General features: G+C 72.1%; 29 protein-coding genes. 25 read left to right on the forward strand and 4 right to left on the reverse strand.

Annotated features, from left to right (window positions below):
• Positions 1-59 precede the first annotated feature (59 nt).
• The 10 genes from ITI46_RS11945 to ITI46_RS35805 all read left to right on the forward strand — a co-directional run bounded on the left by ITI46_RS11945 (position 60) and on the right by ITI46_RS35805 (position 15,546).
• Positions 60-2,141, forward strand: a complete 2,082-nt coding sequence (locus tag ITI46_RS11945) for a type IV secretory system conjugative DNA transfer family protein (RefSeq protein ID WP_209239495.1) — start codon at positions 60-62, stop codon at positions 2,139-2,141.
• Between the two features lie 83 nt (positions 2,142-2,224).
• Complete coding sequence (locus tag ITI46_RS11950) at positions 2,225-4,354, forward strand: PucR family transcriptional regulator (protein ID WP_209239469.1); 2,130 nt, start codon at positions 2,225-2,227, stop codon at positions 4,352-4,354.
• A gap of 132 nt (positions 4,355-4,486) precedes the next feature.
• Positions 4,487-5,941 (forward strand): aldehyde dehydrogenase family protein, encoded by a 1,455-nt coding sequence (locus tag ITI46_RS11955; protein WP_209239470.1) that lies wholly within the window; start codon positions 4,487-4,489, stop codon positions 5,939-5,941.
• A 223-nt stretch (positions 5,942-6,164) separates the two neighbouring features.
• Positions 6,165-6,755, forward strand: a complete 591-nt coding sequence (locus ITI46_RS11960; protein ID WP_247745844.1) for a TetR/AcrR family transcriptional regulator — start codon at positions 6,165-6,167, stop codon at positions 6,753-6,755.
• Positions 6,752-7,678, forward strand: a complete 927-nt coding sequence (locus ITI46_RS11965; protein ID WP_209239472.1) for a phosphotriesterase family protein — start codon at positions 6,752-6,754, stop codon at positions 7,676-7,678. Before ITI46_RS11960 ends, ITI46_RS11965 begins: the two co-directional genes overlap by 4 nt.
• A gap of 144 nt (positions 7,679-7,822) precedes the next feature.
• Positions 7,823-8,590, forward strand: coding sequence for a metallophosphoesterase (locus ITI46_RS11970; RefSeq protein ID WP_209239473.1), 768 nt, complete (start codon positions 7,823-7,825; stop codon positions 8,588-8,590).
• A gap of 572 nt (positions 8,591-9,162) precedes the next feature.
• The gene (locus ITI46_RS11975) at positions 9,163-10,425 is read left to right on the forward strand and encodes a sensor histidine kinase (protein WP_209239474.1); all 1,263 of its coding nucleotides are present in this window, start codon (positions 9,163-9,165) and stop codon (positions 10,423-10,425) included.
• Between the two features lie 22 nt (positions 10,426-10,447).
• Positions 10,448-11,116 (forward strand): response regulator, encoded by a 669-nt coding sequence (locus ITI46_RS11980; protein ID WP_209239475.1) that lies wholly within the window; start codon positions 10,448-10,450, stop codon positions 11,114-11,116.
• 295 nt (positions 11,117-11,411) lie between these two features.
• Positions 11,412-13,337 carry an acyl-CoA dehydrogenase family protein gene (locus ITI46_RS11985; RefSeq protein WP_209239496.1) on the forward strand — a complete coding sequence of 642 codons (1,926 nt, stop codon included), beginning with the start codon at positions 11,412-11,414 and terminating at the stop codon, positions 13,335-13,337.
• 76 nt (positions 13,338-13,413) lie between these two features.
• Positions 13,414-15,546: a tetratricopeptide repeat protein gene (locus tag ITI46_RS35805; protein WP_209239476.1), complete on the forward strand. Its 2,133-nt coding sequence runs from the start codon at positions 13,414-13,416 to the stop codon at positions 15,544-15,546.
• 174 nt (positions 15,547-15,720) lie between these two features.
• On the opposite strand, the gene ITI46_RS11995 is transcribed toward ITI46_RS35805, so the two are convergent.
• Entirely contained in the window at positions 15,721-17,424 is a 1,704-nt protein-coding gene (locus ITI46_RS11995) for a translation initiation factor 2 (RefSeq protein ID WP_307808143.1), read from the reverse strand.
• A 381-nt stretch (positions 17,425-17,805) separates the two neighbouring features.
• Here ITI46_RS11995 and dxr point away from each other — a divergent pair, with 381 nt between their 5' ends.
• From dxr to ITI46_RS12025, 6 genes are all read left to right on the forward strand, one after another.
• Entirely contained in the window at positions 17,806-19,107 is a 1,302-nt protein-coding gene (dxr, locus tag ITI46_RS12000; protein ID WP_209239477.1) for a 1-deoxy-D-xylulose-5-phosphate reductoisomerase, read from the forward strand.
• Complete coding sequence (locus ITI46_RS12005; RefSeq protein ID WP_209239478.1) at positions 19,104-20,408, forward strand: M50 family metallopeptidase; 1,305 nt, start codon at positions 19,104-19,106, stop codon at positions 20,406-20,408. The genes dxr and ITI46_RS12005 overlap by 4 nt, the downstream gene beginning before the upstream one ends.
• Before the next feature lie 168 nt (positions 20,409-20,576).
• Entirely contained in the window at positions 20,577-21,734 is a 1,158-nt protein-coding gene (ispG, locus tag ITI46_RS12010; protein WP_209239479.1) for a flavodoxin-dependent (E)-4-hydroxy-3-methylbut-2-enyl-diphosphate synthase, read from the forward strand.
• A gap of 198 nt (positions 21,735-21,932) precedes the next feature.
• Complete coding sequence (locus ITI46_RS12015; RefSeq protein ID WP_209239480.1) at positions 21,933-22,778, forward strand: GNAT family N-acetyltransferase; 846 nt, start codon at positions 21,933-21,935, stop codon at positions 22,776-22,778.
• A gap of 73 nt (positions 22,779-22,851) precedes the next feature.
• Positions 22,852-23,421 (forward strand): GNAT family N-acetyltransferase, encoded by a 570-nt coding sequence (locus tag ITI46_RS12020; RefSeq protein ID WP_209239481.1) that lies wholly within the window; start codon positions 22,852-22,854, stop codon positions 23,419-23,421.
• 113 nt (positions 23,422-23,534) lie between these two features.
• Positions 23,535-25,244: a proline--tRNA ligase gene (locus tag ITI46_RS12025; protein WP_209239482.1), complete on the forward strand. Its 1,710-nt coding sequence runs from the start codon at positions 23,535-23,537 to the stop codon at positions 25,242-25,244.
• Between the two features lie 88 nt (positions 25,245-25,332).
• Here ITI46_RS12025 and ITI46_RS12030 read toward each other — a convergent pair whose 3' ends face one another.
• The 3 genes from ITI46_RS12030 to ITI46_RS12040 all read right to left on the reverse strand — a co-directional run bounded on the left by ITI46_RS12030 (position 25,333) and on the right by ITI46_RS12040 (position 27,591).
• Positions 25,333-26,286, reverse strand: coding sequence for an aminoglycoside phosphotransferase family protein (locus ITI46_RS12030; RefSeq protein ID WP_209239483.1), 954 nt, complete (start codon positions 26,284-26,286; stop codon positions 25,333-25,335).
• 124 nt (positions 26,287-26,410) lie between these two features.
• Positions 26,411-26,890, reverse strand: a complete 480-nt coding sequence (locus ITI46_RS12035) for a ferritin-like domain-containing protein (protein ID WP_209239484.1) — start codon at positions 26,888-26,890, stop codon at positions 26,411-26,413.
• A complete protein-coding gene (locus ITI46_RS12040) occupies positions 26,887-27,591 on the reverse strand; it encodes a hypothetical protein (RefSeq protein ID WP_209239485.1) in 705 nt (234 codons plus the stop codon). Before ITI46_RS12040 ends, ITI46_RS12035 begins: the two co-directional genes overlap by 4 nt.
• A 284-nt stretch (positions 27,592-27,875) precedes the next feature.
• On the opposite strand from ITI46_RS12040, the gene rimP reads away from it, so the two are divergent.
• The 9 genes from rimP (at position 27,876) to ITI46_RS12085 (ending at position 40,298) form a co-directional block, all read left to right on the forward strand.
• Positions 27,876-28,433, forward strand: a complete 558-nt coding sequence (gene rimP, locus ITI46_RS12045) for a ribosome maturation factor RimP (RefSeq protein WP_209239486.1) — start codon at positions 27,876-27,878, stop codon at positions 28,431-28,433.
• A gap of 2 nt (positions 28,434-28,435) precedes the next feature.
• Positions 28,436-29,449, forward strand: coding sequence for a transcription termination factor NusA (nusA, locus tag ITI46_RS12050; RefSeq protein WP_209239487.1), 1,014 nt, complete (start codon positions 28,436-28,438; stop codon positions 29,447-29,449).
• Positions 29,450-29,564: 115 nt separating this feature from the next.
• Positions 29,565-29,861: a YlxR family protein gene (locus ITI46_RS12055; RefSeq protein WP_209239488.1), complete on the forward strand. Its 297-nt coding sequence runs from the start codon at positions 29,565-29,567 to the stop codon at positions 29,859-29,861.
• Positions 29,862-30,016: 155 nt separating this feature from the next.
• Entirely contained in the window at positions 30,017-33,058 is a 3,042-nt protein-coding gene (infB, locus tag ITI46_RS12060; protein WP_209239489.1) for a translation initiation factor IF-2, read from the forward strand.
• 146 nt (positions 33,059-33,204) lie between these two features.
• Positions 33,205-33,501: a DUF503 domain-containing protein gene (locus ITI46_RS12065; protein WP_209239490.1), complete on the forward strand. Its 297-nt coding sequence runs from the start codon at positions 33,205-33,207 to the stop codon at positions 33,499-33,501.
• 167 nt (positions 33,502-33,668) lie between these two features.
• Positions 33,669-34,160, forward strand: a complete 492-nt coding sequence (gene rbfA, locus ITI46_RS12070; protein ID WP_209239491.1) for a 30S ribosome-binding factor RbfA — start codon at positions 33,669-33,671, stop codon at positions 34,158-34,160.
• Positions 34,161-34,163: 3 nt separating this feature from the next.
• A complete protein-coding gene (truB, locus tag ITI46_RS12075; RefSeq protein ID WP_209239492.1) occupies positions 34,164-35,096 on the forward strand; it encodes a tRNA pseudouridine(55) synthase TruB in 933 nt (310 codons plus the stop codon).
• A 326-nt stretch (positions 35,097-35,422) separates the two neighbouring features.
• Positions 35,423-39,172, forward strand: a complete 3,750-nt coding sequence (locus ITI46_RS12080) for a serine protease (protein ID WP_209239493.1) — start codon at positions 35,423-35,425, stop codon at positions 39,170-39,172.
• A gap of 190 nt (positions 39,173-39,362) precedes the next feature.
• Positions 39,363-40,298 (forward strand): bifunctional riboflavin kinase/FAD synthetase, encoded by a 936-nt coding sequence (locus ITI46_RS12085; RefSeq protein WP_209239494.1) that lies wholly within the window; start codon positions 39,363-39,365, stop codon positions 40,296-40,298.
• The last annotated feature ends 81 nt before the right edge of the window (positions 40,299-40,379 follow it).

Here is a 40,379-nt window from a genome sequence, read left to right on the forward strand (position 1 = left end):
GCGTCCCCGCCGCGCGCGGTGTGGAGGCAGGGCGCGGTGTGGAGGCAGGACCGCCTCCCATGCCGCCGAGTGCCCCCCAGGCCGGCCCCCCGCTGGCCGACTGGCTGCGACTGCCCCGCCCGGAGGCTGCACCGGGGATCTGGCGCTGCGGCTATGCACAGCCCTCGCCGGAGGACCCTGACCGCACGCCGGCCCGGCAGCTGGTGAGTGGGGCGGTCATCTCGTTCTTGATGGGGTGGCTGTTGTGGTCGCTGTTGTGGAATGGGTATTTGGGCAGCTATTGGCAATGGCCACTTGTCGCCCTCACGCCTGACTCCTGGAGGAAGGCGGATGGCAATCAGACGCTGTACATCTGGTCATCCTGGATCTACAACGGCGGCGTCTTCATTGGCCTCGCCGTCTTCTTCGGCCGCATCGGCCGCTGGGACGAACTGGCCCGCCGCACTTGGGCCCGATTGACCCGCGCCAAGTCGGGAACCGGCGGCTTTGTGCCGGACCAGATGGCGTCGGCCTCCGCACAGGCGCCGACGCCCGCGCCCCCTCCCCACCTCGACCCCGTCCAATGGCCCGAGTTGCGTGCCGGGGGCGCGGTGGAGGCGGCTGAGAGGCTGGCGGAGGAGTTGCGGGCCGGGAGGATGACGGACGTCGACCAGGCGCGGCTCGACAGGGCGTGGCAGGCGGTGCGGGCGAGGCCGCAGCGGCTGGAGGCGTTCGTGGCGAGCGTGCTCGCGGAAGGCGCGGCGGCGTGCGGGCATCCGTCGGGTGCCCGGGATCTGCCGGTGCGGGCTGCCCGGCACGATCTGTCGCTGCGCCAGGTCCGGATCGGAAGGGCGGCCGACTCCGAGCGCAATCCGCATGAGTACCGGGGCGCGGGTGTCGCGCTGGAGCCCTCGCTGCTCGGCACGTCGGCGCTGGCCGTGGGTCCGCCGGGGACGGGCAAGACGAGCAAGCTGGCGCGCCCGGTGGTGGAGTCGCTCTGTCTGCAGGCGCTGGCCGGGCAGGCGGCGGTGATCGCGGTGAGCCCGGCGGGCTCGCACTTCGTGCCCGACGACTCGTTCGACCTCGTCATCCGGCTCGGGCACCCCGGCTCCACGCACGACCTGGACCTCTACGGCGGTACGACCGACCCGGACGAGGCCGCGGGGATGCTCGCCGAGGCGCTGGTCGGCGATCTGACGGGGGCACTGCCGGGGGGCGATAGCCGCCGGGCAGCGACGTGTCTGGCCCAGCTGATCGGTCCGTTCGCCGCGGTGCACGGCCGGTTCCCGTCCGTCCCCGAGCTGCGCGAGCTGCTGGACGGCGCTCCCGGCGCCCTCGACGCGCTGCGGGACGACCTGCACGCCGACGGGCAGCAGGGGCAGCTTCGCGAGCTCGACGCCTTCGAGCGGCAGTCCGGGCGGGCTGGGGACATCGCGGCGCTGCTGGCGGACCGGATCGCACTGCTGGACCGCCCCGCGTTCGCGGACTTCTTCCATCCGGAGGGCAGCCCCAAGGCGGAGGGGCGGCGTCCGTTCTCGCTGCGTGCTCTCGAACATCCGTTGCGGGTCCGGATCGATCTTCCGGAGCGGGGGCACGCGGAGGCGTCCCGCATCCTGGCCCGGCTGATTCTCGCGCAGTTCACCGAGTGCGCGGTCGCGCGTGCGGATCAGTCGCTGTTCGCCTGTCTGGTGCTGGACGACGCCGCCCAGACCGTCACCCCGCAGGCGCTGCGCGGCCTTCAGCGGCTGCGCTCGGTGCACGCCGGCGTACTGCTGACTCTGCGGGCGCTCGACGACGTGCCCGAGCCGCTCCGCGGTCCGCTGCTGGGCGCCGTGGGCTGCCGGATGGTGTGCGCCGGGGTCACACCGTGGGACGCCGAGAGGTTCGCCGAGGTGTGGGGCACCGAGTGGGTGCAGACCCGTACCGTCACCAACCGGCAGCTGGTCTCGGACGAGCCCGTCACCCGCGTCCTGCACGCGGTGCGGCGGCTGGCGACCGGCAAGCATGTGACGGCCGAGTCGGTCACCGTGCGCACCGAGCAGCGGGAGCGCTGGTCGGCCTCCGACCTGGCCAACGAGCTGCAGCCGGAGCACGCGGTGCTGTCCGTCACAACGGTGCGCGGGGAACGTACGCCGCCGATCCTGACAAAGCTGGGGGAGTGACCCCCGGGCCCGGAACGGTGCCGGACGGTGCCGGATTTGTGAGGGACCGAATACCGGCCGACGGCTGTACGGTGAAGTGCGTTATGCCACCGACTCTTGCCACGCTCGTCCAGAACTCCGCGCTCCGCCTCTCCGTGCTCGCGGGGCACGACCGGCTGGACGCCGCCGTGCGCTGGGCGCACGCGAGCGAGCTCGCCGACCCGACGCCGTACATGGACGGCGGGGAGCTCATCCTCTTCACGGGCCTCAAGCTGGACGCGGACGACCCCGAGGCGATGCGTGCCTATGTGGACAAGCTGGTCGGCAAGGGCGTGATAGGGCTCGGGTTCGCGGCCGGCGTCAACTACGAGGGGGTGCCGCAGGCCCTCATCGACGCCTGCTGGGAAGGGAACCTCCCGCTGCTCGAGGTCCCCAGGCGCACCCCGTTCATCGCGATCAGCAAAGCCGTCTCCGCGGACATCGCCGCCGAGCAGTACCGCGCGGTGACCGCCGGGTTCGACGCGCAGCGCGAGATGACCCGCGCCGCGCTCTCCAGGGAGGGGCCCTCCGCGCTGCTCGCCCGGCTCGCCTCGCAGGTCGACGGGTGGGCCGCGCTCTACGATGCCTCCGGATCGGTCGTCGCCACAGCTCCGGCGTGGGCGGTGCGCCGTGCCGCCCGCTTCGTCGGTGACGCCGAGCGGCTGCGCGACCGGCCCGCGCCCGCCAGCGCCGTGGTCAGCGAGGCGGACGCCGGGGACGACCGCGTGGAGCTCCAGTCGATCGGCAGCGGCAGGCGTGCCAAGGCCGTGCTGGCGGTCGGTACGGCAGCACCGCTCGGTACGGCCGAGCGGTACGCCGTGAACTCGGCCATCGCCCTGCTGACCCTCACCATGGAGCGCTCCAGGGCCCTCCAGGAGGCCGAGCAGCGGCTGGGTGCGGCAGTGCTCAAGATGCTGCTCGTCGGCGAGGGCGACCACGCGCGTGCCGTGGCCGGACAGCTGTACGGCGGGCTCCTGGACGCCCCGATGCGGGTGATCGTCGCCGAACCGGCCTCGGCAGCTGCGGCTCGCTTCGCCCAGGAAGGCATCGCGGCGGTCCATACGGCGCAGGCGGCGCATTCGGCAGGCGCGCCCTCGGTGCCAGCCGCCGCCGGCGCGCGCCCCTCACCGCAGCCGCCCAGCGGCTATCTGGCCCGCGCGGGCGAGCCGTGCGGGCTGGCCGACCTCGCCGCGGGCAACGGTGCGCCCGCGACCGTCGCAACCGGGTCCGAGGCCATGGCGTCCGCCGGTCCGAAGCCGTCCGGCAAGCCCTCGGCCGGGTCGTCCGGCAAACCGGCTGCTTCCGGGAGGCAGCCCGCCAATCCGTCCGCTAATCCATCCGCGAATCCGTCCGCCAGGCCGTCCGCGGCGCAGCAGCCCGCCGCCAAGCTCCCGGCCCCGCAGTCGCCGTCCGCGTCCGCGAGGCCGGCTGCCGCGCAGACCTCCGCACCGCAGCCGTCGGGGGCCACGTCGGTCTCTCCCGCCAAGCCAGGGGTCTCCGCGACCTCCGGCGTGGTGGTCGGCGCGGGTGGCGGTGCGCCCACCGACGGCTCCGAGACGGGGCGGCTGAGCCGGATCGTCTGGCCGCTGGAAGAGCTCGCCGACGCCATCGAGACCGCTGCCGCGCGCAACGGTGAGGCGGTGCTCGTGGTGCCCGACGGCGCGCGGCTGGTCGTGCTCGCGTCGGACGGCGGCGCAGCCGTGGCCGCCTGCGGGGAGTTCGCCGCGACGGCGTCGGCCGCGCAGCCCGGCCGCCGTCCCGGCGGGGGCGGCGAGGAGGGCCTGGCGATCGGTGTCTCAGCGCCCGTGGGGCTGTCCGCCGCCGCCGTCGCCTTCAAGCAGGCCGACCAGGCGCTGTCCGTCGCCAGACGGCGCGGGGTGGCTCTGGTGGAACACGAGGACGTCGCGGCCGGTTCGGTCCTGCCGCTGCTGGCCGACGACGCGGTCCGCGCCTTCGCCGACGGACTGCTGCGCGCCCTGCGCGAGCACGACGCGAACGGCAGGGGCGATCTGGTGGCCTCCCTGCGGGCATGGCTCTCCCGGCACGGCCAGTGGGACGCGGCTGCCGCCGAGCTCGGTGTGCACCGCCACACGCTGCGGTACCGCATGCGCCGGGTGGAGGAGATCCTGGGCCGCTCCCTCGACGACCCGGACGTGCGCATGGAGCTCTGGCTGGCGCTGAAGGCCACCAGCTGAGGCCGTACAGCGACAATTCGTAGTACGCCGCCGCGCAAGTGCTACATCTCGTAAAAGAAACGGGCGGGCGTCCACGCCCTACCGTGGACGCTGGAACTGAGCCCCTCTCCCGCATCCGGAAGGCGATCCGCAGTGACGACAGCGACTTCTCCTCACGCATTCTGGCTCGCCGGCCGCAAGGCCACCGGCGACAGCACGCTCGATGTCACCTCGCCCTGGGACGGCAGGCACGTCGGCACCGTCAGCATCCCCACGTCGGACCAGGTGGAGGAAGCCGTGGCCGCCGCCACCGCGGTCGCCGACGAGTTCTCCGCCACTCCAGCGCACGTCCGCGCGGCGGCGCTCGACCACGTCATGCGCCGCCTCGTGGAGCGTACGGACGAGATCGCCGAGCTGATCTCGGCGGAGAACGGCAAGCCCATGAAGTGGGCGCGCGGTGAGGTCGGCCGCTGCATCTCCGTCTTCCGCTGGGCGACCGAGGAGGCCCGCCGCTTCAACGGGGGCGAGGCGCAGCGCCTCGACTCGGACGCGGGCGGCACCGGCAGGCTCGCCTTCACCCGCCGCTTCCCCTACGGCCCCGTGCTGGGTATCGCACCGTTCAACTTCCCGCTCAACCTGTGCGCCCACAAGGTCGCCCCGGCGCTCGCCGTCGGCACCCCGATCATCCTCAAGCCCGCGCCCGCCACCCCGCTGTCCGGGCTCATCCTGGGTGAGCTGCTGGCCGAGACGGACCTGCCGGCCGGCTCGTGGTCGGTGCTCCCGGTGCCGAACGACCAGATGCCGGGCCTGGTGCAGGACGAGCGGCTGCCGATCATCTCCTTCACGGGTTCCGCGCCCGTCGGCTGGTCCATCCTGGACTCCGCGCCGCGCAAGCGCGTCACTCTCGAACTGGGCGGCAACGGCGCGGCTGTCGTGCTGGCCGACTACTCGTCCGAGGCGGACCTGGACTGGGCCGCCCAGCGGATCGCCACCTTCTCCAACTACCAGGCGGGCCAGTCCTGCATCTCCGTGCAGCGGGTCGTCGCGGACGCCTCGGTCTACGACCGTCTGGTGCCCAAGGTCGTGGCAGCCGTGGAAGCACTCAACACCGGTGACCCCTCCGACGAGTCCACCGATGTGGGCCCCCTGGTGAGCGAGGACGCGGCACGCCGCGTCGAGTCCTGGATCGGCGAGGCCGTGGCCGCCGGCGCCAAGGTGCTCACGGGCGGCAAGCGGGACGGTGCGACGGTGGAGCCGACGGTGCTGGAGAACGTCCCCGGCCACACGCAGATCGGCTGCGAGGAGGTCTTCGGGCCCGTCATGTCGTTCGTGAAGGTGAACGGCGAGCAGGAGGCGTTCGCGGCCGTCAACGACTCCAAGTACGGCCTCCAGGCCGGTCTGTTCACCCACGACGTGCAGGCTGCCTTCCGTGCGCACCGCGCGCTGGAGGTCGGCGGTGTGGTCGTCGGCGACGTACCGTCCTACCGCGCCGACCAGATGCCCTACGGCGGCGTCAAGGACTCCGGCGTGGGCCGCGAGGGTGTGCGGTTCGCGATGGAGGACTACACCTACGAGCGCGTCATGGTGCTCACCGGCCTCGACCTCTGACCCCTTTCCCTGGCCACTTCCGCGCCCGCTCCTTCCCCCTTCGGAGCGCGCACTGCTGCCGGGCGCCCCGCACAGCGCACTGCTGTCGGGTGCCCGGCAGTGGTGTTTTGCAGCGGGGTTTTCCGACTGCGCTGCCACTGGCCCGACTGCGCTGCTACTGGAGGGCCACCACTGGACGGGCTCACTCTGGATCTGTGTACCTACCGGTATGTACAGTACGGGCATGAGCGGTACGGACACGGCCCACAAGTTGATCGAGGCCACCCAGGAGCTCCTCTGGGAGCGTGGTTACGTGGGGACGAGCCCCCGGGCCATCCAGCAGCGGGCCGGAGCCGGCCAGGGCAGCATGTACCACCACTTCGGCGGCAAGCCGGACCTGGCGCGGGCCGCGGTGCGCAAGAGCGCGCAGGAGATGCGTGCGGCAGCCGAAGCGGACCTCTCGCGCGAGGGGAGCGCCCGGGAACGCGTACGCGCCTATCTGGGGCGGGAACGGTCGGTGCTGCGCGGCTGCCGGATCGGCGGTCTCGCCCAGGACCCGGACGTGGTCGCCGACCCCGAGCTGCGCGCCCCTTTGCAGGAGACCTTCGAGTGGCTGCGCGCCCGGCTGACGGAAGTGCTGGCGGAAGGGCGGGCGAACGGCGAGTTCGGGCCGGCCTTCGACCCCGCCGGTACGGCCGCCACGATCGTCGCCGTCGTACAGGGCGGCTACGTGCTCGCCCGCTCGGCGGGGGACCCCGGACCGTTCCATGAGGCGCTCGACGGCCTGCTGCGGCTGCTGGACTGTCAAGCCGCCGAACCCGGCACCCGCTCGTGACCCGCCAGGACGGCGGAGCCGCCCCGGCCGTACGTACCGTCGAGGGGGACCTGCCCGGCGCCGAGCTGGGCGTCTGCGACGCGCACGATCATCTGTTCCTGCGCAGCCCTCGGCTGCCCGGCCAGGAGCTGGCCGACGCCGGCGCCGCCGAGCGGCAGTTGCGCGCATTCGCCGAGCACGGTGGACGCAGCTTCGTGCAGTGGACGCCCTACGGGCTGGGCCGCCACTCCGGAGCACTGGTGGAACTGGCCCGGCGCACCGGGGTCCGGATCGTGGCCGCGACCGGGTTGCACCAGGCCCAGCACTACACCGAGGAGCCGCCGTCCGACCCGGCGGAGCTGTTCGTCCAGGAGCTGACCTGCGGGATACGCGGCGGCGTCTGCGGCGAGTCGCCCCGTGCGGGCCTGATCAAGGTGGCGGGCGACTTCCACGGGCTCGGCCCTTACGCACGGCGGACCATGACGGCCGCGGCCGAGGCCCACCATGCCACTGGTGCGCCCATCGCCGTACACCTGGAACTGGGCACAGGTGCGACGGACGTACTGGAGCTCCTGTGCGCGCAGCAGGAAGTTCCGCCTTCCAGCGTGCTGTTGGGACACCTGGGGCGCTGTCCGGATGTGCGGATGCAGCGCGAGGCGGCACGGTCCGGAGCCTGGCTGGTTTTCGACGGACCGTCGCGCACTCATCACGCCACTGACTGGCGCCTTTTCGACAGTCTCGCCGACCTGTTGGAGCAGGGCTATGGCGATCAGCTGCTGCTGGGCGGCGACACGGTCACGGCCACGGCCCGAGCCGAGACCGGGGTGCCGTATGTGAGCCGCGTACTGCGCCCCCGTGTCGCCCGGGAGCTGGGCGTGACGACGGGGCAACAGCTCTTCGTGGACAACCCGGCGCGCGCCTTCGCCACCCATTGGAAGAGCTGAGTACGGCAGCCCGGATCCCCAGGAGTGACCCGGCACCGTTCCTGGAAGCCGACAAGGAAGCGGCCGACTGAAGCTCAACCCCGCAACAGCGCAGCCGGCACGACAGTGCATGCCCGAGCCACTCGACAAGCGAGGAACCAACCGATGTTCGCTTTCGCGCAGTTCAGCGATATCCACCTCGGCCAGGACCGGGGCGACGGCGGTGCACGTGCCCGCGAGCGCACCGAACGCGTGCTCGCCTACCTCGCCGGCCTGCCCGGCGAACTCGACGCCGTCCTGCTCACCGGGGACATCGCCGACCACGGTGAGGAAGCCGAATACACGCTGGCGGCAAAGCTTTTCGCCGACCATGGGGTGCTTCCGCTGATCTGTCCGGGCAACCACGACGCACGCGGCCCCTACCGCTCCGTGCTGCTGAACGGTGACGCCTTGGATGTCTCGCCGGTCAACCAAGCACACCAACTGCTGGGTGCCACCTTCTTGATGTGTGACTCCAGCGTGCCGGGCAAGGGGCACGGCTACCTCGACGACGCCACTCTCACGTGGCTCGACCAGGCACTGGCCAAGGCGCCTGGCGACAAGCCAGCGTTCGTCTGCTTCCACCACCCCCCGGTTGCGCTGCACGGCCAGTACGTCGACCCCATCCGGCAGTTCGGCGAGGAGCGGCTGGCGGAGGTCGTCGGCCGGTACGGCAATGTGGCGGGGCTGTTGTGCGGGCACAGCCACACCCCCGCGGTCACCACCTTCGCGGGCCTGCCGCTGGTCGCCGCGCCGGGTGTGGTCTCCACCCTGAAGATGCCCTGGGAGGGCGAGGAGGGCGGGCCCATCGACTACGAACTGCCGCCGATGATCGCCTTCCACATCCACGACGACGAGGGCAGGCTGACGACCCACTTCCGCGCGGTCCCCTGATTCACGCCAACGGCCCCTGCGCCCCGCTTCGCGTCAGGACGCCTGCCCGGGCCACCGGCCCTCTGCCTGACCCGCCAACTCACCCTTGCTCGCTGTTCGGGCGCACTACAGTGCCTTGAAGAACGCGATTCCGAGGTACTCGTGTGCGGTCCGTAGCCGGATACGCAGGGGAGGTGGGCCATGCGCCCGCGCGAGGAGTGGCAGCGGCGACGGATCGGCCGCACCCTCACTGTTGTGGTGGCGGTCGTCGCGCTGCTGCTGTCGCTCGTCACCGTGGTGCTGATGCTCAGCGGTCATTAGGCGGCTGCGAACAGCGCCACGCCCTGAGGCTGCTTTCTGCGGCCACGGTCCCCCTGCCCGTGACCTGCCCCCGTCCCCCGGGCGTGGCGCTCTTCCTGAGGTCCGAAGTTACGCCGCTCCCGCCCCCCAGTCGTCACCGTAGGGCGGTAAGTGGAGGCTGTCCTTCTGCGGTAGCCGGCCGGCGGCGTCGTACCACAGCGGTAGAAAGCGGTCGTCCCACACAGCGCGTCCGGTGGATGAGCGCGCTGCCGGGGGATGGCTACGCTGCGACGATGCGGAGCACGACGGTCTGGACCCGACTGCGCCACAGAGCTGAGCGCGTGCCGGCCTGGGCGTACGACAGCGCCATCGCGCTCGCCATCACGGCCGTCAGCCTCCTCCTGGGCAACGACCGCGTCCCGGCGGGCTGGTCGGGCCTGGACGGCCTGGGGGTGGCGCTGACCTGCGCGGTGAATCTGCCGCTGGTGGCCCGCAGGCGTGTTCCGTTCGCGCTGTGCGTGGGTGTCTGCGCTGTATGGACGGTGTATGTCGCGCTCGACTACTGGCCCGTCGTCAACACTCTCGGCCCCCTCCTCGCGCTCTACACAGTCGCGTCCATGCGCCCGCTGCGCGAGGCGGCGCTGGGCGCGTTGCTGCTCGCGGCAGTGTGGAACTTCGCGGGGACGACGGGCGAGGAGAGCTCCTGGGCCACCGTGCTGGGCCAGAGCGTGCTCTACACCTGCGTCATCTGCGGCTTCGGCCATCTGGCGCGCAAGTCGGCACAGCGCAATGTGGAGCTGGCCCGGCTGACCGGCCAGTTGCGCCGCGAACGGGCTGGTGCGGAGCGGCGCGCGGTTGCCGAGGAGCGGGTCCGGATCGCCCGCGAACTGCACGATGTGGTGGCGCACCATATGTCGGTGATATCCGTGCAGGCGGGACTGGCGGGCTACGTCTTCGACGCCGACCCGCAGACCGCACGCGGCGCGCTCGGCACCATAGCCGACACCTCCACCGAGGCACTGGCCGAACTCCGCCGCCTGCTGGCCGTGTTGCGGGTGGAGGGCGGCGACCGGCCCGGAGACGGCGGCCCGCAGCTCGTCCAGGGCAGCGCGGACCAGGAGGAGTTCGGTCCGGCCCCCGGGCTCGACCAGCTGCCCGAACTGGCCGACCGGGTACGCGGCGCAGGCGTGCCCGTACAGTTCACCGTCACCGGCGAGCCCCGCCCCCTCGCACCCGGCGCAGGCCAGTGCGCCTACCGCGTCGTCCAGGAAGCGCTCACCAATGTGCTCAAGCACGCCTACCCCGCCCAGGCAGCCGTCACGGTCGCCTACGAGCCCCGGCAGCTGACGGTGACCGTCGCTGACGACGGACGGGGCAGCTCGGGCGGCGGGCAAGACCGCTCCCGGGCCCCAGCGCCGCCGGGCACCGGCCCGCCCCCTCCGGGAGGGCACGGCTTGATTGGGATGCGGGAGCGCGCCAGGATCTACGGGGGCCGGCTGGACGCCGGGCCACGGGCGAGCGGCGGATTCGAGGTGCGGCTGATCCTCCCCGCCTGACGGCACAGAGGGGACACGGACGGTGACGACCAGGGTGCTCGTCGTCGATGACCAGGTGCTCATCAGGGCGGGCGTCGCCGCGCTGCTGCGTGCCGCACCGCAGATGGAGGTCGTCGGCGAGGCGTCCGACGGGGACGAGGCCGTCCAACTCGCCGCCGAGCAGCGGCCCGACGTCATCCTCATGGACATCAGGATGCCCGGGACCAGCGGTATCGTCGCCACCGAGCAGATCATGGCGGCGGGCCCCGACCCCCGCCCCCGCATCCTGGTGCTGACCACGTTCGACCTGGACGAGTACGTCTACGCGGCGCTGCGTGCCGGGGCGTGCGGCTTTCTGCTCAAGGACACCGGGCCGCAGCGGCTGCTGGCAGCCATTGCGGCCGTCGCGGAGGGTGACACCCTCTTCTCGCCGAGCGTCACCCGCCGCCTCATCGAGGCGTACGCGCCGCAGCCGGACCCCGCCACCCCGCCGCCCGAGACGCTGGACGTGCTCACCAGCCGGGAGCTGGACGTGCTCCGCCTGGTGGCTGGCGGGCTGTCCAACCCCGAGATCGCCGAGACGCTGGTGATCAGCGAGTCGACCGTCAAGACGCACCTCAACCGCACGATGGCCAAGCTGGACATCGGCAGCCGCGCACAGGCCGTCGTCCTCGCCTACGAGACGGGCCTGGTCACACCGGGCAGCCGCTAGCGCGCCCCGAAGGGCACGAGGAACTGCGCGCGCAACCCCACCTCACCCGCGGACTGCGGGAGCCGGACAGAGGCAACCCCTGCCCAGCGCCGGGGCGAGACGGTGCTTCTCGTGCGCGGCGTCTGGTACGACCGGGAGGAATCGGGTACATACGACCGAGTAGCACCCGTCGGTAGTCAGTACCCCTCATGGGTGACTCCGTACAGCAGCCAGCAGCCAGCAGCCAGCAGCCAGCAGCCAGCAGCCAGCAATCCGCACCGCGTATCCGCCTCCACACCGTTCCGAGGTGAGCGAGATGACCGTCTCCGAGCGTGAAGCACGCGAAGTCGCCGAGGCAGCCCGAGAGAAGGACTGGCGCAAGCCCAGCTTCGCCAAGGAGCTGTTCCTGGGCCGCTTCCGCCTCGACCTCATCCACCCGCACCCGGAGCCGACGGCAGAGGACGTCGCGCGCGGCGAGGAATTCCTGGCCAGGCTCCGCGACTTCGCCGAGGCCAAGATCGACGGTGCGCTGATCGAACGCGAGTCCCGTATCCCGGACGAGGTGCTCACCGGCCTCAAGGAGCTCGGCGCGCTCGGTATGAAGGTCGGCACCGAGTACGGCGGTCTGGGCCTCACCCAGGTCTACTACAACAAGGCGCTGGCGCTGGTCAGCTCCGCCAGCCCGGCCGTCGGCGCGCTGCTGTCCGCGCACCAGTCCATCGGCGTACCGCAGCCGGTGAAACTGTTCGGCAGCCAGGAGCAGAAGGACGCGTTCCTGCCCCGCTGTGCGCGCAGCGACATCTCCGCGTTCCTGCTGACCGAGCCCGACGTCGGCTCCGACCCGGCGAGGCTGGCCACCACGGCTGTGCCGGAGGGGGACACGTATCTGCTCGACGGGGTGAAGCTGTGGACCACCAATGGGGTGGTCGCCGATCTCCTGGTCGTCATGGCGCGCGTCCCCAGGCCCGCCGCCGACGATCCGCGCCGCGCAGAGGGCCACAAGGGCGGCATCACGGCCTTCGTCGTCGAGGCCGGCTCCGAGGGCATCACCGTCGAGAACCGCAACGCCTTCATGGGGCTGCGCGGCATCGAGAACGGCGTCACCCGCTTCCACCGGGTGCGGGTACCGGCCGCGAACCGGATCGGGCCCGAGGGCGCCGGTCTGAAGATCGCGCTGACCACCCTCAACACCGGCCGGCTGTCGCTGCCCGCCACCTGCGTCGGCTCCGGCAAGTGGTGTCTGAAGATCGCCCGCGAGTGGTCGCAGGCCCGCGTCCAGTGGGGCAGGCCGGTGGCGAAGCACGAGGCGGTCGGCAGCAAGATCTCCTTCATCGCGGCGACGACGTTCGCACTGGAGGCAGTGGTCGACCTGTCCTCGCAGATGGCCGACGAGGACCGCAACGACATCCGGATCGAGGCGGCGCTCGCCAAGCTGTTCGGCAGCGAGATGGCCTGGAGGATGGCGGACGATCTGGTGCAGATCCGCGGCGGCCGGGGTTTCGAGACCGCCGAGTCGCTCGCGGCACGCGGCGAACGAGGCGTCCCTGCCGAGCAGCTGCTGCGCGATCTGCGGATCAACCGCATCTTCGAGGGCTCGACGGAGATCATGCATCTGCTGATCGCCCGCGAGGCGGTGGACGCGCATCTGTCGGTCGCCGGAGACCTCATCGATCCGGACAAGACCCTCGCGGACAAGCGCAAGGCGGCGCTGGCCGCGGGTACGTTCTACGCCAAGTGGCTGCCCAAACTGGTCGCGGGCCCCGGCCGGCTGCCGCGTACGTACGCCGAGTTCGGCATCCTCGCCGGGCATCTGCGCTACGTCGAACGTACGGCGCGCAAACTGGCCCGCTCCACCTTCTACGCCATGTCCAGGTGGCAGGGCCGGATGGAGACCAAGCAGGGCTTCCTCGGCCGCATCGTGGACATCGGGGCAGAGCTGTTCGCGATGAGCGCTGCCTGCGTACGGGCGGAGAAGCTGCGGCGTGAGGGGGCCGACGGGCAGGCAGCGCACCAGTTGGCCGACGTGTTCTGCCGGCAGTCACGCCTCCGTGTCGAGGAGCTGTTCGGGCGGCTGTGGAGCAACACCGACGACCTCGACAACAAGGTTGTCCGTGAGGTGCTGGACGGCTCCTACACCTGGCTGGAAGAGGGTGTGATCGACGCGTCCACCGAGGGCCCCTGGATCGCCGACGCCACCCCGGGGCCGGCCAAGAAGGAGAACGTGCACCGCCGCATCCCCTGATCCGCAGTTCCCCGCTCCCGCCGAGGGACCACCGGCGCCCCTGCCCAGCACCGGGCGCCCGCCCTAGAGTTGGGGCGTGAGCGAGCAGACGCGCAACACCGTCGACGGGCAGGTCAGCACCGGCGCCATCGTCCAGGCGGCCAGCATCGGAGCCGTGCACCACCACACGCACGCGGCACCGCAGCAGCCCACGGCACCTCCGGTGCAACTGCCCGTCGAAGCGGCGTACTTCGAGGACCGGGACACCGAACGGGCCGACATCGCACGGGCACTGGTGCAGCGCCGTGGGCGCTCCGATGTGGTGCGGCCGCTGGTCGTGGCCGTAAGTGGGATCGGCGGTGTCGGCAAGAGCGCACTGGGGCTCCGTCTGGCGCACGAGACCTACCGCGAGCGCGGGTGCGGCGCCCTGTACGTCGACCTGGACGACGTACGCCGGGAGGGGGCCGTGGCTCCCGGGGACGTGCTGGCGGTACTGCTGCGCGGGCTGGGCGTGTACGAGCCGTGGCTGGCCAAGGACTTCGCCGGGCGCCGCCGCCAGTACGAGCAGCACACCACGGACCGGGAACTCGTCGTCGTCCTCGACAACGTGGCCTACACCAGCGAGGTCGAGCCCCTGCTGCCCGTCTCCTCCGAGAGCGTCGCCATCGTCATCAGCCGCAGGCGTCTGGACGGCCTGCTGGGCGCGCTGGAGGTGCCGCTCGGCCCGCTGCCCGGCCAGGCGGCGGAAGGGCTGCTGCACTCCGTTCTGGAGGGCACCCGCCCGGCGGGCGGTCCGGGGACGGTCGCCGAAATCGCCCGGCTGTGCGGCGGACTGCCCGCGGCGCTGCACGTCGCCGGCCGCTATCTGCGCACCCATCGGCGCAGGCCGCCCGAGCGGCTGGTGGCCGCGCTGCGGACCGAACTCGACGAGGAGGGGCTGCCCGTGGTCGAAGCCGTGTGGGACGCCGCCTACCGGGAGCTGAGCGCGCCCGCGGCCCGCCTCTACCGGCTGCTCGCCGAGCACCCGGGGCCGACCTTCACCGCTGCGTCGGCTGCCGCGCTGCTCGGTACCACCGACCCGGACACCGTCTACGACGCACTGGGCGAACTGGAGGACGCCAACCTGGTCGCCGTCTGGCAGCGGGAGGGGGAGGGCGACGGCGCAGCAGAGCGGCTGCGCATGCACGATCTGTTGCGTGCCCACGCCCAACGCCGCGCACGCGACGACAGCGACCCGGCGGAGGCGGCAGCAGCCGTGCGCCGGGTGGTGCGCTGGTACCGGCGGCAGCTGCAAGAGGCCGACAAGCTGCTCACCGGCTCCCGCATGCGGTTCGCCACGGCTGTGCTCCCGCTGCCGTACGCACCGGATGTGGCTTTCGGCGACAGGGCGGAGGCGGCACGCTGGATGCGCGCCGAGGAGTCGGCACTGTACGCGTGCGTGCACCTGGCCCGTGGCCATGGCGAAAGGGGCGATCCGGAGAGCGACGCCGACGCCTGGGGCCTGTGTGAGTCCCTGTGGACCCACTTCAAGGACCACCAGCACCACGCCGAGGCCATCGACGCCTTCCGCGCGGGGCTCGCGGCGGCGCAGCGGGCCGAGAACCTTGCCGCGCAGGCCAGGATGCGCTGTCAACTGGCCAACGCCCTGTGGGAGGTGGGCGACCTGGCGGAGGCCCGCACCATGATGGACCACGCGGTGGAAGCCGCGGCAGCATTGCCGGGGGAGCCCAAACTCCGCGCCTCCACGCTCGAATTCCGCGGACTGCTGCACCGTGCGGAGGGCGATCTGGCGAGCGCCGTGGAGCAGTTCACGGCATCCCGCCGCATCCATGAAGAGATCCCCAACCCTTATGGCGTCCTGTTGCAGAGCTATCTGCTCGGCAAGACGCTCATCGACCAGGGCGACCCGCAGGGCGCGGCAGAGGAGCTGGAGCGTGCCCACGACATGGCTGTTGAGCAGGACCGCGAACGGATGATCGGGCGCACGGCCTACGAGCTCGCCCGTGCTCTGTGCCGGCTGGACGCCGCCTCCGATGACGCCCGCGTAGGGGCGCTCTACGAGCGGGCCCTCGCCAGCGCCCGCACCCGTGGCGCCGACCACGACGAGGCCGCCGCCCTGCATGCGCTGGCCGATTTCGCCGAGGCGGGTGAGGACGAGACGGCCGCGGCGCACCGTGCGCGGGCCCTCGCCATCGAGGCCCGCGCGGGTGGGGTTGTGGAGCGCGGTTAGTTGTGAAGCGCGGTTAGGGGCCCGGCGGTCGGGTTCCGGCGAGGGGGTGCCCCTGGCTGTGGTCTGCGGACTGCGGGTTGGTTGTGGCTGGTGGGGGTACCCCCTGCTCGAAGAGCTTGGGGGAGCAGTTCCCCGCGCCCCTTCGGGCGCGTCTGCGGCGCTTGAGGCCAAGCCCTAGCCTGGCCCAGCCCCTGCGTCCGGCAGGGGCTGCAGCACCGCCACCACACGCCGGCCGCCCACCTCGCACCGCACCCGCTGCCCGGCGGGCACGGCCGCGCGCCGCTTGACGAGCCATATGTGCACCCCGCACAGCGCCGCCACCGGATCGACCCCAGCAGGCGCGGACTCCAGCCGCATGTCCAGCAGCCCGCCGTCCCGCACCCGCAGCACACACCGGTCCTCCGCGAGTACTGCGGCAGCCGTACGGCACCCCGGGTACGCCGCGAGCACACCGGCGCTCCACTCGCGTACCGAAGCCGTGGCAGCGTGCCCGTCCCAGTGCCGGTACAGCAGCCCCGCGCTCTGCACATGGCGCAGCCCCGCCCAGTCCTCCTTGGCCGCCAGATGGTCGCCGACGCGGCCCGAAACGGGGCGCCGCACAACCCGCACCATGTCCCCTGCGCCGTTCGCGTCCCCGCCGGGGTCCGCGTCCACCTCGCCGTCCAGGGCGAAGACCGACGGAGCGGGCGACCGCCGCGCCACCTCGGTCGGCAGCGGCAGCGGCTCCGGTTCCGGGGGCACCGGGGGCGGGGCGAGGTCCAACAGTGCGTAGAGGCGCCTGCGCAGCTCTCCCACCGCGTTCCCCTGCCGCGCGAAGGCGTCCGCCGCCACCGCGCGCACGGACTCCGGCCGGTGCTCCGCCAGCACGCGTTCGAGCAGACGTACGTACGGCGCCTGCTCGTCCAGCCGCGGCGCCGCCTCCAGCAGCCGGGCCATGGGTGTGCCGGGCAGCAGCTCGCTCCCGCCGTCGTAGGCGCCCAGCACGGGGAGGCCGAGTGCCGCCGCGTACAGCGCTGTTGAGCCGTGGTCGGTGATGACGCAGTCCGCTGCGACCAGCAGCGCCGCCCACTCCTCGTACGGGGAGGGCAGCAGCACCCCGGCCTTCCGCTCGGGGGTGAGGTCCAGTCCGAGCCCGAATCTCCCCTTGTACGCATGCTCGTTCGGGTGCAGCACCAGCGCCGTCTGGTAGGCGTCGTACGGCAGTTCCGTCGCCAGCCGCAGCGGCAGTCCGGGGCGGCGCGTCAGCAGCGACTCCGGGCCCCAGGTGGAAAGGGTCACCACCAGCTTCCGCCGGCCGGTCCGCAGGGCGTGCCGGTAGCGGTCCCGGCGCGGTTGCGACTCCAGGAGCCGGTCGAGTGTCGGGTCACCGACGACGGCGGCGGGCACGGCGGCGCGCGGTGAGTGCGCGGCCAGCCGTTCGAGCTGGCCTGGGTGGGCGAGGGCGTGCAGTCGGGCGAGCGGGGCGCCGTCGGGGCGCAGCAACTGGTCGGGGTGGAGCCCGTTGGCCGCGTCGCCCTCCGGCTGGGCCGGCGCGCCGTCGCCGGGCTCGTCCGGCAGGGCGGGCATCCGCTTGCTGAAGCCCGCGCCGTGCGGCAGCAGCGTCAGCGGCCCGCGCAGCCGGTGCAGTTCACCGCGCGCCGAGGCGGCCAGTATCAGCGCGAAGGACCGCTGGGTGGCCTCTTCCCAGGGCAGCTGCAGCGCCCGCAGCCCGTCGAGCGGGGCCAGGGCGTCGGCTTCGAACTCCGAGCCGGGCACGAGCGTGACGTGGAGCCGGATCCGCCGGTCGCCGGCGAGGGCCGGTGCGGCGTCGAGGAGACGGTGCAACGTGGTCGCCGTCCTGACCACGAACAGCACGCTCCGGGCTTCCGGGAACAGCACGCTCCGGGCTTCCGGCTTCCGGCTTCCGGCTTCCGGCTCCCGGCTCCCGGCTCCCGGCTCCCGGCTCCCGGCTCCCGGCCAAATCGTCAAGTTTAGTTGGTTCGACGCGTCCTGGGGTGCCACTTCGCTGACGGAGCTGACTGAGCGGCAGCCTGTTCTGATCGCGCGGCGGCATGGGCGTGATCGTACTCGGCAGGGAAGAGGCCATTGGCAGGCCATCAGCAGAACATCGGCACGACACCAGGCGATCCCGGCAGCGCGCCGGAAGGCCCACCGCTGCCCTCCCGCGCGCCCCTCACCCGCGCACCGGTCTCCGCGTGCACCCGGCCTCGCACCCGGTGCGCTGTCCGGCCGGGTCCGGGGAGCGGACACAATGGGGGCATGACCGACTCCCTCGCTGACCCGCATCTGCGCTACTCCGGCACTGGGTCTCCGGAGCACTCCGGCAACGGCAGTGGCCCGGCAGCGCCGCAGACGGGTGCACCGCGCGACATCGTGATCCTCGGCTCCACAGGTTCGATCGGCACACAGGCCGTCGATGTCGTGCTGCAGAACCCCGGCCGTTTCCGGGTCACCGCGCTGGCCGCCTCGGGCGGCCGGGTCGAGCTGCTGGCCGAGCAGGCACGCCGGCTCCGGGTGCGCACAGTGGCCGTCGCCCGCGAGGAGACCGTGCCCGCGCTGCGTACGGCGCTGCGCGAGGCGTACGGCGCCGGAGAGCCGCTGCCCGAGGTGCTGGCGGGCCCGGAGGCCGCGACGGAACTGGCCGCCTCCCCGTGCCACACCGTGCTCAACGGCATCACCGGCTCCATCGGACTGGCCCCGACCCTGGCAGCGCTGAAGGCGGGCCGGGTGCTGGCGCTGGCCAACAAGGAGTCGCTGATCGTCGGCGGGCCCCTGGTCAAGGAGGTGGCCGCGCCCGGCCAGATCGTGCCCGTCGACTCGGAGCACTCCGCGCTCTTCCAGGCCCTCATGGGCGGCACCCGCGCCGAGGTGCGCAAGCTGCTGGTCACCGCCTCGGGCGGCCCGTTCCGCGGCCGGAGCAGAGCCGAGCTCGCCGACGTCACCCCGCAGCAGGCGCTGGCCCACCCCACCTGGGACATGGGCCCCGTCATCACCATCAACTCGGCCACCCTGGTCAACAAGGGGCTGGAGGTCATCGAGGCGCATCTGCTCTACGACATCCCCTTCGACCGCATCAAGGTGGTGGTCCATCCGCAGTCGGCCGTCCACTCGATGGTGGAGTTCACGGACGGCTCGACCCTTGCCCAGTGCGGCCCCCCTGACATGCGGCTGCCGATCGCGCTCGGCCTCGGCTGGCCCGAGCGGGTGCCGGACTCCGGACCGGTCTTCTCCTGGACCGAGGCGATGTCCTGGGACTTCTACCCGCTGGACGAAGAGGCGTTCCCTTCCGTCCCGCTGGCCTGCCATGTGGGCGCGCTGGGCGGTACGGCCCCCGCCGTCTTCAACGCCGCGAACGAGGAGTGCGTCGAGGCGTTCATGGCCGGAACGCTGCCGTTCACAGGCATCGTGGATACGGTTGCCGCTGTGGTCGAAGAGCACGGCACACCGAACGGAACCGGGCTGACCCTTCCCGATGTCCTGGCCGCAGAGAGCTGGGCGCGCGCCCGCGCCCGTGAACTGGCGGCACGTTCCGCCACAGCAACAGCGGAGGCCCGCGCATGACGGCGTTCATGACCATCCTCGGCATAGTCGTCTTCGTCGTCGGCCTGCTGTTCTCCATCGCCTGGCACGAACTGGGCCACTTCTCGACGGCCAAGATGTTCGGCGTACGGGTGCCGCAGTTCATGGTGGGTTTCGGCCCCACTCTGTGGTCCAAGCGCAAGGGCGAGACGGAGTACGGCATCAAGGCGGTGCCGCTCGGCGGCTACATCCGCATGATCGGCATGTTCCCGCCCGGCGACGACGGCGCCGTACGGCAGCGCTCCTCCTCGCCGTTCCGCGGCATGATCGAGGACGCCCGCGCAGCCGCGTACGAGGAGCTCCAGCCCGGTGACGAGCACCGGATGCTCTATACGCGCAAGCCGTGGAAGCGCGTCATCGTGATGTTCGCCGGGCCGTTCATGAACCTGGTGCTGGCCGTGGTGATCTTTCTGACGGTGCTGATGACCTTCGGTATCAACACCCAGACCACCACCGTCTCCACGGTCTCGGAGTGTGTGATCCCCGCCTCGGCGCAGACCGACAAGTGCCCCAAGGGCGCCAAGGACTCCCCGGCAAAGGCGGCCGGCCTCGAGCCGGGTGACAAGATCGTCGCCTTCGACGGACAGCGGGTCGCGGACTGGGGCGCTCTCCAGCAGCACATCCGCGACACCACGGGCCCCGCCGCCATCACGGTGGAGCGGGACGGCGCCCGGCGCACGCTGCACGCCGACCTGATCAAGAACAAGGTCGCCAAGTCCGACGGCCGCGGCAGCTATGTCCCCGACGAGTACGTGACGGCCGGTTTCCTCGGCTTCACCCCGGCCAGCGGCATCGTGGAGCAGTCCTTCCCGCAGGCCGTGGACCGGATGGGCGACATGATGGCCAACGGCGTCGAGGCCCTGGTCAACCTGCCGAGCAAGGTGCCCGACCTGTGGAACGCGGCCTTCGACGGCGCCGAGCGCAAGCAGGACTCGCCGATGGGCGTGGTGGGCGCCGCCAGGGTGGGCGGCGAGGTCTTCTCGCTCGACATCCCGCCGAGCCAGCGGGTGGCGACCATGCTCTTCCTGGTCGCGGGCTTCAATCTGAGCCTGTTCCTGTTCAACATGCTGCCGCTGCTCCCGCTGGACGGAGGACACATCGCCGGCGCCGTGTGGGAGTCGCTGCGGCGAAATCTGGCCAAGGTTTTCCGGCGCCCCGACCCCGGCCCCTTCGACGTGGCCAAGCTGATGCCCGTCGCCTATGTGGTGGCCGGTATCTTCCTGTGCTTCACCCTTCTGGTGCTGGTGGCCGACGTGGTGAATCCGGTCAGACTCACCGGCTGACCGGCGGCTTGTTCTGGCCCCTGACGCCCGTGCGATTTCGCACGGGCGTCACCATTTGCCGCATTCTCCAGGGAACGATGTGCTCCGCACGAGGCCGGTGCCGTAATCTCGGGACACGGGAGCCCGTCGAACCCGGGACTTGAACGACACCGTTGGGGTTGCACGCTGATGACAGCGATTTCGCTCGGAATGCCGGATGTTCCGGCCAAGCTCGCCGACCGCAGGGTCAGCCGGAAGATCCAGGTAGGAACGGTCGCAGTCGGTGGCGACGCGCCCGTGTCCGTGCAGTCCATGACCACGACCCGCACCTCGGACATCGGCTCGACGCTTCAGCAGATCGCCGAGCTGACGGCGTCCGGCTGCCAGATCGTCCGCGTGGCGTGTCCCACCCAGGACGACGCTGACGCGCTCGCCACGATCGCCCGCAAGTCGCAGATCCCGGTGATCGCCGACATCCACTTCCAGCCGAAGTACGTCTTCCAGGCCATCGACGCCGGCTGCGCCGCCGTCCGCGTCAACCCCGGCAACATCAAGCAGTTCGACGACAAGGTCAAGGAGATCGCCGCCGCGGCCTCCGCCGCCGGCACCCCGATCCGGATCGGCGTCAACGCGGGCTCGCTGGACAAGCGGCTGCTGGAGAAGTACGGCAAGGCCACCCCCGAGGCGCTGGTCGAGTCCGCGCTGTGGGAGTGCTCGCTCTTCGAGGAGCACGGCTTCCGCGACATCAAGATCTCGGTCAAGCACAACGACCCGGTCGTGATGGTCAACGCCTACCGGCTGCTGGCCCAGCGCTGCGACTACCCGCTGCACCTCGGCGTCACCGAGGCCGGGCCCGCCTTCCAGGGCACCATCAAGTCGGCCGTCGCTTTCGGCGCCCTGCTCAGCGAGGGCATCGGCGACACCATCCGGGTCTCCCTCTCGGCGCCGCCCGCCGAGGAGGTCAAGGTCGGCATCCAGATCCTGGAGTCCCTCGGTCTGCGCCAGCGCGGCCTGGAGATCGTCTCCTGCCCCTCCTGCGGCCGCGCCCAGGTGGACGTCTACAAGCTCGCCGACGAGGTCACCGCCGGACTGGACGGCATGGACGTCCCGCTGCGCGTGGCCGTCATGGGCTGTGTCGTCAACGGCCCCGGCGAGGCCCGCGAGGCCGACCTGGGTGTCGCCTCCGGCAACGGCAAGGGACAGATCTTCGTCAAGGGCGAGGTCATCAAGACCGTCCCCGAGTCCAAGATCGTCGAGACCCTCATCGACGAGGCCATGAAGATCGCCGAGCAGATGGAGAAGGACGGGATCGCCTCCGGCGAGCCGGTGGTGACGGCAGCGGGCTGACCGCCCCCTGACGGCCGACTGCTCGCCCACCCTCCCGCAGGCCGGCAATCCCGCACTCCAGCAACCCTGCAGACCAGCACTCCAGCAACCGCCGCGCGGCCCCGCAAGGCCGCGCGGCGGCGGCATTCTGTGCGCACAGGTACAGTGCCAGCAGATCGTTCCCTACGCCCACGGGCCGCACGGTGAGGCACCGAGACGTTGTTGACCACCACTTCCACCAGGGTCGTCGAACCGGCCGAGCTCGAGGACGCGCTCGCCGTTCTGCGCCGGGAGCCGGTCAACAACGCGTTCGTCGCGGCCCGCGTGCGCAGCTCCGGGCTCGACCCCTGGCGCCTCGGCGGCGAGATGTGGGGCTGGTACCAGGACGGCCGGCTGGAAGCCCTCTGCTACAACGGAGCCAACCTCGTCCCCCTGTGCGCCGGCCCCGAGGCCGTACGCGCGTTCGCCGAGCGGGCCCGCCGCCAGGGCCGCCGCTGCTCGTCCATCGTCGGCCCCGCAGGCCCGACGGCGGCGCTGTGGGCGCACCTGGAGCCGCACTGGGGGCCGCCCAGGGAGGTGCGGCCCCACCAGCCGCTGCTGGTCACCGACCGGATGCCGGCAGAGGTCGCGCCCGACCCACTGGTGCGCCGGGTCGCCAAGAGCGAGATGGAGCTGGTGCTGCCCGCCTGCGTGGCGATGTTCACCGAGGAGGTAGGCGTCTCCCCGCTGTCCGGCGACGGCGGACTCGTCTACCAGGCCCGGGTCGCCGAGCTCGTCAGCACCGGGCGCTCCTTCGCGCGTATCGAGGGCGGCCGCGTCGTCTTCAAGGCGGAGATCGGCGCCGCCACCCCCTACGCCTGCCAGATCCAGGGCGTCTGGGTGGCCCCCGAGCGGCGCGGCGAGGGCCTGTCGGAGACCGGTATGGCCGCCGTCATCGACTACGCGCTGCGCGAGGTCTCCCCGGTGGTGAGCCTCTACGTCAACGACTACAACGCCCCCGCGCGCGCCGCCTATCGCCGCGTCGGCTTCCGCGAGGTCGGCGCGTTCATGAGCGTCCTTTTCTGACCGGCCGCCCGCGGACTGCCCGTGCTGCGCCGCCTCTTCGCGTGGACACGGCCGAGGAAGTAGCCTCCCGGCCATGCCGCACACAGCCGGGGGACAGCTCCCGGATCCCCGGAGAGTGGTCACCGGCCCGCTCGACCTCGCAGCCCGCGTCGACGAGGCGCTCGCCGTCCAGGCGGTCGCCTTCGGCCTGACGGACGAGGAGATCGGCGTACGACGGCACATCGTGCTGCGCCATATGACCTCCCCAGGCGCCCGCGCACTGGGTGCCACCACCGAGGAGGGCCGCCTCGTCGGGTTCATCTACGGAATGCCCAACGACCGCTCCCAGTGGTGGTCCACGGTGGTCGAGCCGTATCTGCGCCAGCAGGGCAACGAGGACTGGCTGGAGGACACCTTCGTGATCACCGAGCTGCATGTGCACCCCGCCTTCCAGCGCCGCGGCATCGGACGCGAGTTGATCACCCACCTCACCGACGCGGCCACCGAGCCCCGCTCCCTCCTCTCGGCGCTCGACTTCGACAGCCCGGCTCGCGCCCTCTACCGCCGCCTCGGCTACCGCGACCTGGCCCGCCGGGTCCAGTTCCCGAGCGCTCCGCAGCCTTATGTGGTGATGGGGGCCTGGTTGCCGTTGGCGCGGGGGTGAGGCGGCGGCTGCGGCGGTGACATCTCGTTTCCGTGCTGCCGGTGCGGGCCGATAGGCTCCGCATCGACGTGTTCCGTCACTCATCGCCAGTTCATCCCGAGCAGGAGTCCCCCATGGCAGCCCGTGTCCAGCGTTTGTCCAGGTCGATGCTGAAGACGCTGCGTGACGACCCGGCCGACGCGGAGACGCTCAGCCACAAGCTGCTGGTCCGCGCCGGTTATGTGCGCCGTACCGCCGCCGGGATCTGGACGTGGCTCCCGCTGGGCAAGCAGGTGCTGGAGAACGTCACCCGCATCGTCCGCGAGGAGATGGACGCCATCGGCGGCCAGGAGGTGCTGCTTCCGGCACTGCTGCCCAAGGAGCCCTACGAGGTCTCGGGGCGCTACGAGGAGTACGGCGATCTGCTCTTCCGCCTCAAGGACCGCAAGGGCGGCGAGTACCTCCTGGGCCCCACCCACGAGGAGATCTTCACGCAGGTCGTCAAGGACCAGTGCACCTCGTACAAGGACCTCCCGGTCATCGTCTACCAGATCCAGACCAAGTACCGGGACGAGGCCCGCCCGCGCTCCGGCATTCTGCGGGGCCGCGAGTTCACGATGAAGGACTCCTACTCCTTCGACGTCTCGGACGAGGCACTGGCCGAGTCCTACGCCGCGCACCGCGTCGCCTACCAGCGCATTTTCGAGCGTCTTGGGCTGGACTACCGCATCGTCTCGGCCGTCTCCGGCGCCATGGGCGGCTCGGCCTCCGAGGAGTTCCTGGCTCCCGCCGCGGCCGGCGAGGACACATATGTGCAGTGCCCGCAGTGCGGCTACGCGGCGAACACCGAGGCCGTCTCGGTCACCGTGCCGCCGTCCTCCACCGAGGGCCACGGTCCGGTGGAGAAGCTGGACACCCCGGACACCCCCACCATCGAGACGCTCGCCGAGCACCTGGGCGTGCCCGCTTCGGCGACGCTGAAGAACCTGCTGGTCAAGGTGGACGGCGAGATCACCGCGGTCGGTGTCCCCGGCGACCGCGAGGTGGACCTGGGCAAGCTCGCCGAGCAGCTGGCGCCCGCGACGGTCGAGCTGGTCACAGCGGAGGACTTCGAGGGCCGCGGCGACCTGGTCCGCGGCTATGTGGGCCCGCAGGGCGGCATGGCGGGCAAGGCGTTCCGCTACCTCGCCGACCCGCGGGTGGCCCCCGGCACCTCGTGGATCACCGGCGCCAACGAGGCGGGCAAGCACGCCCGCAATGTGGTGTGCGGCCGGGACTTCGAGGTCGACCAGTACCTCGACGTCGTCGTTGTCGAGCCGGGCGACCCCTGCCCCAAGTGCGGCACCGGCATCGAGCTGGACCGCGCCATCGAGATCGGCCACATCTTCCAGCTGGGCCGCAAGTACGCCAATGCGTTCGAGCTGGACGTGCTCGGCCAGGACGGCAAGCCCGTGCGCGTCACCATGGGCTCCTACGGCATCGGAGTCTCCCGCGCCGTTGCGGCGCTCGCCGAGCAGCACGCCGACGAACACGGCCTGTACTGGCCCCGCGAGGTCGCCCCCGCCGATGTGCACGTGGTCGCGGCGGGCAAGGCGCAGCAGACCGAGGCGGCACTGGAGATCGCGGACCGGCTCGGCGCGGCAGGTGTGCGGGTGCTGGTGGACGACCGTACGAGCGTCTCGCCGGGCGTGAAGTTCACCGACGCCGAGCTGATCGGCGTGCCGACCATCCTGATCGCCGGACGGGGCATCAAGGACGGTCGCGTCGAGCTGAAGGACCGGCGTACGGGCGAGCGCGAGGAGCTGCCGATCGACGAGGCGGTGGCCCGGCTCACCCAGGGCTGAGTGCCGATACGGCAAGGGCCCCTGGCTCCCGGCAGCAGGGGCCCTCGGCGCGCCGGGGCCGTTGGGCACGCCAGAGGCCCTCGGCGCGTCACAGCCAGGCGGCGAACTCCAGCAGCATCTCCGCGTCCGCCGTGTTGCCGCCCGCGTACTGCCGGCAGGCGGACTCGACGGCGCGGTAGAGGCTCCACTGGCGCACCCGTTCGCGCGGGACGTCCAGTGAGTCGGCGAGTTTGTTGACGCGGCGCCGGGTGACGGCAGCCGCGCCGGTGGACGCCATCAGGTCGTGCAGCCGGTCGCGCACCAGCCGCGCCAGGTCGTAGGCGGACTCGCCCACCACGGGGTCGGGCCCAACGGTCAGCCAGTGCGCCCGCTCATCCGATTCGGAGGCGGCCAGCACGGCGCCCTGTCTGAAGTCCCCGTGCAGCAGCACCTGCTCACCCTCGGCAGGCTCGGCCAGCATCGCCTCGCGGGCCTCCAGCGCGGCGGCCACCAGCGGTTCGGCGTCCGGCGGCACAGCGGAGCGCATCTGTGCAGCTTCCACGCAGGTGTGCTCGGCGACCGTCTCCAGGCCGTGGCCGGCCGGCGGCGGCACCCACAGGCGCCGCACCACCGAAACCGCCTCCAGCGTCGCCTTCGCCTCCGGGAGCGACCGCAGCGACACCTCGCACCGCAGCCGCTCCAGCAGCAGCACGCCCTCTTCCGGCGCGGCCCGCAGCACCCGTACGGCGCCCAGCCCGTGCCAGGCGGTCAGCGCCTCGTACTCGCGCGCTGCCCGCACCGGTGCCGGGGCACCATCGGGGGCGGGGAGCTTCAGTGCGGCCGGCGTACCGTCCGCCTGCCGCACCAGAACCACCACACTGCTGCGCCCGCCCGGCGTCACCACTCGTTCGGCCACCAGCTCCCACTGCTGCAACCACCGCTCCAGCAGCGCGGAGAGCCCCTCCAGCCAGTTCTGCGCCGCGGTCGCCGCAGCGGCGCCCTGCTGGGACGCCAGCGTGCGCAGCAGCCGCTGCGGAGGTTCGAGTGGCAGCACGGAAGCCATTCCGGACGGGCCTTTCTTCAGTACGTGTTTCTCAGCCTGCTCAGCTCGTTCAGCCTGCTCGGCTCGCTCAGCCGACTCAGCGGAGTCGTCGAAGGAGCGCGCCCGGCGTACGCGCCCGGCGCGGTCACAGCGTGCCCGGGGCGCGCGGACTGCTCGGTGCCCCGGAGGGGGAGGCCGGCGAGTCCCCGGCGCCCAGTTCGGTCAGGCCGGGGAAGGCCACACCGCTGCCCTTCCAGCGCACTGAACGGACCGCCGCCTCCCGCAGTGCGTCGGCAGCCGCGCGCCGCCGCGCCCCCTCGCTTGCCCGCACCAGGTCCGCGTACACCCCGGCGAGGCGGTCCTCCAGCTGTGCCGCGAGCCGTACGGCCGCCCCGCTGTCGGGCACGGCGAAGGGCAGTGTGTAGGCGGCTGCGGCCGGTTCCGGTTCGCCGCCGAGCGAGCGGATGGTGCGCCGCAGCGTGTCCCTGCGGGCCCGGTGTGCTTCGTAGCACTCGCGCGCCTCGCTCTTGCGCTCCTCTCCTATCCGCCCGCCGACGACTCCGTAGCCGTAGACGGCGGCGTGCTCGGCCCGCAACGCGGCCTGCGCGGCGGTCAGTTCCTTCATCCGTCCGCCTCTCCCTCGCTGCTTTCGCCGCTGCCCTGGGGCGCGTCGCGCTCGCCGTCCTCGCCCGCTTCGCCGAGGAGGTACCCGTGTGCCGCGCCGCAGGCGGCCACCGATGCCAGCAGCCTGGCGAACTCGGCCGGTGCGCTCTCCAGCGCCTTGGTGCGGGCGGCGGCCAGTCGGCGCTCCGCCTTGGCGAGCTCCGCGAGGGCCGCCTTCTCGCTCTTCGGTACGGAAGCGGTGTCCGGGCTGGGCGGCCGCTCGGAGGGGCCGGCCGGTCCGCCCGCCGGTCCACCGTCCGGCTCCCCGGAGCGTGAGGGGCTCGCCGAGCCGGTCGGCGGCCGGGAGCCGTGCGAGGCGGAGGGAGCCGGGGCGGGTGCCCGGGTGCCGGACTCGCTGCCGCGGAGCACGCGGACGTGCCGGGCCACCTCCTCGCGCAGCGGGCGCAGCCGGGCGGCGAGCGCGGGATGCACCTTGACGGTGCCGTCGTAGCGGGCCAGCAACTGCTCGCTGTCCCTGGCGGCTCTCCTGTGCAGCCGCCGTGCCGCTTCGGTGTGCTCCGCGTCGGCGCTGCCGGGCGCCTCCTCGTCCGTACAGGCCGCGACGAGTGGCAGGCCGAACGCCGCTCCCGTGGCGCCTAGGGCGCCGGTCAGTACAGACCTGCGGCGTGGTCGTGCCGCCGTCGGTGACGGCGTGAGCGGCATGTGCACTCCCTGGGTGTGGGCGGTGGAACGGCCAGACGGACTGCGGCCTCGCCCGGACTTGTGACCGCAGTGGGACGCTGGTCACGCCCCGCGAGAGTACCCGGGCTTCTTCCCGCTGCCGCCCGGGGCCACCCCTGCCCGGCCGGCCCGCACCCGGACGCCGGACAGCCGCGCGTTCCGCGACCGGGTCGGCGCAGCGCGCCACAGACGATAGGCTTGGTCGGCGACACGCCCCTGTCACAAGGCCCCCCTACAACAGCACACGCGGCCGAGGAGTCACCCGGATGAGCACCACCCAGAGCGAGAGGCTGCGCGGACTGCTGGAACCTCTCGTCAGCAAGAGGGGGTTGGATCTCGAAGAGATCGATGTGACCCCGGCCGGAAAACGACGCGTCCTGCGTGTCGTGGTGGACGCTGATGACGGGGTTCAGCTGGACACCTGCGCGGAACTGAGCCGCGCCTTCTCCGAAGTGCTCGACGAGAGCGACGCGATGGGCGGCGCCCCCTATGTGCTGGAGGTCACCTCCCCAGGGGCCGCCCGCCCGCTGACCGAGCAGCGGCACTATCGCCGCGCCACCGGGCGGCTCATCAAGGCACAGCTCACCGAGGCGGCCGGCGGCGGCGAGCTGACCGCCCGCATCACCGCCGTCGACGACGAGGGCGTCGATCTGGAGGTGCCCGGGGTCAAGGGGCGCAAGCCCACAACTCGCAGGCTCGGCTTCGAGGAGATCGCCAAGGCGCGGGTCGAGATCGAGTTCAACCGCAAGGCCGCGGACCAGCCGCGGCGCACCTCCGCGGCCGGCGACGCCGAAGCCGCCGGGAACGAGAACGAGGAGGCGTAGCCGTGGACATCGACATGAGTGCCCTGCGCGGGCTGGTCAGGGAGAAGGAGATCTCCCTGGACCTGCTGGTCGAGGCGATCGAGTCGGCCCTCCTCATCGCGTACCACCGCACCGAGGGCAGCAGGCGGGACGCGCGCGTCGAGCTGAACCAAAAGACCGGTCACGTCACGGTGTGGGCCAAGGAGAGCCCGGAGGAGCTCGAAGAGGGTGCCGAGCCACGGGAGTTCGACGACACCCCGACCGGCTTCGGCCGGATCGCCGCCACGACGGCCAAGCAGGTCATCCTGCAACGGCTGCGGGACGCCGAGGAGGAGGTCACCTTCGGCGAGTACGCGGGCCGCGAGGGCGATGTCGTGGCCGGCGTCGTCCAGCAGGGCAAGGACCCCAAGAGCGTGCTGGTGGACATCGGCAAGCTGGAGGCCATCCTGCCGCCGCAGGAGCAGGTCCCCGGCGAGGACTACGCACACGGCACCCGGCTGCGCACCTACGTCGTCCGCGTCGCCAAGGGCGTCCGCGGCCCGTCGGTGACCCTCTCGCGCACCCACCCCAACCTGGTCAAGAAGCTCTTCGAGCTGGAGGTCCCGGAGATCGCGGACGGCTCGGTCGAGATCTCGGCCATCGCGCGCGAGGCGGGCCACCGCACCAAGATCGCCGTACGGTCCACCCGCTCCGGACTCAACGCCAAGGGCGCCTGCATCGGCCCGATGGGCGGCCGGGTGCGGAACGTCATGGCGGAGCTGCACGGCGAGAAGATCGACATCGTGGACTGGTCCGAGGACCCGGCCGAGCTGGTGGCGAACGCCCTCTCGCCGGCCCGGGTGAGCAAGGTGGAGATCCTGGATCTGGCGGCCCGCTCGGCGCGGGTCACTGTGCCCGATTACCAGCTGTCACTGGCCATCGGCAAGGAAGGGCAGAACGCCCGGCTCGCCGCCCGGCTGACCGGCTGGCGTATCGACATCCGCCCGGACACCGCCGAGGCAGCCGGCGCCGGCCAGTCCCAGGACCGGCCCGCCTGACCCGACTGAGCTCGGTCACAGAGCGTGGTCGGAGGTTTACGGACCGGCCGCGAATGAGTAACGGGGCCCTTACCCCCCACGGGGTTTCGGGGCTTCGGGGAGGTAGACTTAGGCAGTGTCTGGCCGGACGCGTGGTCGGGCGTGCCCTCAGCGGACCTGCGTGGGCTGCCGGGAGCGCGCCGACAAGGATGCTCTGCTGCGAGTGGTGCTGATCAGGGGCAGCCTGATCCCCGATCTTCGCGGTAGGCTGCCCGGTCGGGGTGCTTATGTGCACTCCGTTCCGTCCTGTCTCGAGCAGGCCGTCCGGCGCCGGGCATTCAACCGGGCCTTCCGGGGCCCGGGTCCGTTCGACCTCGCGGAGCTGCGCGAGCACGTGGAGCGGAACGCACAGACAAGCACCGCAAGAACGTAAGCACAGCCCGTACGGAACCTCCGTGCGGGGAGAGGTACCTCGCGAGTGGGAAGTAGGTCGAGATTGCGATGAGCACTCGATGAGTACGCGATGAGTACGCCCATGCATCAGTAGCGAAGGTCCGGCGGACGATCCCCCGGGCCGTAAGGAGCGAAGTGGCTAAGGTCCGGGTATACGAACTCGCCAAGGAACTTGGAGTGGAGAGCAAGGTCGTCATGGCCAAGCTCCAGGAACTCGGCGAATTCGTCCGTTCGGCGTCCTCGACGATCGAGGCGCCGGTAGTCCGCAAACTGACAGACGCGTTCGACGCGGGCTCCGGCGGTGGCGCCAAGAAGTCCGCAGCGAAGCCGGCGGCGCCCAAGAAGGCAGCCGCCAAGCCCGCCGCACCCAAGCCGGGTGCGAGCGCGCCGAAGCCGGGCGCACCGAAGCCCGGTGCCCCCAAGCCGGGCCCCGAGGCCCCGGTCACCCCTGCCCCGAGCCCCGCACAGGGTGAGACGGGTGCTGTCGAGGCTCCCAAGCCTGGCGCCCCGAAGCCCGGGGCCCCCAAGCCGGGGCCCGCACAGCCCGCAGCGCCCGCGAAGCCGGACTTCCAGGCGCCGCCCGCCACGCCGGGCGCACCCAAGCCGGGCCAGACCCCGCGTCCTGGCGGCCAGGCCCCCAAGCCGGGTCAGGCCCCGAAGCCCGGCGGTCAGGGCCGTCCGCAGGGCGGTGCCCCGAAGCCGGGTCAGCCCGCCAAGCCGGGCGGGCGTCCCTCCGGGCCGCGTCCGGGCAACAACCCCTTCACCTCCGGTGGTTCCACCGGTATGGCGCGCCCGCAGGCGCCCCGTCCCGGCGGTGCCCCCAAGCCGGGCGCCCCGAAGCCTGGTGCGCCGAAGCCGGGCCAGGGTCCGGGCGGCGCAGGTCAGGCGGGTCCGCGCCCGCAGGCCCCGGGTGGCGGCCGTGCCACGCCGGGCAACATGCCGCGTCCGCAGGCCCCGCAGGGCGGCGGTCCGCGTCCGGGTGGCGGCGGCGGTAACCGTCCGAACCCGGGCATGATGCCGCAGCGTCCCGCGGCCGGCCCGCGTCCGGGTCCCGGCCGTGGCGGTCCCGGTGGCGGCGGTCGGCCGGGCGGTGGCGGTCGTCCCGGTGGTGGCGGCGGTTTCGCCGGTCGTCCCGGCGGCGGCGGTGGCGGTCGTCCGGGCGGTGGCGGCGGTTTCGCCGGTCGTCCCGGCGGCGGCGGTGGCCGTCCCGGTTTCGCCGGTCGTCCGGGTGGACCCGGTGGCCGTGGTGGCACACAGGGCGCGTTCGGCCGTCCCGGCGGTCCGGCCCGTCGCGGCCGCAAGTCGAAGCGGCAGCGCCGCCAGGAGTACGAGCAGATGCAGGCGCCGTCCGTCGGCGGTGTGATGCTGCCGCGCGGCAAGGGCGAGACCGTCCGGCTGTCGCGTGGTGCCTCGCTCACGGACTTCGCGGAGAAGATCAACGCCAACCCGGCGTCGCTGGTCCAGGTGATGTTCAACCTGGGCGAGATGGTCACCGCGACCCAGTCCGTCTCCGACGAGACGCTGCACCTCCTCGGCGAGGAGATGAACTACGTCGTACAGATCGTCAGCCCGGAGGAGGAGGACCGCGAGCTTCTCGAGTCCTTCGACATCGAGTTCGGCGAGGACGAGGGCGGCGAGACGGCGCTCGTGGCGCGTCCGCCGGTGGTGACCGTCATGGGTCACGTCGACCACGGTAAGACGAGGCTGCTGGACGCGATCCGGAAGACCAACGTCATCGAGGGCGAGGCCGGCGGCATCACCCAGCACATCGGCGCCTACCAGGCGTCGACCGAGGTGAACGGCGAAGAGCGCAAGATCACCTTCATCGACACCCCTGGTCACGAGGCGTTCACCGCCATGCGTGCCCGCGGTGCCAAGTCCACGGACATCGCGATCCTGGTGGTCGCGGCGAACGACGGCGTGATGCCGCAGACCGTCGAGGCGCTCAACCACGCCAAGGCGGCCGACGTGCCGATCGTCGTCGCGGTCAACAAGATCGACGTCGAGGGCGCCGACCCGACCAAGGTCCGCGGCCAGCTGACCGAGTACGGGCTGGTGGCCGAGGAGTACGGCGGCGACACGATGTTCGTCGACATCTCGGCGCGCGAGGGCCTGCACATCGAGGACCTGCTGGAGGCCGTGGTGCTGACCGCGGACGCGGCGCTCGACCTGCGGGCCAACCCCGACCAGGACGCGCAGGGCATCGCGATCGAGGCCCACCTCGACCGCGGCCGCGGCGCCGTGGCGACCGTGCTGGTCCAGCGCGGCTCGCTGCGGGTCGGCGACACCATGGTGGTGGGCGACGCCTACGGCCGGGTGCGCGCGATGCTCGACGACAAGGGCGAGAACATCAAGGAAGCGGGTCCCTCGACCCCCGTCCTGGTGCTCGGTCTCACCAATGTCCCGGGCGCCGGCGACAACTTCCTGGTGGTGGACGAGGACCGCACGGCACGGCAGATCGCCGAGAAGCGCGCTGCGCGTGAGCGCAACGCGGCCTTCGCCAAGCGGACCCGCCGCGTCTCCCTGGAGGACCTGGACAAGGTGCTCAAGGCGGGCGAGGTGCAGCAGCTCAACCTCATCATCAAGGGCGACGCGTCCGGTTCGGTCGAGGCCCTGGAGTCCTCGCTGCTCCAGCTCGACGTCGGCGAAGAGGTGGACCTGCGCATCCTGCACCGCGGGGTCGGTGCGGTCACCGAGACCGACATCGACCTGGCGACCGGCTCCGACGCCATCGTCATCGGCTTCAACGTCCGCGCCGAGGGGCGTGCGACGCAGCTGGCCGAGCGCGAGGGCGTGGACGTCCGCTACTACTCGGTGATCTACCAGGTCATCGAGGAGATCGAGGCGGCGCTCAAGGGCATGCTCAAGCCGGAGTACGAAGAGGTCGAGCTGGGTACGGCGGAGATCCGCGAGATCTTCCGCTCGTCCAAGCTGGGCAACATCGCGGGTGTCATCATCCGCTCCGGCGAGGTGCGCAGGAACACCAAGGCGCGCGTCATCCGGGACGGCAAGGTCGTGGCGGAGAACCTCACCATCGAGGGGCTGCGCCGCTTCAAGGACGATGTCACCGAGATCCGCGAAGGCTTCGAGGGCGGTATCAACCTCGGAAACTTCAACGACATCAAGGTCGACGACGTCATCGCGACATACGAGATGAGGGAAAAGCCGCGAGGCTGACCTGCTCCTCGGGCCGGGGCCGGTCGGCGGAAGATATTCCGTCGATCGGCTCCGGCCGTCGCGTGTACGGTGCACAGTGACTTCCACGCCCCCAGCCACCGCTGGGCGGCGACCCAAGGCCCCACGGGTGGCAAGACCCGCACTGTATGTACGTAGGGACGCTGTCCTTCGATCTGCTTCTCGGCGACGTGCGGTCGCTCAAGGAGAAGCGCTCCGTCGTCCGCCCCATCGTCGCCGAGCTGCAGCGCAAGTACGCGGTCAGCGTGGCGGAGACGGGGGAGCAGGATCTCTACCGCAGAGCCCACATCGGGCTGGCGGCGGTGTCCGGGGACGCGGGGCACCTCAGCGACGTGCTGGACCGCTGCGAGCGGCTGGTCGCCGCGCGTCCTGAGGTGGAACTGCTGTCCGTGCGACGGCGGTTCCACGGCGACGACGATGAATAGCCGCACTGCTGCGGCAACGCAGCCCAGCAGTAATGCTGAACAGCGGCGCGGCAGCGCAGCAGTGACGCAGCGCGACAGTGACGCAGAACAGCAGCAACGCAGCACAGTAGTAACGCAGAACGCAGCAGCGCGTGAGCGCGTATGGCGCAGAGCAAGGAGACGGACCAGTGGCCGACAATGCGCGGGCGAAGAGGCTGGCGGACCTCATCCGTGAGGTGGTCGCCGAGAAGCTGCACCGGGGGATCAAGGACCCGCGGCTCGGCACACATGTGACCGTCACGGACACCAGAGTCACCGGCGACCTCAGGGAAGCAACGGTCTTCTACACCGTCTACGGCGATGAGGAGGACCGCAAGGCCGCCGCTGCGGGGCTGGAGAGCGCCAAGGGCGTGCTCCGTTCCGCCGTGGGCTCGGCGGCCGGGATCAAGCACACGCCGAGCCTGACGTTCGTGGCGGACGCGCTTCCGGAGACGGCCAAGACGATCGACGAAGCGCTCGCCCGGGCCCGGGCCGCCGACGAGGAGGTCCGCAAGGCTTCCTCCGGGGCCTCGTACGCCGGTGAGCCCGACCCGTACCGCAAGCCGGGCGAGTCCGCCGTCGACGAGGTGGAGCTCACGGAGGGCTCGGATGCCTCCGACGGCGAGGACGAGAGCGCCTGATCCGTGGCACGCAGGAGAGACAACGGCCCCGGCGGGCTGATCATCGTCGACAAGCCCGCCGGGTTCACCTCGCACGACGTGGTGGCCAAGCTGCGCGGTATGGCCCGCACCCGGCGCGTCGGTCATGCGGGGACCCTCGATCCCATGGCGACGGGCGTACTGGTCATCGGCACCGAGCGGGCCACCCGGCTGCTCGGCCATCTCGCCCTGGCGGAGAAGGAGTACGTCGCCACCATCCGGCTCGGCCAGGAGACCGTGACGGAGGACGCCGAGGGGGAGATCACCGCCTCGCGGGGCGCGAAAGATCTGGAACGGGAGCGGGTGGACGCCGCAGTGGCCACGCTGACCGGCGAGATCTCGCAGGTTCCGTCCGCCGTCAGCGCCGTCAAGGTGGACGGCAAACGTGCCTACGCGCGGGTGCGCGAGGGCGAGAAGGTGGAGCTGGCCGCACGGCAGGTCACCATCTCCTCGTTCGTGGTGCACGACGTGCGGGAGGAGACGGCCGAGGACGGCACCGCGGTCACCGACCTGCTGGTCTCGGTGGTGTGCTCGTCCGGGACCTATGTGCGTGCGCTCGCCCGGGACGTCGGGGCTGCGCTGGAGACGGGCGGCCATCTGACCGCACTGCGGCGTACGCGAGTCGGCCCGTACGGGCTGGACGGCGCGCACACCCTGGAGCAGTTGCAGCAGCTCGTGGACGCCGAAGAGCCGTTGCCCGTACTGCCGTTGGGCGAGGCCGCAGCTGCCGCGTTCCCCCGCTGGGACGTGGACGAGGAGCAGGCGCGCCGTATCGGCAACGGAGTACAGCTGCGGATGCCGGCGGACTGTGCCGGGTCCGGTCCCGGCCCTGTTGCGGTCTTCGGGCCGGGCGGGCAGTTCGTCGCGCTGGTGGAGGACCGGGGCGGTAGGGCGAAGAGTCTCGCTGTCTTCATGTGAGGGACGATCCGGCCCACCGTGTTTGTGCCACAGGGGAGTTGGGTCTGTCTTCGTGTGGGGGACGGGCCGTCTTCGTGTGGGTGACCTTCCCGCTCTCGCGCGGCTGACTTCGCCGTCTCCTGGCGGGTGAGTAACCGCGGATATCCCTGTGCGGCAGGGCATTCACCCGGGTGGCCCGGCGCTCGGGGTGAAGCGTGGGCGCGGGTGGGGGCGCGTTCGCTGCCAGGCCTGTTGCCGCTGATCAACTTCGCTCTACGGTCGACGCGGCGGTGTGGGCCAGCGCGGAGGTTCGAGCGATGTCGGCGGTGTGCGGGAGACCCACGCTGGTGCGCCTCCGCGATCTGGCGGGGCGGCCGCGCGGCCTCGGCTTCGTCGCCGACGGCCTCGGCACCGTCGTCACCAGCCACGAGGCGGTGGACGGCCTCGGCCGAGCCGTCCTGCACGTGGGAGAGGACGCCTTCACCGCGGCGAGCTGCGACATCACGCCGCTGCCCGAATGGAACCTGGCACTCATCCGCACGCCTGGCCTCGGCGTCGACCCGCTGGTCATCGGGAGGGAGCGGCCACACCCGCGCTCCCCGGCCCTCCTCCTGACCGAGGACGAGGCGCACCCCACCACGCTGACCGGCACCGTACCGGCCACCTACACCTCCACCGCCCGCTACCACGCCCTGGAGCGGGTCCTCCAGCTGGAGCTGCCCGAGGCCGCCAGCATCCCGCTGCGGCTGTGCCGGACGGCGACGGGTGCCCCCCTCGTGGACGCGGCGACCGGAGCCGTCCTCGGCGTGCTGGGCACTGCCCTGCACGGGACGACGGGGCAGCCCGGTCCCTTCGCGGTACCGCTGTACGCGGCGGGCGTGCCGGCGCCCGACGGTCCCTTGGGCGTACTGCTGCGGCGCAACGGCGCCTCCGCGCCCGGGTTCGGGCCTGATCTGAACCTGGCCGGAGTGCTGCGACTGGCCGGGACCTCGGTGGGGCCCGCCGTGGACCGGTGCGCCCATGCGGTGACGCGGCCCGAAGTGGCCGGACATTTCGACCTGTTCGCGCACAGCGGGGCCTCCGTCATCGCGTTGGTCGGCGCTCCTGGGACGGGCCGCACCACCGAGCTCGCAGCCGCGGCGGCCCGCCGGGCACGGGCGGTGGCGCCGGCGCCAAGCGTCTGGCTGCGCGGCGCCGAGCTGCATCCGCGGGACGCCGGGCTCCGGGAGGCGGTCGGCCGCGCGTTGGCAGCGGCCGACCGGGCCGTCGCGGCTTCCCACGCTCAGGACGGCAACGAAACCGCGCCGACGGGCGACTGCGGCGAGGTGGACCCCGACGTGGCGGCGCGCCTCGCCTGCGCCGCCGGGCGGCCGCTGCTGGTGCTGCTGGACGCGCCGGAGGAGATGCCGCCGCACCTCGCGCAAACGCTGCGACAGTGGACCGCTCGCACGGCGAGCTGGCTACGGGCCACCGGTTCCCGGCTGGCGATCGCCTGCCGTCCCGAGTACTGGGAGCAGGCTGCTGCGCTCTTCCCTGAGGACATGCTTTACGCGCTCGCCGGGGCCAACGGCAGTGTGCGGGTGGCCGAACTGCCGCCCCGGCAGGCCACACGGGCCCTGGCCGCCTACGGCTTGCCGGACGGTGCCCTCGCCCCCGGGGACGCCGGGCACCCGCTGGCCATGCGGATGCTCGCCCAGGTGCGCGCGGCACAGGGCGCTTTGTGCGGCCGGGGCGCGCCAACTTCGGGCGGGCGGGGCGGACAGGGCGCGGATCCGGCGGACGAGGTGCGGGACGATCCGGTCGAGGAGGTGACCGAGGCGGCCCCCGCCCGGCATGAGATCTTCTCCGCCTTCCTCGATCTGCTGTGCCTTCGCGTCGCACAGCGCCTCATGTCCCGGGACGGGGCGTCCTGTGGCGAGGGGGTGTCCAACGACGAGAGGGAAGCGCACTTCGGAGAGCCGCAGCGGGCGGCAGGGACAAGGGCGGACGGTGCGCCCGCGGACCTGGGTTCCGTGCGCCGCCTCGCCGCCTGCATCGCGGGGCGGTTGCACGAGGCCGCGCGCCGCTGCCTCGGCTCCGGACAGGGGGAGTTGAGCGCCGCGGCGTTCGCCGAGCTCTTTCCCGGGCGCGGCGGCTGGGCCGCGGCCGTGCTGGCGGAGGGCGCGCTGGCCCCGGCGGGCGAGGGATACCGGTTCGTGGACGAGGAGTTCTCCGACTGGTTGCAGGGCTGCCATCTCGACCTCGACGTGGCCTTGGACGCACTCGTCCCGTGCCGCGTGCGGGACGGTGCCCACGCGGTCCCGGTACCCCGCCATCGTGCCGGTCCGGTGGTTCAGGCACTGCTGTTGAGCGACCGGCGGGACGGTGCGGAGGCGCTCACTCCGCGGTTGCGCCGGCTGGTCGATGTTTTGGGTGAGGCGCTGGCCGACGGCGCCCCCGAGGGCGAGACCGAGTGGTGGGCCGTACACCTGCTGCGCGGGACGCTGTCCCGGATCCCGGACGCGGGCCCGTATGCGCCTGTGCTCGGCGGCCTGGCCGCGCAGGTTGCGCGGCGGCCGGAGAGTGCCATGCTGCGGGACAGCTTCGGACCCCGCTTCTGGCGCGGACTCGCCTTGGACGTCGCCGCGAAGGTGGAACTGCTGCGGCATCTGCTCCCGGCCGACGATCCTGCGGACCGCCCATGCGAACGGGGCCGCTGTCTGGACGTACTCGAGGAACTGCTGCGCGCTGAACCGCGCACTGTGCAGCCACTGTTGTGCGGCTGGTTCAGCGATGTGCGGCCCCTGCGGCGGCGTACGGACGCGGACGGGCGCACCGTGCCCACTGTTGCTACTGCTGCACAGGCACTCCTGCACACCCACCGGCGCCTTGCCGTGGATGAGCTGGCCGACGCGCTCCTCGACGCCGCCCACCCGCTGGCCGACGAGCTCCTTGCCGAGCTGGTTCGCGATGAGCTCTCCGCAATGTGCCGCGCTGTCGAACGGTGGGCCAATGAGAGCCGTACCGGTGCACGGGCAGCTGCCGCCGCCCGCTACGGGGTGCGTGCGGCGCGCCGGGTGAGGACCGACGCCGACCGCGCACTGCTGCGCTCCGCCGCCCTCGCACTGCTGCACCGTCCCGCAGCCCGCGCAGACGCAGCGGACAACAGCGAAGCCGTCCACTCGGAGACCGGCTGTCCGGTGACCGGCTCTCCGCCAGCTGACTGTCCGGAGACCGGCTGCCCAGGGGACGACTGCGGCGGGGTGCACCGCTTCGGGAGCGATCGGCGCGCGAGGGACCGGCTCGACACCGCGGCCCTCGCCATTCTCGTGCGTGACCCGCACAGCCGCTCCCGGCATCTGAGGGCTGCGCTGAGCCGCTTCGCCGAGACCGGCGATGCCGAGCTGGCGGCTGCGCTGGGCACTGCGCTGGGCACCCACCCGGAGCCGGTGTTCGCGGCCTACCAGTCGCTGCTCGCCGGTCCTGCCGACCCGGCGGCGCAGTCGCAGGCCGTGCGGGCGCTGGCGCGGGTGCGTATCCCGGCGCTGGCCAGGCGCGCCGCCGCGCTGGTGCGCGAGCATGCCGTGCTCCGCCCGTGGCGGGCCCGCGCCGACGTGGCCGCCTTCGTGGCGTGCCGGCTGCGGCACGGACCCGGCGCCCGCGCCGTACTGCGCCCCTTGGTGGCGGAGCTGCTGCAGGAACGGGAGCCGGTGCTTCGGGCAGGCATCGCCCGGGTGCTCGGCGCGGGCGAGGGGCCGCTGCGCGACGAACTGCTGGACCTTCTGCTCGCCCACGAGACCGACGTCTCCGTTCTGGAGGCGCTCCTGGAGGCGGTCCTGGAAGCGGTCCTGGAGGTCGTGGCCCGGCGTACGACCGTCGTCCCGCGGTCCCGCAGCGGAGCGTCGGAGGGCACGCTGGTGCGGCGTATCGGGGCGCGGATGGCAGCCACCGGGCAGGGCGCCGCAGCCTTCGACCGGGCGCTCGCCCGCTTCGCCCGGCAGCTGCCCGGTTCCGCGGGCGCCGTCAGCGGCTGGGTGGCGGAGGAGCCGGAGGCCTGGACGGCTGTCCTCGGGCCGCGCGCCCGCCGGGTGTGCGACATGCAGGACGAGCACGTCTAGCGTCGCGGCCCGGGGACCGGGGCTTCGGCCGGGGGCGGCCGGGTCGGCGCCGCGTCGGCTGCGTCCGGCGGCCCGGAGGTGGGTCCCTGCGGGCCGGAGCGGCGGGGCATGGCACCCTTGGACCGGCGAAACCCGTCATCATCACCATCGGCACAGGCACTGGCGAACTAGGTAGCGACGAGGAGCAGACGTGCAGCGCTGGCGTGGCTTGGAGGACATCCCCGAGGGCTGGGGGCGCAGCGTCGTCACCATCGGCTCGTACGACGGGGTGCACCGGGGGCACCAGCTCATCATCGGCAAGACGGTGGAGCGCGCCAGGGAACTGGGCGTTCCCGCTGTCGTCGTCACGTTCGACCCGCACCCCAGCGAGGTTGTCCGGCCGGGTAGTCATCCCCCGCTGCTCGCACCGCACCACCGGCGTGCCGAGCTCATGGGCGAACTGGGCGTGGACGCCGTTCTGGTGCTGCCCTTCACCCTGGAGTTCTCCAAGCTGTCGCCCGCAGACTTCGTGGTGAAGGTACTGGTGGACAAGCTGCACGCGCGCAGCGTCGTGGAAGGCCCCAACTTCCGCTTCGGACACAAGGCGGCCGGCACCGTCGAGTCCCTCGCCGAGCTGGGGGAGACGTACGACTACGACGTGCTCGTCGTCGATCTCTTCGAGCGTGCGGAGAACGGCGAGGCGCTCTCCTCCACCATGGCGCGCCGGCTCGTCGCCGAAGGCGATGTGCGGGGCGCGAGCGAGGTGCTGGGGCGTCCGCACCGCGTGGAGGGCATCGTGGTGCGCGGAGCCCGGCGCGGCCGCGAACTCGGCTTTCCGACCGCGAACCTCGACACGCTCCCGCACACCGCTGTCCCGGCCGACGGCGTATACGCGGGCCTGCTGACAGTGGCGGGGGGCGAGGCCATGCCCGCTGCGCTCTCCGTCGGCACGAACCCCCAGTTCGACGGCACGGAGCGCACCGTGGAGGCGTACGTCCTCGACCGCGACGACCTGGATCTGTACGGGTTGCACGTGGCCGTCGACTTCGTGGAGTACATCCGCGGCCAGGAGAAGTTCGACACCCTTGAGGCACTGAAGGCCCGGATGGCACAGGACGTCGAAGAGGCACGGCGCCTGGTCGCGTAGCCGGAGAGCTGAGCGTGGCCGACCTGGTGGCCCGCGCAAAGCATGACGGATGCCGGAGGGGCGGCGGACACTGTCCGCCGC

The organism is Streptomyces oryzae (assembly GCF_017676365.1).
GTDB classification, from domain to species: domain Bacteria; phylum Actinomycetota; class Actinomycetes; order Streptomycetales; family Streptomycetaceae; genus Streptomyces; species Streptomyces oryzae.

What these genes read in the sequence shown, in the direction of transcription:
- ITI46_RS11945 (WP_209239495.1), top strand. Translation starts at nt 60, where the DNA reads ATGCCGCCGAGTGCCCCCCAGGCCGGCCCCCCGCTGGCCGACTGGCTG.
- ITI46_RS11950 (WP_209239469.1), top strand. Translation starts at nt 2,225, where the DNA reads ATGCCACCGACTCTTGCCACGCTCGTCCAGAACTCCGCGCTCCGCCTC.
- ITI46_RS11960 (WP_247745844.1), top strand. Translation starts at nt 6,165, where the DNA reads ATGAGCGGTACGGACACGGCCCACAAGTTGATCGAGGCCACCCAGGAG.
- ITI46_RS11970 (WP_209239473.1), top strand. Translation starts at nt 7,823, where the DNA reads ATGTTCGCTTTCGCGCAGTTCAGCGATATCCACCTCGGCCAGGACCGG.
- ITI46_RS11975 (WP_209239474.1), top strand. Translation starts at nt 9,163, where the DNA reads ATGCGGAGCACGACGGTCTGGACCCGACTGCGCCACAGAGCTGAGCGC.
- ITI46_RS11985 (WP_209239496.1), top strand. Translation starts at nt 11,412, where the DNA reads ATGACCGTCTCCGAGCGTGAAGCACGCGAAGTCGCCGAGGCAGCCCGA.
- dxr (WP_209239477.1), top strand. Translation starts at nt 17,806, where the DNA reads ATGACCGACTCCCTCGCTGACCCGCATCTGCGCTACTCCGGCACTGGG.
- ITI46_RS12005 (WP_209239478.1), top strand. Translation starts at nt 19,104, where the DNA reads ATGACGGCGTTCATGACCATCCTCGGCATAGTCGTCTTCGTCGTCGGC.
- ispG (WP_209239479.1), top strand. Translation starts at nt 20,577, where the DNA reads ATGACAGCGATTTCGCTCGGAATGCCGGATGTTCCGGCCAAGCTCGCC.
- ITI46_RS12020 (WP_209239481.1), top strand. Translation starts at nt 22,852, where the DNA reads ATGCCGCACACAGCCGGGGGACAGCTCCCGGATCCCCGGAGAGTGGTC.
- ITI46_RS12025 (WP_209239482.1), top strand. Translation starts at nt 23,535, where the DNA reads ATGGCAGCCCGTGTCCAGCGTTTGTCCAGGTCGATGCTGAAGACGCTG.
- ITI46_RS12030 (WP_209239483.1), bottom strand. Translation starts at nt 26,286, where the DNA reads ATGGCTTCCGTGCTGCCACTCGAACCTCCGCAGCGGCTGCTGCGCACG.
- ITI46_RS12035 (WP_209239484.1), bottom strand. Translation starts at nt 26,890, where the DNA reads ATGAAGGAACTGACCGCCGCGCAGGCCGCGTTGCGGGCCGAGCACGCC.
- ITI46_RS12040 (WP_209239485.1), bottom strand. Translation starts at nt 27,591, where the DNA reads ATGCCGCTCACGCCGTCACCGACGGCGGCACGACCACGCCGCAGGTCT.
- rimP (WP_209239486.1), top strand. Translation starts at nt 27,876, where the DNA reads ATGAGCACCACCCAGAGCGAGAGGCTGCGCGGACTGCTGGAACCTCTC.
- ITI46_RS12065 (WP_209239490.1), top strand. Translation starts at nt 33,205, where the DNA reads ATGTACGTAGGGACGCTGTCCTTCGATCTGCTTCTCGGCGACGTGCGG.